Below are 54,916 nucleotides of genomic sequence, written 5' to 3' on the forward strand. Positions count from 1 at the left end.
TCTGGGCCGTGGTGCCCTCGAAGGTCTCGAATTCCTGGTTCCACTCCGTGAAACGGCCGCCGAGGTTCTCGATGACCACGGCCTTGAACAGCTCTTCCTTGCTCGGGAAATAGAGGAACAGCGTGCCCTTGGAGACGCCGGCGCGCACCGCCACCTCTTCCGAGCGGGTGGCGGCATAGCCCTTCTCGACGAACAGATCGAGGGCGGCCGCCAGCAGTTCGCCGGGGCGCGCCTCCTTGCGCCGTTCGCGCTTGGCGCGGACCGGGCAGATCTTGTCGGCAAGGAATCGGGGAGTGGGCATTGTTTAATGACTCGCGGGTTAGTAATGTAGTGAGCCGCATCGGATGCGTCAAGCCGCGACAATATCGGGTTCGCTTGTCAGTTCCTCAGGAGCCTTCCCATGTCCTCTTCGCCTTCCACCACCGAAACCATCGTGCTCGGCGGCGGCTGCTTCTGGTGCACCGAGGCGGTGTTCGACCGCGTGCAAGGGGTGGTCGACGTGGAGTCGGGCTATGCGAACGGCCAGACGGTCAACCCCAGCTACGAGCAGGTCTGCACCGGCCGCACCGGCCACAACGAGGTCGTGAAACTGAGCTTCGACCCGGCGCAGATCGGCCTGCGCGAGATCCTCGAGATCTTCTTCGTGGTGCACGACCCCACGACGCTCAACCGCCAGGGCAACGACGTCGGCACCCAGTACCGCAGCGGCATCTACTACACGACCGAGGCGCAGAAGCAGGTGGCCGAGGAGGTCATCCGCGAGATCGAGGCCGGCAAGACCTACGCCTCGCCGGTGGTGACCGAGGTCAAGCCGCTCGACAACTACTCGACCGCCGAGGCCTACCACCAGGATTACTTCCTGAACCACCCGAACCAGGGCTACTGCGCCTTCGTCGTGGGGCCGAAGGTCGAGAAGTTCCAGAAGACCTTCGCCGCGCGCGTGAAGAAGTGAAGAAGGACTGACCCTGCCGCTCCGGGCCGCCCTGGCCCGATTCCTGCCAGCTTTTCCCTCGTGCACACGCTTCGCCGTCCCGTCCCCGTTTCCGCCCGCGCGATGCTCGTCGTGCTGGCGGTGGCGCTGTGGCTGTCCGGCACGCTCGGGCTGATGCACCGCACGCTGCACGTGCCCGGCCTGCCCGCGCCGGCGGCCGCGGTCCAGGCACCGGCCGCGCAGGCCCATGTGCATCCGCATGGCATCGCCAGCCTGTTCGGGCTGCACACCGATGCCGAGTGCCGGCTCTACGACCAGCTCGCGCACGGCGCCAGCGCGCCGGGCGTGCCGCTGGTGGTGCTGCCGGTGCTGCTGCCCGCGGCCACCTTCGCCTGGCTGCAGGGCGAGGCGCTGGCGCGCTGGGTCGCGCTGTTCGACGCGCGCGGCCCGCCTCCGGCTCGCTGAATCCCCCGTTTCCGATTCGCCGCCACCCGTCGCGCACGGGTGGCCGGCGGTCGTTCATCGATTCAACGAGTTTTCATTCATGACCCCCCAATTCCGTCGCAACGCCATCGGCGCTGCCGTCCTCTCGCTCGCCTCAGCCGCGGCCCTGGCCCAGACCGCACCCGCCGATCCCTCGCCGAACCCGCAACCCACCACCAGCCTGCGCGAGATCACCGTCACCGGCAATCCGCTGGGCGCCAGCGACCTGATCGCGCCCACCACCACGCTCTCGGGCAATGAACTGCTGCTGCGCTCGCAGTCCACGCTGGGCCAGACGCTCGACAACATCCCCGGCGTCAGCAGCACCTACTTCGGTCCCAATGCCAGCCGCCCGATCATCCGCGGTCAGGACGGCGACCGCATCCGCATCCTGCAGAACGGCGGCGGCGCGCCCGACGCCTCGGCGCTGAGCTACGACCACGCGGTGCCGGTCGACGCGCTGGTCACCGAGCGCGTCGAGGTGCTGCGCGGCCCGTCGGCGCTGCAGTACGGCGGCAGCGCGGTCGGCGGCGTGGTCAACCTGATCGACAACCGCATCCCGAGCGAGCCGATCGAGGGCTTCGGCGGCCGTGCCGACCTCGGCTACGCCACCGGCAACCGCGAGAAGAACGGCGCCGTGATGCTCGAGGGCGGCAACGGCCGCTTCGCGCTGCATGCCGATGCCTTCAAGCGCGACTCGAGCGACGTCTCGGTGCCGATCGACCTGAACTGCGAGAAGCCCGGCTCGCCCTGGCGCGCGCGCAAGATCTGCAACTCGGCCAACGAGGCCCATGGCGGCGCGATCGGCGGCACGCTGTTCTTCGACCAGGGCTGGATCGGCGCCTCGGCCAGCACCTACCGCAGCAACTACGGCACCGTGGCCGAGGACGACGTGACCATCGCGATGAAGTCCGACCGCTACGCGATCGAGGGCGAGTGGCGCCCGGGCGGCATCATCCGCAGCGTCCACGCCAAGCTCAGCCACACCAACTACCGCCACACCGAGTTCGAGGGCGCCGAAGCCGGCACCACCTTCTCGAACATGAGCAACGACCTGCGCGTCGAGGTGCGGCACGAGAAGATCGGGCCGCTGGAAGGTCTGATGGGCTTCAGCGCCGAGACCAACCGCTTCGCCGCCGACGGCGAGGAGGCCTTCGCGCCGCACAGCCGCACGCGCTCGCGCGCGCTGTTCCTATACGAGGAGATGGGGACCTCGTGGGGCAAGCTGAGCTTCGGCGCGCGCACCGAGCGCGTCACCGTGCGATCGCTCGGCTATCCCGACGATCCGAGCATCGACCGCTTCGCGATCGGCGAGCGCACCTTCAACCCGAACAGCGCCGCCTTCGGCGCCCTGGTCAACCTCGCGCCGCAGTGGCAGCTGACCTCGAACATCGCCTACACCGAGCGCGCGCCCAAGGACTACGAGCTGCTGGCCAACGGCCCGCACGTGGCCACGGCCGCGTGGGAGGTCGGCAACCCGAACCTCAGCAAGGAGCAATCGACCGGCTTCGACCTCGGCGCGCAATGGAAGTCGGGGCCGAACACGGCACGCGTCAACGCCTACGTCACGCGCTTTCGCAACTACATCGGCCTGACCGCCTCGGGCCGAACGCTCGACGGAGAGGGCCAGGTCGTGACCGATCCCGAGGTCACCGACACGCTGGCCGAGTACCTCTACAACGGCGTGCGCGCGCGCTTCACCGGCATCGAGGCCAGCGGCAACCTGCGCCTGCTGGGCAGCGACGGCTTCGCGCGCATGGCGGACGCCGGCACGCTCGACCTCGAGTGGCGCGGCGACCTGGTGCGCGCGAAGAACACCGACACCGGCGAACCGCTGCCGCGCATCGCGCCGCTGCGCCTGGGCGCCACGCTGGTTTACGGCAACGGCCCGTGGAGCGGCCGCGTCGGCTTCGACTACAACGCCGCGCAGCACCGCGTGCCCGGCGTCGGCGCGCGGGAGACCGATGCCTACACGCTGTGGAATGCCTCGATCGCCTACCGCATGAAGGTGCAGCGCGCCAACCTCACCTGGTATGCGCGCATCGACAACATCGGCAACAAGCTGGCCTACAGCCCGACCTCGATCCTGACGACGACGGTGTACCCGGCCGCGCCGCTGCCGGGACGCTCGCTGAAGGTGGGCGTGCGCGTGACCTTCTGAGCGTGCATGTGCCGCCCTTTCCCGCGGGGGAGGGCGGCAATCGCTCGGCTATCCTCGACCGGTGAATTCGTTCGTCATCTCATCCCTCCTGCCCGTCGTGCTGCTGATCGCGGCGGGCTACCTGGCCGGGAGGCGCCGCTGGATCGGCGGCAATGCGGTCAAGGACCTCTCCAATCTCATCTTCCTGCTGCTCGCGCCGGCGCTGCTGTTCCGCGCGATGAGCGGCGTGCATGTCGAGGAACTGCGCTTCAAGCCGGTGGCGGCCTACTTCATCGCCTCGGGGCTGCTGTTCGCGGCCACCTTGGCGCTGCGCGGCTTCAACCGCACGGGCGCGGTGCTCGCGCTCGCCAACACCTACAGCAACACCGTGATGATCGGCATCGTGCTGGTCGGCCTGGCCTATGGCGAGGCCGGCATGGTGGTGCTGCTGACCTTGATCTCGCTGCATTCGCTGGTGCTGATGACCAGCGCCACCGTGGTGCTCGAGCTCGCGGTGGCGCGCGAGCATGCAATGCTGGGCGGCACCGAGAAGCGCTCGATGCTGCGCACCGTGCTGCGCGCGCTGCGCAACGCCATCATCCATCCGGTGCCGCTGCCGATCATCGCGGGCCTGCTGTTCGCGCAGAGCGGCTGGGTCATGCCGCAGCCGGTCGACCGCACCATCGAGCTGCTGGGCCAGGCCTTCGGCCCGGTGGCGCTGGTGATGGTGGGCATCACGCTGGCGCTCACGCCGGTGGGGCGCCACTGGCGCAGTGCCCTGGTGCAGGCCGGCGTCAAGAACCTGCTGCATCCGCTGCTGGTGGCGATCATCGGCTGGGCGCTCGGCGTGCGCGGCATTCCGCTCATGGTGATGGTGGTCGCGGCCGCGCTGCCGATCGGCGCCAACGTGTTCCTGTTCTCGCAGCGCTACCGCAGCGCCGAGGACCTGGTGACCGCCAGCGTCGCGGTCTCCACGCTGCTCGCGCTGGTCACGCTCACGCTGGTGATGCTCTGGGTGCAGTGGCTGCCCTGACATCCGCCGCGGGCCACGCGAAACCGTAGCCCTTCGATCTTTCTCGCCGCCTCGTGCCCCCTATGCCGTTCGGCAGGGTGGCCGTTTGGCGAGATGTGGAGCGCCGCGCGCCGCTCTACATTTCCCCGCTGATGATTTGCCAGACGCGATCCATGCCCGTTGTTGCGATGGTGCTGGTCGCGACGGCGATCGCGCCGTGGCTGCTGCTGGGCGCGGCCACGCCGGCGGCGGCGCAGGCCAAGCCATGCCGCACGCCCTGTCTCGCCGTGCCCAGGCCGGAGGAAAAACCGGCGCCCGAACCGGCGAAGCCGCCGGCAGCGGTCGACCGGCCGAGCGAGAGGGCGGCCGCGCGGCCGTCGCCGAAGCCGCGCGCGCCGGCCGAGGCGCCGCCGGCCCGCGTGGCGGAACAGGAGGCCGACCGGCCCGCCCCCGCGCGCCGGCCGGCGCCGACGAAGCGCTGCACCGAGATCAACATGCGCGCCGCCGTGGGCGAGCCGCTGTCGGACCAGGACATGACGTACTTGAGGAGCCAATGCTGATGATGAAGATCCCCTCCAGCCTGCGCGGCGCGCTGCGCGCGATGGCGCTCGGCGCCGCCGCCGTGCTGCTCGCGGCCTGCGCGGCGCAACGCCCGCAGCCGGGCAACGCGATGCCTTTCGACCAGGCCGTCGACCAGGCGGTGGACGACCTGATGGTGCAGACCAAGAAGCTGCCGGGCTTCCTCGCCAAGGTCGAGTCCTCGATGAAGCAGAGCCGCATCGTCATCGATCCGCTGCTCGAGAGCGCCAGCGGCCAGCAGACCGAGGTCACGCGCGTGGCCGAGCAGCGCATCGTCCAGCGCATGCAGGCGCAGTTCAAGCAGTTCACCGTGACGCCGTTCAACAGCACCGAGATCGCCACCGCGCAGTACGTGCTCAACGGCACGCTGGTGCGCGACAAGGAAGCGGGCGGCTCGCCCTACCGGCTGAACCTCGCGCTGACCGAGATCAAGGGCGGCACCGTGATCGCGCAGTCGACGGCGCGCATCAGCGACGCGACGCTCGACACCCGGCCCACCGCCTTCTTCCGCGACAGCCCGGTCAACGGCAAGGACCGCGGCGTCGAGGGCTACATCCGCACCGCCGAGACCCAGCCGGGCCAGGCCGCCGACGCGCTCTATCTCGAGCGCCTGCCGACCGCGACCGTGATGCAGGAGGCCACCGCCGCCTACGAGGCCGGCCGGCTGCAGGAGGCGCTGGCACGCTACGAGGCCGCCTCGCGCCGCCCCGACGGCCAGCAGTTGCGCGTCTACAGCGGCCTGTACCTCACGCAGTCGCAGCTGGGCCGCACCGCCGACGCCGAGCGCACTTTCGGCACGCTCGCGCGCCTGGGGCTCGAAAGCAACAACCTCAGCGTGAAGTTCCTGTTCAAGCCGGGCTCGACCGACTTCCTGGCCGACCCGAAGATCAGCGCCGCCTACCCGATGTGGCTGCGCCAGATCGCGCGCCAGGCGGCGCAGATCGATTCCTGCGTGGTCGTGACCGGCCACACCAGCCGCACGGGCTCGGAGGCGGTCAACGAGCGGCTGTCGCTGCAGCGCGCGGTGACCGTCAAGACCCGGCTGGTGGGCGAGGCCCCGCCGCTGGCGAAGAAGCTGCGCGAAGCCGGCGCCGGCTTCCGCGAGAACATCGTGGGCACGGGTGCCGACGATGCGAGCGACGCGCTCGATCGCCGCGTCGAATTCAAGGTGGCGGCCTGCGAGGCTTGACCGCTTAGGGAGCGAGCCGCTCGCGCACCCACTGGCCGGCCTCGAGCCGGTAGCGCAGCCGGTCGTGCAGCCGGCTCTTGCGGCCCTGCCAGAATTCCCAGCGGTCGGGCACCAGCCGGTAACCGCCCCAGTGCGGCGGGCGTGGCGGCGAGAGCAGGTACTTCGCGGCGGCCACGGCGGCATTCTTCACCAGCACCTCGCGCCCGCCGATCACCTCGCTCTGCGGGCTGGCCCAGGCGCCCAGCCGCGAATCGAGCGGGCGGCTCGCGTAGTAGGCGTCGCTCTCGTCGGCGCCGGCCTTCTCGACCCGGCCCTCGATGCGCACCACGCGCTCGAGCTCGACCCAGTGGAACTGCAGCGACGCATAGGGGTTGCCCGCGAGCTCGCGGCCCTTGCGGCTCTCGTAGTTGGTGTACCAGACCAGGCCGCGCGCGTCGTAGCCCTTGATCAGCACGATGCGGCTCGAGGGCCGCAGGTCGCTGCCGACCGTGCACAAGGTCATCGCGTTGGGCTCGGGCACCTGGGCATCGATGGCCTCGTCGAGCCAGCGCTCGAACTGGCGCAGCGGATCGTCGGCGCTGTGCGCCTCGCCGAGCTCGGCGCGCTCGTAGCTCTTGCGCAGCGCGGCCAGCGATTCTTGGGAAGTCGGGGAAGTCATGCCGGCATTGTTGCCCAAGCGATACTCGCGCCGTGACCTCCCTCGCGAATCCCCCGACCGTGATCGTGCTGGCCTCGGGCCGCGGCGAGCGCTTCGTGGCCGCCGGCGGCAGCGGTTCCAAGCTGCGCGCGCCGCTGGCCGGCAAGCCGGTGCTCGAACGCACGCTCGACGCCGTGCGCGCGAGCGGCCTGCCCTGGCACGTGGAGGACGCGGGCCATCCGGGCATGGGCGATTCGATCGCGGCCGCGGTGCGCGCCACTTCGGGTGCGTCCGGCTGGCTGATCCTGCCGGGCGACCTGCCGCTGGTGCTGCCGCGGACGATGCAGGCGGTGGCGGCCGCGCTCGCGGGCGGGGCTCAGGCGGCGCAGCCCAGCTACCAGGGAGAGCGCGGGCATCCGGTGGGCTTTGCCGCCGGTTGCCAGGCGGCGCTCGCCGCGCTCGAGGGCAACTTCGGCGCGGCGCCCGTCCTGCGCGCGCTGCGCGCGGCGGGTTCGGTGGCCGACCTGCCGCTCGACGACGCCGGCGTCGTGACCGACATCGACACCCCCGAGGCCCTGGCGCGCGCCGAGGCGCTGTGGCGCGCGCGCGAGGCAGCCGGCGCACCGCGCGCCGGCTGAACCCTTCTTACTTGCCGATCACCGCGCAGGCGATGCGCGGGCCCGAGTTGCCGGCCGGCTGGGTCGTGAAGTCGTCCTTGTCGCGGTGCACCACGAGGGCACGGCCGATCACGCTGTTGGCGGCGCCCGGCGTCAGCGAGATCGCATGGTTCTCGACGCTGAAGCGTGCCTCGCCGGCGCCGTTGGCCACCAGGCTCGGCAACTCGCCCGCATGGCTGCCCGGCGCGGCGAACTTGCCGTGCGTGCCGCCGCTGGGGTTGAAGTGGCCGCCCGAGGCATTGCCGTTGTCGCCGCAGTCGCCCTTCTCGTGGATGTGGAAGCCGTGCTCGGTGTTCGGCGGCAGGCCGCGCACGATGCCGGCCACGCGCACGCCATGCTCGAGCGCGGTGAAGGTGACGGTGCCCGTGGTCGGGTTCGGCGTGATCGCGCCGGTGGGCACCAGCTCGACGGTGGTGGCGGGCTTGCCGCCCAGCGTGCCGCAGGCGGCCAGCAGCGAGGCCGCGAGCACGGCGGTGGCGGCGCCGGCGAGGCGGCGGGAGGAGTTCTTCATTGTTGGTCCTTGTCGGGAGATCCGGAGGGTCCGGAAGGTTGGGAGGATTTCTTGTCGGACGACCCTGCGACGTATACCGGAGGCGGCACCACATCGCAATCGGCCGGTGCCGGCGATGCAGTGTGCCCCGCCGATGTGTCGCCCGGCGCCGCCGGCGGCACGGCCAGCGCCACCAGCCGCGCGAGCGCCGCGTCGTGGATCGCATGGCGGCGCAGCTCCTCGAGCGTCTGCTGCGCATAGTCGAGCGAGCTGCCGTAGCGGCCCACGGCATTCGCGAAGATGTGGCGGTAGCGCTCGTCGCTGAGCTCGCCCGTGAAGTTGGGGCTGCGCCGCGACAGCGTGAAGGCCAACGCGCTCACCGGCCCCGAGGCCGTGGTGCAGCGCAGCCACTTGGGGTCGTACACGCCGGTGGGCATCTCGCGCAGCCAGAGCCGGCGCAGCGTGTCCAGGCCCTGCGCGGCCGGCACGCGGAACACCATGCCGCGCACGCTGCCGCCCGAGAGCAGGCCGAACACCAGGCCCGGGGTCTGCACGCTGCCGCGGTTGACGCGGCTCCACATCTTCAGCGCGCGGTGCCAGCCGCGCACCCAGGCCGGGCGGCGCTCGATGAAATCGAACTCGGGCCGCCAGATCAGCGAGCCGTAGCCGAACAGCCAGAGGTCCTCGTGGCCGCCCCATTCGGCGATGGTGCGCTCGAGCATCGGCTGCGGATCGCGCAGCGGCTTGGGCAGCGGATCCAGACCCGGCGGCCCGGGATTGGGCGCCGGGTCCGAGCCCGAGGTGGGGCCAGCGCCTACAGTGTCGGGAGAAGGACCCATGCCTACAATTTCCTGATCATGGTTGACCACCCCATTATTTACCGGCCGCTTTCATCCTACGGAGCACGCGTGACGAACACCACCGACGACAGCCAGCAGAATTTCGCCCTCGGACTGCTCGCGATCCTGCTGGTGCTGATCGTCGGTGGCGTGATCGGCTTCGCGGCGTGGCACAAGACGCCCGCCCGGGCGTCCGCGACTGCGCAGACCGCCATCACGGTGCCGGCCGCGGCGCCAGCCACCCAGACCACGGTGGCCGAGGTCACCGAGACGGTCACCGTCACGATCCCCGACGGCGCCAGCATCCGCGTTGCCAACGGCGTGGTGAACTTCTACTTCGCCACCGGCAGCGCCGACCTCGCGCCCGGCGCGGCGGAAGCGCTGGCCGCGGTCATCAAGGGCGTCGAGGCCGGCCGCAAGGCGGTGGTCTCGGGCTTCCACGACACCACCGGCGATGCGGCGGTCAACGAACAGCTCGCCAAGAAGCGTGCCGAGACGGTGCGCGACGTGCTCGTCGGCCTCGGCGTGCCGGCCGACAGGATCGACCTGCTGCGCCCGCCCGTCACGGCCGGCAGCGGCAACGACGCGCAGGCGCGCCGGGTCGAGGTCAAGCTGCTCGATTGATTCGAGGCCGCCGCGGCGCGCGGAATGCGCCGCCACGCGGGCTCGCGCGAGCCCGCGTCCGGGTGTTTTGCAAGCATCCGTATCCGGGCGTGGATTCGTATTGGCACGGTGCCCGATTTCCATCGAGGCCTGGCGTCGTCCTTGCTACGATGAACCCATCTCGAGGTCGCCCACGCGACAGTGGCGACCCCATCGGCAGAGCCACCGACAACATCCCCATGAGCAGCACACACCCCACCGTCCTCGACGTCACCGATCGCATCCGCGATCGCAGCAAGGCGCAGCGCGGCGCCTACCTCGCGCGCCTCGCCGAACTGCGCCAGCGCGACCGCGGCTCCGACCGCATGGGCTGCGCCAACGTGGCGCATGCCGTGGCCGGCATCCCGGCCAACGACAAGTTCCGCGTGGTCGCCGAGCGCGCGCCCAACATCGGCATCGTCACCGCCTACAACGACATGCTCTCGGCCCATGCGCCGTACCAAGGCTATCCCGACATCATCAAGCACGAGGCGCGCCGCCTCGGCGCCACCGCGCAGGTGGCAGGCGGCGTGCCCGCCATGTGCGACGGTGTGACGCAGGGCACGCCCGGCATGGAGCTGAGCCTGTTCAGCCGCGACCTGATCGCGATGAGCACCGCGGTCGCGCTCACGCACGACATGTTCGATGCCGCGCTGATGCTCGGCGTGTGCGACAAGATCGTGCCGGGCCTGCTGATCGGCGCGCTGCACTTCGGCCACCTGCCCACCGTGTTCGTGCCCGCGGGGCCGATGCCCTCGGGCCTGTCGAACAACGCGAAGTCGAAGGTGCGCGAGCAGGCCGCGCAGGGGCTCGTGGGCCGTCAGGGCCTGCTCGAGGCCGAGATGGCCGCCTATCACACGCTCGGCACCTGCACTTTCTACGGTACCGCCAACAGCAACCAGATGCTGCTCGAGGCCATGGGCCTGCACGTGCCCGGCACGGCCTTCGTGCAGCCCGGCGACGCGATGCGCGAGACGCTCACGCGCGAGGCGGTGCGCACGGTGCTGGGCAAGGCCGGCGAAGCCGCCTTCCAGTGCCCGCCGATCGGCGAGATGGTCGACGAGCGCTGCATCGTCAATGCCATGGCCGCGCTGCTCGCGACCGGCGGCTCCACCAACCACCTGATCCACTGGGTGGCCGTGGCGCGCGCCGCGGGCATCGTGATCGACTGGGACGATTTCTCGAAGCTGTCGGACGTGGTGCCGCTGCTCACGCGCGTGTACCCCAACGGTAGCGCCGACGTGAACGAGTTCCAGGCCTCGGGCGGTCCCGGCTTCGTGATCGGCGAGCTGGTCGAGGCCGGCCTGATGCATGCCGACGTGCTGACGGTGCGTTCGGGCGGCATCCGCGAATTCGCCGGCGTGCCGTCGCTCGAGGGCGAGGCCGACGAGAAGCGCCTGCGCTGGACGCCGGCCGCCGCGCTGCAGAACGATGCCGTCACGCGGCCTGCCGCCGCGCCCTTCAGCGCCACCGGCGGCCTGAAGCTGCTGAGCGGCAACCTCGGCCGCAGCGTCATCAAGGTCTCGTCGGTGCCCGACGACCGCCATGTGGTCGAGGCACCCGCGCGGGTCTTCGATTCGCAGGCCGCGCTGCAGAAGGCTTTCACGGCCGGCGAGCTCGAGCGCGACGTGGTCTGCGTGGTGCGCTGGCAGGGCCCGCAGGCCAACGGCATGCCCGAGCTGCACAAGCTCACGCCGCCGCTGTCGGTGCTGCAGGGCAAGGGATTCCGCGTGGCGCTGGTCACCGACGGCCGCATGAGCGGCGCCTCGGGCAAGATACCGGCCGCCATCCACGTGTCGCCCGAGGCGGCCGCGGGCGGGCCGCTGGCCAAGGTGCGCGACGGCGACGTCATACGCCTGGATGCCGTCGCGGGTACGCTCGAGGTCCTGCTGCCCGCCGACGAGTGGGCCGAGCGCGAGGCCGCGACGCTGTCGGAGGCCCAGCGCTTCGCCGATGGCCATGGCCTGGGGCGCGAACTGTTCGCCGGAATGCGGCGCAATGCATTGACTGCTGAAGAAGGAGCCTGCTCATGGCTGTAAACGACAAGAACGCACTGACTGCCCTCGACGTGATGCGCGACGCGCCGGTGATCCCGGTGATCGTGCTCAACGACGTGAAGCACGCCGTGCCGCTCGCGCGCGCGCTGGTCGCCGGCGGCATCCGCATGCTCGAGGTGACGCTGCGCACGCCGCAGGCGCTCGAGTGCATCGAGATCATCGCCAGGGAAGTGCCCGAGGCCGTCGCCGGCGCGGGCACCATCCGCAGCGCGGCCGATGCCCAGGCCTCGGCGCTGGCCGGCGCGAAGTTCGGCGTGAGCCCGGGCTACACGCGCGCGGTCGGCAAGGCCTGCCACGACCTCGGCCTGCCGCTGCTGCCCGGCGTGGCCACCGGCAGCGAGATCATGTCGGCGCAGGAGGACGGCTACACCCAGCTCAAGTTCTTCCCCGCGCTGCAGGCCGGCGGCCTGCCGATGCTCAAGGCCTGGCAGGGCCCGTTCGGCGACGTCGTCTTCTGCCCCACGGGCGGCATCCATGCGGGCAACGCGGCCGAGTTCCTCGCGCTGTCGAACGTGGCCTGCGTGGGCGGCTCGTGGATCGTGCCGACCGACGCCATCCGCGACGGCGACTGGGTCCGCATCGAACAGCTCGCGCGCGCCGCGAGCCAGCTTTCGCGCTGAGGCCGCCATGGGCAACGCGGATTTCGACGCCAGCGACCTCAAGGTCGTGGCCTTCGACGTCTTCGGCACCGTGGTCGACTGGCACAGCGGCATCGCCGCCGAGGCCGAGCAGGCCCTGCCGGGTGTAGACGGCGCGACCTTCGCGCTGGCCTGGCGCGCCGGCTACCAGCCCGCGATGAAGCAGGTGATGGAACGCATCGCCGCGGGCGAGGGCGGCTTCACCCTGCTCGACGAACTGCACCTGAGCATGCTCGAGCAGGTGCTGCGCGACTTCGGCCTCAGCGACCGCCTCGATGCCGCCGCGCGGCGCGAGCTCAGCCGCGCCTGGCACCGGCTGCCGGCCTGGCCCGATGCGGTGGAAGGGCTCACGCGCCTCAAGCGCAAGTTCACCATCTGCTCGCTGTCGAACGGCAACATCGGCCTCTTGACCGAGATGGCCAAGCGCGCGGGCCTGCCCTGGGACTGCATCCTGTCGGCCGAGGTCTTCAAGGCTTACAAGCCCGACCCGCGCACCTATCTCGGCGTGGCCGGCGTGTTCGACGCCACGCCGGGCCAGGTGATGCTGGCCGCCGCGCACCACGACGACCTCGCGGCCGCGCGCGCCTGCGGCCTCAAGACCGGCTACATCGAGCGGCCCTTCGAGTTCGGCCGCGCGCAGCCCAAGGACGTGACGCCGGTGGCTGGCAACAACCTGCATGCGCGCGACATCCTGCAGCTGGCCGAGTTGCTCGGCTGCTGATCCGCGCCCCATGAAAAAGCCTGGCACCGCCAGGCTTTTCTTCGTGCGCGCGACGCGGGCTCAGTAGCCGAAGGCCGCGCCCGAGCGCCGGTTGTCGGCCGCGCCGCTGTAGACCGCGCGGCCGTTCGCGTCGCGCGTCACCGCGATGCCGCTGAGGCCGCTGAGCAGGCCCGTCACGCGCAGGTTGTCGGTGTCGTAGCCGTAGCTCGCGCGCAGGCTGTCGGCCAGCGGCGCCAGCGGCGAGCCGGCCTCGAGTTCGGCCACGCCGTTCTGGCCCGTGAAGTTGGGCGCGTTGATCGCGGCCTGCAGGTCGAGGCCGTAGACCACGTGGCCCATGAAGGTCTTGACGATGTAGTCGGGGATCGGGCCGCCGCCCGCCGACCCCCAGACCAGCCGCAGCCGGCCCTCGGCATCGAAGGCGATCGCGGGCGCGATCGAGGTGCGCGGCCGCTTGGTGCCCTGGTAGCCGTTGACGTCCGAGCCCGTGCTCGGCGGCGCGCTCGAGCCGGCCGAGAAGTTCGACATCACGTCGTTGAGCATGATGCCCGCCGCCTCGAGGTGCGCGCCCCAGTGCGTGTTGATCGTGGTCGTCATCGACAGCGCGTTGCCGTAGCCATCGACCACCGCCACGTTGCTGGTGGTGTTCCAGTCCTCGTCGCGTGCCGTCGGGCGAGCCTGCGCCAGCCGCGTGGCCGGCGCGGCGGCGCGCGCCTTGCCGAGCGCAGCCATGGTGTCGTAGCCCGCCGGGTCCGCCGCCACGAAGCTGCCGATGTTGCCCGCGGGCGCGGTGTCGAAGGCCGTGCCGGCGATCTGCGCCGCGCGGCGGTCGAGTTCGGCCTCGCTCAGCAGCACCGAGGCGCGCGCGTTGACGTTCGACCATGCGGGGTCGCCGATCACGGCGCGCCGGTCGATGTTGGCGAGCCGGCTCGCCTCCGCGGCGTAGTAGACGAAGCGCGGCGTGTCGAGCGCCTTCTCGTCCTGCAGCTTCTTGCGCTCGAGGATGCCGAGCGAATAGAGCGTGACGAAGCCGCCGAACGAGGGCGCGGGCTGGGTGTAGATCGTGGTGCCGAAGCGCGTGCCCACCAGCGGCTTGCGCTCCACCGCCCGGTAGGCCGCGAAGTCGGCCGGCTGCATCAGGCTCGGGATCGAGGCGATGGTGGTCGCCACCGCCGGCTTGGCGGGCGTGCCCGCGGTCGGCAGGACCGAGCGGCAGGGCAGGCTGCCGGTGGTGGTGCGCTCCACGATCGCCTGCACCGTGGGCCGGGCCGGATCGTAGAAGGCCGCGGCGCCGCCGTCGCGCACCAGCTTCATGGTCTGCGCGAGCTCGGGATTCCTGATGAGCGTGCCGATCGGCAGCGGCTTCTGCATCGTGGCGTCGGCCGGGTCGCAGTAGCGCTTCGCGATGTCGGGATACTTGCAGCGCGCCGCCCCGCGCACCGTGCCGGCCGAGTTGACCCAGGCCGGCACGCCGCTGCCGGCGTCCACCGGGTTGCCGTCGTCGTCGAACTCGGCGCTGTCGGCATAGAGCGTCGAGTACATGTACCTGGTCATCGGGAAGCCGTTCTCGGCCAGCGCGATCGCGTCGTCCCACAGGGCGTTCCAGGCCTTGCGGCCATACGCGCGGTGCACCAGGTCGAGCACCGCCACCGTGCCCGGAATGCCGACCGCGCGCGCCGAGATGTTGGTGTTGCCCTGCTGCGAGGAGATGCTCGCGCCGGCCGCGAGGCCGCTCTTGCAGACGTTGTAGGGCGCGGCGCTCGAGACGTCCTGCGCCACGGCCTGGTATAGCGTGGTCGCGCCGCCGGTGGCCGCGGGCGCGGCCGAGAGGCCGTCGAAGGTGCGCACGGCCCGGGTGGCCGCGTCGTAGTAGGTGATCAGCGTGCCGCCGCCGAGGCCCGAGGCGAAGGGCTCGGCCGTGCCGAGCACCGCCTGCACCGCGATGGCCGCGTCGATCGCGCTGCCGCCGGTGGCCAGCACCTTGCAGCCGGCCTTCGAGGCTTCGTAGTGGGCCGAGGTCACCATCAGGCTGGTGCCGCTGATGCCGGCCGTCTGGCCGTGCGGCGTGCCGGCCTGCTGCACGCACAGCGCGGGATCGAAGCGCGCGCCGGGCGGGGCCGGTGGTGGCGCCGCCGGCGGCGGTGGTGCGCTGCCGATGGGAAGCGGGGCGAAGCCACCGCCGGAGCCGCCGCCGCAGGCGGAAAGCGCTGCCGCGGTCACGGCGAGCATGGCTGTTGGAATGATTCTGGAGATGTGCATCGTGGCGCTCGAATGAAAAAGGCCGACGCGTCGGTCGGCCTTTCAATCTATTGCAAATCCCGTGCCCTGCGCAGGGGCAGTTCCCCGCATGCGGCGGCCCCGGCCGGCTCAAGCGGCCAGCAGCTTCTCGACCGTGCGCAGGTTGCGCGTGGTGGTGCTCGACTTGTAGCGCGTCTTCGCGAGCAGCTTCGCCACCGGCGTGTCGGTGCTCTCGCCGCGCGGCAGCTCCCAATAGAGCACGCCGTCGCCGCGCTGCAGCCGGTCGGTGTGGGCATCGAGCTCGCCGGCCTTGGCCATCACCTCGTCGAGCATCGCCGGATCGGAGCCGAACACGATGTACGGATGGCGCTCCTCGTCGACGCGCTCGAAGGGATAGCCCGCGGCCATGCGCGCCACCGTGGCCTGCGCGAGCAGCACGATCCAGGCCTCGTAGCCGAAGCGCTCGCGCAGCGCCTGCTCGATGCGCTGGCGCAGCGCGGCGATGTCGGTCTCGTCGGTGTCGAACAGCACGTTGCCGCTCGCGAGCACGGTGCGCACCGCGCCGAAGCCGAGCTCGACGAACAGCGCCTGCAGCTCGGCGCTGCGGATCGTGATGCCGTTGACGTTGACGCCGCGCAGCAGCGCGACATGGCGCACGGCCTTGTTGCCGGCCCTGGCACCGGCCTTTTTCGCGGCCGGCTTCTTCTTCGCGGCACCCGTGGCCATCGCCGATCAGCGCAATCCGCCGCCGGCCGCCTGCTCGGCGCGCTGGATCAATTCGATCTTGTAGCCGTCGGGATCGGTCACGAACGCGATCACCGTGGTGCCGCCCTTCACGGGGCCGGCTTCGCGCGTGACGTTGCCGCCCGCGGCCTTGATCTTCTCGCAGGCGGCGTAGGCATCGGGCACGCCGAGCGCGATGTGGCCGTAGGCGGTGCCGAGCTCGTAGCTCTCGGTGCCCCAGTTGTAGGTGAGCTCGATCTCGGCCTGGCCGGGGTTGCCCTCGTCGTAGCCGACGAATGCCAGGCTGTACTTGTACTCGGGGTTCTCGGAGGTGCGCAGCAGGTTCATGCCCAGCACCTTCGTGTAGAAGTCGATCGAGCGCTGCAGGTTGCCGACGCGCAGCATGGTGTGGAGGAGTCTCATCGCGTGGAGTCCGTGGGTGTTGTCGTGGGGAGCCCGCTATTGTCGGTCTCCCGGCGCCCCGATCAAGCCGCTCGGACTTCCTCGGCGCGCGTGAGCAGCAGCGACTCGTGCTTGCGCAGGAAGTCCATCAGGTGCTCGGGGTACTCGGGCACCACCGCCGCGCGCACGCTGGGCCGCGCGGCCAGCGCCCGGCGCCAGGCATCGACGCGCGGCAGGGCGTCGAAGAGCTTCGAATCGACGAGGCGGTCGAACACCTCGAAGTAGCGGAACACCGGCGCGAACACCGCGTCGACCAGGCTGAAGCGCTCGCCCGCGAAGAAGGGGCCGGCGCCGAGCGACGCCTCGACGCGCGCGAACTTGTCGGCCAGGGCCTGGCGCTTCTGCGCGAACACCTCGGCGTCCTTGGTGGTCTCGTAGCCCCAGAGGTCGGCCAGGATCGCCGAGCCGAATTCCATCCAGGCGCGGTGCTCGGCGCGCGCGAGCGGATCCTCGGGATGCAGCCGAGCGCCGGGCTGGGTCTCCTCGAGGTATTCGCAGATCACGTTGCTCTCGAACAGCACGGTCTCGCCGCCGTCGGGCCGTTGCACGCGCAGCAGCGGCACCTTGCCCAGCGGCGAGATCGCGAGGAACCAGTCGGGCTTGGCCGAGAGGTCGATCACGACGCGCTCGAAGGCGACGCCCTTTTCGTGCAGCGCGATCGCGGCGCGTTGCACGTAGGGGCACAGCAGGTGGCTGACGAGGGTGAGGGGCTGGGACATGGGCGCTCCGGATGAATCGGTGGGGCCGGATTCTTCCGGGGGCGAACAACCTTTTCCCGAAAAGCCCATTCGGCAAAAGCGCGTCTTGTGCTAAGCCTCAGCGGGCCGAGGTCTCGATCCAGCGCGTGATGCGCCCCCCATGCATCACGCCGATGCGGTCGGCCATGGCCTGTGCCTCGGCCTCGTTGTGGGTCACGAGGATCGCGGTCTGGCCGGCCTGGCGCAGGATCGCGCGCACCTCCACCGTGAGCCGTTCGCGCGTGGCGCCGTCGAGGTTGGAGAAGGGCTCGTCGAGCAGCAGCAGCGCCGGCGCGGGCGCCAGCGCGCGGGCCAGCGCGATGCGCTGCTGCTGGCCGCCCGAGAGCTCGTGCGGATAGCGCTCCCCGGCCTCGGCCAGCCCGACCAGCGCCAGCATCTCGGCCACGCGCGACTGCTGTCGAGCGCGCGGCAGCCGGCGCAGCCCGAAGGCGATGTTGCGCGCCGCGTCGAGGTGCGGGAACAGCGCGTACTCCTGGAACATCATGCCTACGCGCCGCGCCTCGGGCGGCAGGTGCTGCCGCGCCGAGGACAGCGTGCGCTCGCCGAGCCGGATCTCGCCCGCGCGCAGCGGCTCGAAGCCCGCGATGGCGCGCAGCACCGTGGTCTTGCCGCAGCCCGAGGGCCCGAACAGGCAGGCGATCTCGCCGGCCGCGAGCGCGAGCGAGAAGCCGTCGACCACGACGTGCGGGCCGCGCGGCGTGTCGTAGGCGAGGCGGAGGGCGTCGATGTGCAGGTTGGCGCTCATGGCGTGGCGGAGGATACGGGCAGGGGATCGGCCGCGTGCGCGGCCGCGAGCTGGCTGCGCGCCAGCAGCATCACGGGCAGCAGCCCGGCCGCCACGATCAGCAGCGCCGCGATCGCGCCTTCCTCGTAGGTGCCGCGCGCGGCCTCGGCATAGAGCCAGGTCGCGAGGGTGTCGAAGTTGGCGGGCCGCAGCAGCAGGGTGGCGGGCAGCTCCTTCATCGCGTCGACGAAGACCAGCAGCGCGCCGGCGGCGATCGAGGGCTGCAGCAGCGGCAGGTGCACGCGCCGCAGCGCGCCGAGGGCGGTCTCGCCGAGCAGGCGCGCGGCCTGCTCGATGGCCGGCGGAATGCGCGCCAGGCCGGCCTCGATGCTGCCGACCGGCATCGCGAGGAAGCGGATGGTGCAGGCCGCCACCAGCACCACGCCCGCGCCCATCAGCGGCAGGCCCTGCCAGCCGAACGCGGTGGCGAGCGCGGCATCGAAGGCCAGCGCCGGTGTGAGCAGGCCGATGGCCAGCACCGTGCCCGGCACCGCATAGCCCAGCGTGGCCACGCGCGCGGGCCAGCGGCCGCGCCGCGCGCCGCCGCCCTGGCCGCCCGGGTTGCGCGCGGCCCAGGCCACCAGCAGCCCGGCCGCCACCGCGGCCGCCGTGACGCCGGCCGCCAGCGCGATGGTGTTGGCCAGACTCGCGAGCAGCCCGTGCGAGATGCCTCCACCCTGGCGCAGCCGCTTGGCGCTTTCCCAGACCAGGTAGAGCGCGGGCGCGACGAAGCCGATCAGCACCGGCAGCGAGGCCGCCGCCGTGGCGGCCCAGGCCATGGCGCCGCGCAGCGGCCGCGGCTGCAGCGCGCGCATGCGCTGCGCCGAGCCGTAGCGCTGGTGGCGCCGGCCGTTGCGTTCGAGCCAGACCAGCGCGATCACCATGGCGAGCATGGCGCAGGCGATCTGCGCCGCGCCCGCGAGGTCGGAGCGCGTGATCCAGGTCGTGTAGACGGCCACGGTGAGCGTCTGCACGCCGAGGAATTCGGAAGCCCCGATGTCGTTGAGCGTCTCGAGCAGCGCCAGGCTCAGGCCCACGGCCAGCGCCGGGCGCGCCAGCGGCAGCGCGACGCGGAAGAAGGCGCCGCGCCGGTTCTCGCCGAGCATGCGCGCGGCCTCCATCAGGTGCGCGGGCTGGCTCATGAACATCGCGCGCGCCGTCATGTAGACGTAGGGATAGAGCACGAAGCCCAGCACGAAGACCGCGCCGCCCATCGAGCGCAGGTCGGGCAGGCGGAACTGGCGCGGGCTGTCGTAGCCCAGCAGCCAGCGGATCGCGCCCTGCACCGGGCCGATGGGATGCAGCAGGTCGAGGTAGGCGAAGGCGACGATGTAGGTCGGCATCGCCAGCGGCAGCAGCAGCGCCCAGTGCAGCACGTGCCGGCCCGGGAAGTCGCAGGCCGTGACCAGCCAGGCGCAGCCGGTGCCCACGATCAGCACCAGCAGGCCGACGCCCGCCAGCAGCATGGCCGTGTTGAGCGTGGCCTGCGGCAGCACGTGCGCGAACAGCGATTGCCAGTGCGCGAAGCCCTGGGCGCCGGGCCCGAGCGCGAGCCACAGCAAGGCGAGCACCGGCGCGAGCACGCCGGCCGCCACGAGGAACGCGGCCCCGCGCCACAGCGGGCCCACCGTCTGCAGCGTCCGGGGGCCGCGCGAGGCCCTCATCAGCATGCGGATGCCCTGGACTCAGGGCACCCGGCGGTGCCCCTCACTGGTCGAAGCCGACCTTGTCGACCAGCGCGCTGGCCTGCTTGCGGTATTTGGCGATCTCGGTCAGCGGCAGCGGATCGACCTTCAGCTCGCCGATGGTCTGGCCGATGATCGGGTCGAGCGCGACGCCCTTGCGCACCGGGTATTCGTAGTTGGCGTCGGCGTAGAGGGCCTGCGCCGGCTCGGACACCAGGAACTCGAGCAGCTTGACCGCGTTGGCGCGCTGCGGCGCGTTCTTCGCCACCGCCGCGCCGCTGATGTTGACGTGCGTGCCGCCGCTCTTGGCGAAGGTGGGGCGCACCACCTTGATGGCATCGCCCCACTTGCGCGCGTCGGTGCCTTCCTTGGCGCTCTTCATCTGGCCCACGTAGTAGGAGTTGGCCAGGCCCACGTCGCAGATGCCGCCGAGGATGTCGCGCGCCACGTCGCGGTCGCCGCCGGTGGCCTTGCGCGCCAGGTTGGCCTTCACGCCGCGCAGCCACTGCTCGGCCTTGGCTTCGCCGTCGTGCGCGATCAGCGAGGCCACCAGCGCGGTGTTGTAGGGATGCTGGCCGGCGCGGATGCAGACCTTGCCCTTCCACTTGGGATTGGCGAGGTCCTCGTAGCGGAAATTGGTGAGCGGCTGCGCCTTGTCGGCGTAGAGCACGCGCGCGCGCATCGAGAGCGCGAACCACTGGCCGTCGGCGCCGCGCAGGTTGGCGGGAATCGCCGACTCGAGCGCGGCCGACCTCACGGGCTGCGTGACGCCGCCGTCGACCAGGTCGACCAGGTTGCCGATGTCCACCGTCATCAGCACGTCGGCCGGCGAGCGCGCGCCCTCGGCCTTCACGCGCTCGAGCAGGCCGTCCTTCACGAACACCGTGTTGACCTTGATATTGCTCTGCGCGCTGAAGGCCGCGATCAGCGGCTGGATCAGCGCCGGCTCGCGCGTGGTGTAGAGCGTGAGCTCTTCCGCCGCATGCGCGGGCAGGGCGGCGAGGGCGAGCCAGGCGCCGGTGGCGCCGATCAGGGCGTGTGCTGCGCGCGCGCCGATGCGTTGGGTCATGAGGGGATCCTCCAGGTCGGTGATGTGTTCTCGGGGCGATGCGGCGGCCGGCCTGCGGCGCCGATGCGAACGATTATCAACAGAGAGGGTGGGCGCGCGTCGTTTGGACTTACAAGCCGCAGGCCTACTCGCCCGGGCCGCCGCGACCCTTCGACGCCTGCAGGGCCTCCAGCACGAAGCGCGTCGGGCCGCCGACGTCGCGATCGCCGACCGCGAGGCCCAGCTGCCGCCACAGCGCCGGGCTCAGCGGCCGGACCGCGACGCGCGGATCGGGCGCGCGCCCGTCCGCTTCCTCGGGCAGCAGGGCCGCGCCATAGCCCGCGGCCACCAGCGTGCGGATCGCATCGTTGTAGTTGAGCTCGATGCGCGGCCGGCAATGCACGCCGGCCGCCGAGAACCATTCGGCCGTCTGCCGGTAGAGCCGCGTGGAGGCGTCGTTCATGATCAGCGGCCGCTCGGCCAGCCAATGCGGCGTGAGGCGCTTCGGCGCCTTCCAGGCCGCCGGCAGGAAGGCGAGCACGGCCTCGCGTCGCAGCGGCGTGACATGCACGCCGCGCACCGGCGGCTGCGGCAGTGCCACCACCGCGAGGTCGAGGCTGCCCGCGGCGAGCCGCGCCATGCTGTCGTTGGAGGTCAGCACCTGCACGTTGACCTCGATGCCCGGATGGTCGCGCGCCAGTCGTTCGAGCGCGGGCGGCAGCAGGTGCGCGATCGCGCCCGTCGAAGCGCCCACGCGCACGCGGCCGGTCTGCCCGGCAAGCTGGCGCCGCACGTCCTCCACGGCATCGTCGGCATCGGCCAGCAGCCGGCGGGCGCGCGCGATGAAGCGCTCGCCCAGGGCCGTCGGCTGCGCGGGCCCGCGCCCGCGAACCAGCAGCTGGCCGCCGAGGCGCGATTCGAGTTCCGCGATCTGCACCGTGACGGTGGGGGCCGCCAGGTGCAGCGCGCGCGCCGCATTGGCCAGCGACCCGAGGTCGGCGATGGCGACCAGGGTGCGCAGATGGTCGAGGCTCAGTTCCCGCATCGCGCCAATTTATCTTTTTTGAATCTGGAGTTCCATATATTTAGCTGGAGCCATCGCGGCTCCCTCCCTACGATCGTGCTCCATGGACCTCCACCTCTTCATCGACGGCGATCAGGGCACCACCGGCCTCGATCTGCAGAACCGGCTGCGCGGCGGGGAATTCCGCATCCGCACCCTGCCCACCCACCTTCGCAAGGACCCGGCCGCGCGCCGCGCCGCGCTCAACGAGGCCGACATCGCGATCCTGTGCCTGCCCGATGCCGCGGCGCGCGACGCGGTGGCGATGATCGAGAACCCGGCGGTGCGCGTCATCGATGCGAGCTCGGCGCATCGCACCAGCCCCGGCTGGGTCTACGGCTTGCCGGAGCTGGCCGCGGGGCAGGGCGAACGCATCGCCTCGGCATCGCGGGTCACGAATCCCGGCTGCTATCCCACGGCCGCGATCGCGCTGCTGCGGCCGCTGACGGACGCGGGTCTGCTGCCCGCCGACTATCCGCTGGTCATCCATGCCGTCTCGGGCTATTCGGGCCAGGGCAGGGCGGGCGCCGAAGCGCACGAGGCCGGCGCGGGCGCGCATTCATTGACGGTCTATGGGCTGGGGCTCGAACACAAGCACGTGCCGGAGATCGAGGCCTACGCCGGCCTGTCGCAGCGGCCCCTCTTCGTGCCGGCCTATGGCAGCTATCGGCAGGGGATCGTGCTGACGATCGGGCTGCATGCGCGGCTGCTTCCCGCCGGCGTGTCGGGTGCGCGCATCCATGAGTGCCTGGCCGAGCGCTATCTGGACGCGGCGCATGTGCGGGTGCTGCCGCTGTCTACCGATGCACCCTTGACCGAGCTGGATCCGCGGATCCACAACGGCACGAACGACATGAGCCTCGCGGTGGCTTTCAACGAGCGCACGGGGCAGGTCGTGTTGAGCGCGGTGCTCGACAACCTGGGCAAGGGGGCCGCGGGGGCGGCGGTGCAGAACCTGCGGTTGATGGCGGGGGCGCTGGCGCCCGCGCTGTAGGGCCGGCGACCGCCCGGCCCCCCGAAGCTCAGCGCCCCGCCGGAATCTCGAACACGAAGCAGGTCGTCGTGGCATGCGCGTACAGCGTGCCATCGGCGCCCACCAGCCGCGCTTCCGCCGTCGCGAGCTGCCGCCCGCAGTGGATCACCTTGCCTTCGGCGCGCACGCGCTGCACCTTGGGCGTGAGGCCCTTCACGTAGTTCACGCCGAGCTCGGCCGTGGTGTAGCTGCGCCCGGGCGGCATCATGGTGTGGACCGAGCAGCCCAGCGCGGAGTCGAGCAGGGTGGCGACCCAGCCGCCGTGGATGGTGCCCAGCGGATTCAGGTGCTGCGGCAGCGGGGTGCCCTGGAAGATCGCGACCCCGGGACTGACCGAGATGACGGTGAAGTCCAGCGTCTTGGCGATGGCGGCGTAGGGGATGTCGCCGCGCAGCATGGCCTGCATGATTTCCAGGCCGGTCTTGCCGCTCACCTGCTCGGGGCGGGCCACGCCGGGGCCCGGGCCGGCTTCGAGCCTCGCGATGATGTCCCGCTCCTCGGCAAGCCAGGTCTCGAGCAGGTTCTGGGATTCGGTCATGCGGTCATTCCTCCAATTGGTTGCATATGCAATAGTTGCAGCTACAATAATATCCCATGGACGCCCCCACCAAGCCCCGCGGCTGCACCAGTTTCAAGGTGCGCCAGCTCTCGCGCCGCCTCTCGCAGCACTACGACGCGGAGGTGTCGCGCAGCGGACTCAAGACCACGCAGTACTCGCTGCTCTCGCATCTGGCGCGGCTCGGTCCCTCGCGCCCGGTCGACCTCGCGGGCGAACTCAAGATGACGCCCTCGACCCTGAGCCGCAACCTGCAGCCGCTGATCGCCGCGGGCTGGATCGCGCAGGGCGCCGGCGCCGATGCGCGCAGCCGCCTGGTGCAGCTCACCGACAGCGGCGAGGCCAAGCGCCGCGAGGCGCAGGCGCACTGGAAGACGGCGCAGCAGAAGCTCAATGCGCTGCTGGGCGTGGAGCGCGTGCTCGCGCTGCATGTGCTGATCGACGAATCGCTCGAGCTGCTCGGCGCGGACGACCAGGCCTGCGATCTGGACTGACGTCCATCCGCGCCGGCTTCCCTTTCCTCGCACCTTCCACGCCCGCAGACCCCGCGGCCCAGGCCCCTCTTTTCTCCGATTCCTCCATTCCCATTCCTCCAGAGGTCCCATGTTCGCCACCCAAGTCTCCGCATGGCTGCAGCGCCGCGGCATCCATTACGGATGGATCGTCGCCGCCATCACCTTCCTGACCATGCTGACGATGTCGGCCGCGCTGGGCCTGCCCGGCGCGATGCTGCAGCCGCTCGGCAAGGAGTTCGGCTGGAGCACCGAGCAGATCTCGTCCTCGCTCGCGCTGCGCTTCGCGCTGTTCGGCCTGATGGGTCCGTTCGCCGCGGTGCTGATGGAGCGCTGGGGCCTGCGCGCGGTGATCTGCACCGGCCTCGCGCTGGTCGGCCTGGGCATGGCGCTGGTGACGATGGCCTCGCAGCTGTGGCAGCTGTTCGTGCTGTGGAGCCTGATGCTGGGCCTGGGCACCGGCATGACGGCGCTGGTGCTCGGCGCGGTGGTGGCCAACCGCTGGTTCGTGGCGCGCCGCGGGCTGGTGGTGGGCATGCTCACGGCGAGCTCGGCCACCGGCCAGCTGGCCTTCCTGCCGGTCGCGGCCTGGATGATCGAGCACTGGGGCTGGCGCTCGGCCATCGTGCCGATCGTGATCGGCAGCCTGCTGATCGGCGTGCTGGCGCTGTGCCTGATGCGCAACCGGCCGTCCGACCTCGGCCTGCGCCCCTTCGGCGAAGCCCCCGATGCGCCGCAGGCGCCGGCCGCGCCCGCCGCGGCGATCAACTTCGCCACGCCGTTCCGCGTGCTCAAGGAGGTCGCGACCAACCGCACCTTCCTGATCCTCGCCGCCACCTTCTTCATCTGCGGCCTGAGCACCAACGGCCTGGTGCAGACCCACTTCATCTCGCTGTGCGGCGACAACGGCATGGGCCCGGTGCCCGCGGCCTCGGTGCTCGCGATGATGGGCGCCTTCGACTTCGTGGGCACGATCCTCTCGGGCTGGCTGTCGGACCGCTACGACAACCGCAAGCTGCTCTTCTGGTACTACGGCCTGCGCGGGCTCTCGCTGTTCTGGCTGCCGCATTCGGAATTCACCATCTACGGCCTGGGCCTGTTCGCGATGTTCTACGGCCTCGACTGGATCGCGACCGTGCCGCCCACGGTCAAGCTCGCGGGCGCCGCCTTCGGACCGGCCAAGGTCGGCATGGTGTTCGGCTGGGTGTTCGCCGCCCACCAGCTCGGCGCCGCCACCGCGGCCTATGGCGCGGGCTTCGCGCGCACGCTGCTGCTGACCTACACGCCCGCGCTCTACGTGGCCGGCGGCGCCTGCCTGCTGGCGGCCGCGATCGTGATGGCGATCCGCCGCCCCACCGCGCCCAAGGGCCATGCCGCGCCCGCCACGGGCGGCGCCGCCGCGGCCCGCGCCTGATCGCCCCACGCCACGGAGTACGAAGGCCATGACCGCTTCCGCCGCCGATCTCGATCCGCGCACCCGCCGCCTGCTCGAGGCGCCCATCGTTCCCACATTGCTGCGGCTCGCGGCGCCCAACGTCCTCGTGATGGTGGCGCAGGCCTCGGTCGGCCTGATCGAGACCTACTTCGTCGGCAAGCTCGGCACCGACGCACTGGCCGGCATGGCGCTGGTGTTCCCGATCGTGATGCTGATGCAGATGACCTCGAGCGGCGCCATGGGCGGCGGCATCTCGTCGGCCATCGCGCGCGCGCTCGGCGCGCGCCGCCGCGCCGATGCCGACTCGCTGGTGTGGCATGCGATCGTCATCGCGCTGGGCTTCGGCGTGCTGTTCTCGCTCGCGCTGCTGTTCGGCGGCCGCTGGCTCTACGGGATCATGGGCGGCAGCGGCCCGGCGCTCGAGGCGGCCCTGACCTATTCCAACTGGGTGTTCTCGGGCGCGGTGCTGGTGTGGCTGTTCAACTCGCTGTCGGCCATTCTTCGTGGCACCGGCAACATGGCGGTGCCGGCCAACGTCACGGTGGTGGGCGTGGTGTTCCTGATCCCCGCCTCGCCGCTGCTGATCTTCGGCTGGGGCCCGCTGCCGGGCATGGGCATCGCGGGCGGCGCGATGGCGCTGCTGCTGTATTACCTGCTGGGCTCGATCGCGCTGATCGTCTACCTGCGCTCGCCGCGCAGCCTGCTCAAGCCCTCGCTGGCCGCGCTCAAGCTGCGCTGGCCCTTCTTCCGCGACATCCTGCGCGTGGGCCTGGTGGGCACGGTGTCGACCGTGGCCACCAACCTCTCGATCGGCATCGCGACCGCGCTCACCGGTCACTTCGGTCCCGAGGCCCTGGCCGGCTACGGCACGGCCTCGCGGCTCGAGTACCTGCTGGTGCCGCTGGTGTTCGGCCTGGGCGCGCCGCTGGTCGCGATGGTCGGCACCTGCATGGGCGCGGGCCAGCGCGAGCGCGCGCTGCGCGCCACCTGGATCGGCGCCGCACTGGCCTTCGCGCTGGCCGAGACCATCGGCCTGCTGGCCGCGCTGTTCCCGCGGCCGTGGCTGATGCTGTTCGGCCACGACGCCGCGATGCTCGACACCGGCATCCACTACCTGCGCGTGGTCGGTCCGCTCTACGGCTTCTTCGGCGTCGGCCTGGTGCTGTACTTCGCCTCGCAGGGCGCGGGCCGCTTGCTGTGGCCGGTGATCGGCAACCTCGCGCGGCTGGCCGTGGCGGGCATCGGCGGCTGGCTGGCGCTGCGCTGGGGCGCGGGGCTCACGGGCGTGTTCGCCGCGCAGGGCATCGCGCTCGTGGTCTACGGCCTGGTCATCGGTTCGGCGATCGCGGGTGGTGCCTGGTTCGGCCGCGTCGGCTGGCCGCGCACCACCAGCGGGCTGCTGCGGCGCATGGCGCAGGCCTGAAGCATTTTTCTTCGTTCACACCCTCGAAAGCTCTGCCATGAACCTCAAGGATTCCGTCGTCTTCATCACCGGTGCCAACCGCGGCCTGGGGCTCGCCTTCGCGAAGGCCGCGCTCGCGGCCGGCGCGCGCAAGGTCTACGGCGCCGCGCGCGACCCCAGGACCATCACCTTGCCGGGCGTGGTGCCGGTGCCGCTCGACGTGACCCAGCCGGCGCAGATCGAGGCCGCGGTACTCGCGTGCGGCGACGTCTCGGTGCTGGTCAACAACGCGGGCATCTCGCGCGGCTCGAACCTGCTCGGGCCCGACTCGGTGGCGGCCGCGCGCGCCGAGCTCGAAACCAACTTCTTCGGCCCCTGGGCGCTCGCGCGCGCCTTCGCGCCGGTGCTGGCGGCCAACGGCGGCGGCGCCATCGTCAACGTGCTGTCGGCGCTGGCCTGGACCACCTTCCCGAGCGTGGCGACCTACAGCACCACCAAGTCGGCGGCCTGGTCGCTGAGCAACGGCCTGCGCAACGAGCTCGCGGGCCAGGGCACACAGGTGGTCAGCGTGCACGTCGGCTACATGGACACCGACATGGCCGCGCACGTCGATGCCCCGAAGACTTCGCCCGACGAGGTGGCGCGGCTGGCCTACGAGGGCGTGGAGCAGGGCCTGCCCGAGGTGCTGGCCGACGCGATCTCGCGCGGGCTCAAGCAGGGCTTCGCCAGCGACAGGCCGCCCTACGCGCAGGTGCCCGCGGCCTGAACGCGGCGGCCATGAAAAAGCCGGGCGCGAGGCCCGGCTTCTTCGCTTCTGGGAACGACCGCGTCAGTAGCGGTACGGATTGTTGGGACGGCGGTCGTAGCGGTTCGGCACGCCATCGCCATCGTTGTCGCGGCGCCCGTAGCGGCGGCCGTCGTAGCGGTCATGGCGGTAGTAGCGGTCGCCGCGGTGGTAGCCCGGGTGGTAGTGGGGCGGCGGCGGGGGAGCGTAGTAGCGGCGGTCGTAGTGGCGATGCGGCGGTGCCGGCGTCACGTAGACCTGGGCCTGGATGAAGGGACCGCTCTGGGCCTGCGCCGGAGCGCTGATCGCCGCCAGCGAGAGAAGGGCCGCGGCGCCGAATGCGTAGGTGAGCTTTTTCATGGCGACTCCAAAGGAGTGGTTGTTGATGGGTGTCATCCTCCCGCGTTCGTGTCAACGCTTTGTAAGGCGCGGGCGAAATCCGATGAAGCGCTGTAACGCCGGGGCGTAGGACTTCGCTCACGGCGACCGGGCGCATTCTGCCCGTGCGAATGCCGCGTCCAGCGCAAGACGTAACGCGCCGCGGGCATCGCCGCAAGGCAATTGAAAGCACGGGAAACGCCTCGACACAAAGAGGCCACCGCTGTCGCCGCACGGCGACAGGAACGCGGGCGCGAAGAGGCTCAGCCGCGCGGCGCGGGCAGCATGCGCCGCAGCGCCTCGAAGAACAGGTCGGACTGCTCGCGCTCGCCCTGGATCTGCGCCGCCACGCGCGCGGCCAGTTCGCGGTTCACGGGTGCCAGCGGGCGGCCGGTCGACTGCGCGATCACCTGGTGCAGGCAGGCGCGCTCGAGGTAGTAGAGGTCGTCGTAGGCATGGGCGATGGTCGCGCCCGCCACGATCACGCCGTGGTTCGCGAGGAAGGCCACGTCCTTGCCGGCCATCGCGCGCGCGATGCGCTCGCCCTCGGCGTCGTCGAGCGCCAGGCCGTTGTACTCGCGGTCGACGGCGATGCGGTCGATGTAGCGCATCGCGTTCTGGCTCGCGGTCGGATCGAGCGCGCGGTCGACCGTGATGGTGAGCGCGGTCGCATAGGGCATGTGGCAGTGCAGCACCACCGCATGGCCCGCGATGCGGTGCACCGCGCCGTGGATGAAGAGGGCGGTGGGCTCCACGCGGTGGCGCCCCGCGAGCACCTCGCCGCGCACGTCGATCAGCACGATGTCGTCGGCGCCGATCTCGCTCCAGTGCAGGCCGCGCGGGTTGATCAGGTAGCGGTCCTGCCGGCCCGGCAGCATCACGCTGAAGTGGTTGCACACGCCTTCCGACAGCCCGTGGTGGGCGGCGGCGCGCAGCGCGAGTGCGAGGTCTTCGCGCAGCTGGCGCACTTCGGGGCTGGCGTAGTCGGCTTGGGCGGACATCGTGATCCTCTGGTGTTCTGCGTGGAGAAATCGAATCAGGCGCGCGTCGTGCCCGTATATGCGGCGACAAAACGCTGCGCATCATCGCGCACGGCCTGCGCGCTCTTGCCGGGCTTGAACAGCGCCGAACCGATGCCGAAGCCGGCGGCACCGGCCTCGCGCCATTCGGTCATGTTCGAGGGCGTGATGCCGCCCACGGGCATCAGCGGCGTGCCGCGCGGCAGCACGGCCAGCAGCGCCTTCACCACCGCGGGCGAGGCCAGCTCGGCCGGGAACAGCTTGAGCCCGGTGGCGCCCGCGGCGAGCGCGCCGAAGGCCTCGGTCGGCGTCATCACGCCGGGCAGGCACACCAGGCCCAGGCGGGCGGCCTCGCGCACCACGGCGGCATCGAAGTTCGGCGACACGATCAGCTCGCCGCCGGCGGCCTGCACCTCGCGCACCTGCTGCGCGTCGAGCACCGTGCCGGCGCCGACCAGCGCCTGCGGGAAGCGCGCGCGCAGCCGCGCGATGCTGTCGAGCGGCCGCGGCGAATTGAGCGGCACCTCGAGCAGCTGGAAGCCGGGCTCGACGATGGCGTCGCCGACGGCATCGGCTTCATGCGGCTCGAGCCCGCGCAGGATGGCCACCAGCGGCAGCGTGCGCAGGGCGGCGTCGAATTTTTCGAAGGAGGTGGTCATGGAGAAGAAGCGGAAGAGTCGAGGAAGCCGGACAGCGCATGCAGCCCGGCCCAGGTGGCTTCGGCGCCCAGCGAGCGCGTGGCGGTGCCGCTCGCGCGCAGCGCGAGCGCATAGCGCTGGGTGAGGGCGGGCGAGCCGATCAGCACCACCTCGCCCGCGGCCTGCAGCGACTGGGTGCGCAGCTCCTCGCCGATCAGCAGGCCCGAGAGATAGCTCGCGAGCTCGGCGCGCGGCATGCGCTCGAACAGCGCCAGCGTGCGCGCGCCGAAGGCGTTGTGCAGCAGGCCCTGGCCGTTGTCGGCGCGGGTCACGCCCTCGACGAAGGCGGCCTCGTCGAGCGGCGCCGACGCATCGAGCGTGCGCGCGAGGATCGAGTGCTGGCTCAGCAGCGCATAGAACTCGCCGGTCATGAAGGTGCGGAAACCGGTCACGCGGCCCTTCTTCACCGTGGCCCACTTGTTGTGCGTGCCCGGCAGCACGAACAGGCCCTCGTCGCGGCCCAGCAGCGACAGCGCGCCGAAGATCTGCACCTCCTCGCCGCGCATCACGTCGGGCACGCCGTCGTGCTCGTCGCGCAGGCCCGGCACCATCGCGATGCGCTGGCCGGGAATGGCGTCGATGGCAATGATGCTGCGGCCGACCTCGACGCGGCCCGCGGGACAGGCGCAGTAGGGCGCCTCGACCCAGCCCTGCTTGCTGCCGGCCATGCCCGAGATCAGGCAGCGCGCGCCGCTCTCGCGCATCCAGTCGCCGAACAGCGCCTCGAACACCGCGGGGAAGCCGCCCGCCGACACCGCGAGGATGCCGCGCGTGTCGCTGCGCTCCTCGCGCACCGTGCCGTCGGCCGCGATCAGCGCGCCGCGCAGCGAGCTCGTGCCCCAGTCGACCGCGACCAATGGACCCGTCATCTCCGCCATCAGTGGTTGTCGCGCGGCACGAAGGCGCCGCGGCGACCGCGCAGGAACGAGAGGTCGGCGCCTTCGTCGGCCTGCAGCACGGTGTCGACGTAGAGCTTCCAGTAGCCCGAATCGAGCGGTGCCTTCGGCGCGACCCAGGCGGCGCGCCGGCGCGCCAGTTCCTCGTCGCTCACGTGCAGGTGCAGCTTGCGGTTCGGCACGTCGAGCTCGACGATGTCGCCGTCCTGCACCAGCGCCAGCGGACCGCCGGCCGCGGCCTCGGGCGCGGTGTGCAGCACCACGGTGCCGTAGGCGGTGCCGCTCATGCGCGCGTCGCTGATGCGGACCATGTCGGTGATGCCCTTGCGCAGCACCTTGGGCGGCAGCGGCATGTTGCCGGCCTCGGCCATGCCGGGGTAGCCCTTGGGGCCGCAGTTCTTGAGCACCATCACGCAGTGCTCGTCGATGTCGAGGCTCTCGTCGTCGATGCGGCGGTGCAGGTCGTCGGCGCTCTCGAACACCACCGCGCGGCCCTTGTGCACCAGCAGTTCGGGCGTGGCCGCGCTGGGCTTGATGATCGCGCCGTTGGGCGCGAGGTTGCCGCGCAGCACGCAGATGCCGGCCTTGTCCTTGAAGGGCTCGGCCTGGGTGCGGATCACCTGCGGGTTGTAGTTCTCGGCGTCCTTCACGTTCTCCCACACGCTGCGTCCGGTGACGGTGAGGATGTCCTTGTGCAGGTGATCGGCGATCTCCTTGATCACCACCGGCAGGCCGCCGGCATAGCAGAAGTCCTCCATCAGGAACTGGCCCGAGGGCTGCAGGTTCAGGATGCAGGGCAGCTCGGAGGCCAGCCGGTCGAAGTCGTCGAGCGTGAGCTCGACGCCGATGCGCCCGGCGATCGCCAGCAGGTGGATCACGAAGTTGGTCGAGCCGCCGATCGCGGCGTTGACCTTGATCGCGTTCTCGATCGCCTGGCGCGTGAGGATCTTCGACATGTTCAGGTCCTCGTGGACCATGCCGACGATGCGCCGGCCCGCCTCGCGCGCGAGCACGTTGCGGCGGCCGTCGACGGCCGGGAAGGCCGCGTTGCCCGGCAGGCCGATGCCCAGCGACTCGACCATGCTGGCCATGGTGCTCGCGGTGCCCATCGTCATGCAGTGGCCGTGGCTGCGGTGCATGCAGCTCTCGGCCTCGAAGAAGTCCTGCAGCTTGAGCGTGCCGGCGCGCACCTGCTCGCTCATCTGCCACACGCCGGTGCCCGAACCGAGCTCCAGGCCGCGCCACTTGCCCGAGAGCATCGGGCCGCCCGACACGCCGATGGTCGGCAGGTCGACGCTGGCCGCGCCCATCATCAGCGCGGGTGTGGTCTTGTCGCAGCCCATGAGCAGCACCACGCCGTCGAGCGGATTGCCGCGGATGCTTTCCTCCACGTCCATGCTCGCGAGGTTGCGATAGAGCATGGCGGTGGGGCGCAGCAGGGTCTCGCCGAGCGACATCACGGGGAACTCGAGCGGGAAGCCGCCGGCTTCGTAGACGCCGATCTTCACCTGCTCCGCGAGCGTGCGGAAGTGCGAGTTGCAGGGCGTGAGTTCGCTGAAGGTGTTGCAGATGCCGATGACCGGCCGGCCGTCGAACTGGTCGTGCGGCACGCCCTTGCCCTTCATCCAGCTTCGGTAGATGAAGCCGTCGCGGTCGTGTCGGCCGAACCACTGCTGGCTGCGCAGCTCTTCGGGATTCTTCTTCTTGGGAGGGGTGCTCATCGAGGGTGTCTCCGGTTGCGGGAAGGCGCCGCGGGGTCAGGGTTTGTCCTGCCGAGCCGCATTTTCAATCATCATATGATAAGCGCGCTGTCCTGGCGGGGCGCTCAGGGTTTCCGAGCGAGCGGGGCGCGCCGGGCGGCCTTGGCCGCGTTGCACAACCAACGGCTTCGCATGATCAAGAACGTCCACGGCAACACGGTCGACCGGATCGGCAGCGACATCGTCGCGGGGCGCTACGCGCCCGGCGCCGCGATCCCGCCCGAGCCGATCCTCTGCGAGGAGCTCGGCGTGAGCCGCACCGTGGTGCGCGAATCCATCAAGTCGCTGATCGCCAAGGGCCTGGTCACCACCGGTCCCAAGGTCGGCACGCGCGTGCAGCCGCCCGACCAGTGGAACTGGTTCGATGCCGATGTCATCGTGTGGCAGACGCAGGCCGGCCTGTCGGTCGAGTTCCTGCGCGACCTGCAGGACCTGCGCCGCGTGGTCGAGCCGGCCGCGGTGGCGCTGGCCGCCTCGCGCGCCACGCCCGAGGACATCGCCGACATGGAGGAGGCCTACGCCGGCATGAAGCAGGCCATCGAGTTCGGCGGCGACTACATCACGCCCGACCTGCGCTTCCACCAGGGGCTGATCCGCTCCAGCCACAACCGCATGCTGGTGCAGATGAGCCGCGCGCTCGGCGCGCTGCTGCGCACCAGCTTCGAGATCTCGACCACGCGCAAGAACGGTCCCGCGAGTTCGTTGCCTTTGCACCGCGCGGTGCTCGACGCCGTGATCGCGCGCAACCCGGCGGGCGCCGAGCGCGCGGTGCTGGTGCTGATCGACGGCGCGCGCGACGACATCGAGATGGTGCTCGCCTCGCGCCGCAGGCTGCCGCGCATCAGCCGGCCGGCGACGCGGCTCAAGGCCGTGCCGCTCTAGCAGGCGGCGCCCCGGGGGCGCCATGAAGAGCGGGTCGGACGAAGAGACGAACAACAACACCGCAGAACAAAAGGAGACAGGAGCAATGAAGAGATTGATCGACGGATTCTTCCGGGTGCTGGAATTCCTCGTGGTCGCCTGCATGGTGGCGATGGTCGTCATGGTGTTCGGCAACGTGGTGCTGCGCTACGGCTTCAACTCGGGCATCACGGTGTCCGAGGAAATGTCGCGCTACTGCTTCATCTGGCTCACCTACATCGGCGCCATGGTCGCGATGCGCGATGGCGCGCACCTGGGCGTCGACACGCTGATCCGCCACCTGCCGCGGCTCGGCAAGAAGCTGTGCTTCGTGCTCAACCAGCTGCTCATGCTGTTCTGCAACGTGCTGTTCTTCATGGGCACCTTCGAGATGCACGAGCTGCAGCGCACCAACGTCTCGCCGGTGGTGGGCATCTCGATGATCTGGGTCTACGGCATCGGCTACGTGGTGTCGGTGGTGATGGGCGTGATCAACCTCCACAAGCTGTGGCGCCTGGCCACCGGCCGCGTCTCCGACGAGGAACTGGTGCAGGTGATGGAGTCGGAGGACGTGGCGCACGAGCCCGCGGCCACCCCGGCTTCGGGCACCGCCGGAGGCGCGCGATGACGGTCACGATCTTCACGGTCTCGCTGCTCGCCGCCATGGCGATCGGCATGCCGATCGCCTATGCGCTGCTGGTGTGCGGCGTCTCGCTCATGGGCTGGCTGGCCTACACCGGCGGCCTGCCGGCCTTCGACAGCCAGATCATCGCGCAGCGCTTCGTCGACGGCGCCGACAACTTCCCGCTGCTCGCCGTGCCCTTCTTCCTGCTGGCCGGCGAGTTCATGACGGCGGGCGGACTGAGCCGGCGTATCGTCGACATGGCGATGGCCTGGGTCGGCCATTTCCGCGGCGGCCTGGGCTACGTGGCGGTGGTGGCCGCGATCATCATGGCCTCGATCTCGGGCTCGGCCGTGGCCGACACGGCGGCGCTCGCCGCGCTGCTGATCCCGATGATGAACCGCGCGGGCTACGACACCAAGCGCTCGGCCGGCCTGATCGCCGCGGGCGGCATCATCGCGCCGGTGATCCCGCCCTCGATCGGCTTCATCGTCTTCGGCGTGGCGGGCAACGTCTCGATCACCAAGCTGTTCCTCGCGGGCATCGTGCCCGGCATCCTGATGGGCGTGGCGATCGGCATCGCGTGGTGGATCGTGGCGCGGCGCGACAAGGTGCAGCCGGCGCCGCGCGTGCCCCTGGGCGAGCGGCTGGCGATCACGGCCAAGGGCAGCCTCGCGCTCGCGCTGCCGGTGGTGATCATCGGCGGCATGAAGTTCGGCATCTTCACGCCGACCGAGGCGGCGGTGGTGGCGGCCGTGTATTCGCTGCTGGTCGGCATGTTCGTCTACCGCGAGCTCAAGCCCTCGATGCTCTACCGCCTCACGCTCGCGGCCGGCAAGACCACCGCGGTCGTGATGTTCCTGGTGGCCGCGGCCATGGTCAGCGCCTGGCTCATCACCGTGGCCGACATCCCGGGCGAGGTCACGAAGATGCTCGAGCCCTTCATGGGCAACAAGACGCTGCTGATGCTGGTGATCATGGTGCTCATCGTGATCGTGGGCACCGCGCTCGACTTCACGCCCACCGTGCTGATCCTCACGCCGGTGCTGATGCCGGTGGTGCTCAAGGCCGGCATCGATCCGGTGTACTTCGGCGTGCTGTTCATCATCAACAACGCCATCGGCCTGATCACGCCGCCCGTGGGCACCGTGCTCAACGTGGTGTGCGGCGTGGCGCGCATCACCATGGACGATGCCTTCAAGGGCGTGATGCCCTTCCTGATCGCGCAGCTCATCGTGCTGTTCGCGATGGTGTTCTTCCCGCAGATCGTCACCGTGCCGCTGTCGTGGTGGCTGGCGCGCTGAGGGCGTCTTGCAGAGTTTCCCGTCCGTTCGTTCATCACCCAAGAAGTAGGAGACACAGACCATGATCCAGCGCAGAACCCTCGTGGCGGCGGCGACCGCCGTGGCCCTGATGGCGGCGGCCCCGGCCTTCGCCCAGTTCGCCGAACGCACCATCAAGTTCACCAACGGCGTGAACGAGGACCACCCGGTGGGCCTGGGCGTGAAGAAGATGCAGGAGGTGCTGGCCGCCAAGACCGGCGGCAAGATGAAGATCGTCGCCTTCTGGGGCGGCGCGGCCGGCGGCGACCTGCCGGCCACGCAGGCGCTGCGCGCGGGCACGCAGGAGATGGTGTGCACCTCGTCCTCGCCGCTGGTGGGCATCGTGAAGGAACTCGGCGTGTTCGACCTGCCGTTCCTGTTCAACAACGAGAAGGAAGCCGACGCGGTGCTCGACGGCCCGGCCGGCGAGTACTTCAACAAGAAGCTCGAGGCCGCGGGGCTGGTGAACCTGGCGTACTGGGAGAACGGCTTTCGCAACCTCACCAACAGCAAGCGGCCGGTGGCCAAGGTCGAGGACCTCGAGGGCATCAAGGTGCGCGTGATGCAGAACAACATCTTCCTCGACTCGTTCAAGACGCTGGGCACCAACGCCGTGCCGATGGCCTTCGGCGAGATCTTCACCGCGCTCGAGACGCGCACCATCGACGGCCAGGAGAACCCCTTCGTGACCATCGAGACCTCGAAGTTCAGCGAGGTGCAGAAGTACCTGAGCGTGACGCGCCATGCCTACACGCCGTTCCTGGTGCTCTACAGCAAGAAGCTCTGGGACCAGCTCAAGCCCGAGGAGCAGGCGGTGCTGCGCGAGGCCGCGATCGAGGGCCAGAAGGTTGAGCGCGCCGCCAACCGCGCGCTCAACGAGAAGTCGCTCGCGAGCCTCAAGAAGACGATGACGGTCAACGAGGTCTCGCCGGCCGAGCAGAAGCGCATGCTCGACAAGGTGAAGCCGGTGTACGACAAGAACGTGCCGGCGATCGGCCCCGAGGCCGTCAACGTGGTGATGGACGCGCTGAAGAAGGCGCGCGGGGGCTGAGCCTTCCGCCGGCCGGCGGCGCTCGAGAGCGCGCCGGCCATCCAGTCACCGCATCCCGGACCGCCATGAAGATCACCCAGCTCGAAACCATCCGCCTCGGCGAATTCCCCAACATCCTCTGGGTGCGCCTGCACACCGACGAAGGCCTGGTCGGCCTCGGCGAGACCTTCATGGGCGCCGAGGCGGTCGAGGCCTACCTGCACGAGTGGGGCGCCCACAAGCTGCTGGGCACCGACCCGCTGGCGATCGAGGCGCGCAACCGCGACCTCACGGGCTACCTGGGCTGGCGCGGGTCGGGCGTGGAGACGCGTGGCAACTCGGCCGCGGACATCGCGCTGTGGGACCTGTTCGGCAAGGCCGCGAACATGCCGGTGCACACCGCGCTCGGCGGCAAGAGCCGCGACGCGATCCGCATCTACAACACCTGCGCGGGCTACCAGTACATCCGCAGCGCCGCCAACCAGACCAGTTCCAACTGGGGCATTGGCAACGCGGCCGGGCCCTATGAAGACCTGCAGGGCTTCCTGCACCATGCCGACGAGCTGGCCGAGTCGCTGCTGTCGGAGGGCATCACGGCGATGAAGATCTGGCCCTTCGATCCGGCGGCCGAGCGCAGCCACGGCCAGTACATCAGCAACGCCGACCTCGACGCGGCGCTCGAGCCCTTCCGCAAGATCCGCGGCGCGGTCGGCAAGCGCATGGACATCATGGTCGAGTTCCACAGCCTCTGGCGGCTGCCGATGGCGCAGAAGATCGCGCGTGCGCTGCAGGAGTTCGACACCTTCTGGCACGAGGATGCGATCCGCATGGACAGCCTCGACCTGTTGAAGCAGTACGCCGTCGACTGCAAGGCGCTGGTCTGCGCCAGCGAGACGCTGAGCTACAGGTGGGGCTTCAAGGACTACCTGCAGACCGGCGTGGCCGGCGTCGCGATGCTCGACCTGAGCTGGTGCGGCGGCCTCACCGAGGCGCGCAAGATCGCGGCCATGGCCGATGCCTGGCAGCTGCCGGTGGCGCCGCACGACTGCACCGGCCCGGTGGTGTGGGCCGCGTCGACGCACCTGAGCCTGCATGCGCCCAACGCGCTGGTCCAGGAGAGCGTGCGCGCCTTCTTCACGGGCTGGTACCAGGGCCTGGTGACCGAGCTGCCGAAGGTCGAGAACGGCATGATCAGCCTCAACGACAAGCCGGGGCTGGGGCTCGAGCTGCTGCCCGACCTGCACCAGCGCGCGGATGCGATGGTGCGGATCTCGAAGGCCTGAGCAGCCGCGTCTTCAGTCGGTGCGCAACCGCAGCAGCGCGCGCACGAACCCGTGGTCCGAGCGCGAGCGGTCGCGTCCTTCGTGCAGGTGGTCGTTGAAGTAGTCCACGCGCCGCACGTCGCCCAGGCTGTGGCGGCTGCCGGCGATGAACTCCTCGCTCACCAGGATCTGGTCGAGCACCTCCGGGTAGCCCTGGTGCACGTGCGAATAGGCCACGTCCTTCTTGAGCGCGGCCTCGCCCTGCATCTCGTAGGCATTGAACAGCGCCACGTCGCGCGCGGCCTTGTCGTAGGCCACCTCGGAGGTGGCCGCCACGAGCTGGGTGGTCACGCTGTGCGGGTTGTCGTTGAAGTCGCCCATCACCACCAGCGGCACGTTGGTGCCTTGCAGCAGGTCGATCACGATGCAGCGCAGGGCCGCGGCCTCGGCGCCGCGCATCAGCAGCGAGCGCAGCGAGGCCATCGCGCCCACCTTGCGGTCGTCGCGGTCCTCGAGGTGGTTGCCCTGGGCGTCCTGCAAGAACTTGGGCCGCTTCGACTTCAGGTGCACCGTCAGAACGTGCACCGCCTGGTCGTGCTTCATGCGCAGCGTGGCCAGCAGCGGCGGCCGCTCGAAGCGGGTGTGCGGCCCGAGGCCCGGCACCTCGACGCCGAAGCCCGGCGGGAAGTCGACGAAGGACTGGATGCGGTCGACCTTGAGCCGGGTGGCGATGCCCACGCGCGGCGTGCCCTGCGCGCCGGGGCGCGGCGGCTGGTCGGGTTGCGCGGGCGTGTTCTCGGCGCCGGGCACGGCCACGAAGTCGTAGCGCAGGCCGCTGCGGTGGATGGCGGCCTTCAGCGCCGCCTCGTCCCAGACCTCCTGCACCGCGAGCACGTCGGCATTGAGTGCATGGAAGCGCTCGCCGAGCCAGTCGATCTTGCGCTCGTACTCGCGCTCGTTGTAGGCGTCCTGGTTCTCGTAGTACACGCGGTGCGGGTTCGCGAGATTGAGCAGGTTGCAGGTGGCCACGAAGAGGGTGGCGAAGTTCGGCGGGATGGGCTGCATGACAACGATTGTGTCCGGAAGGTGTTTCGGCCCCCGAACGGTCATGAAAAAGGGCGCCGAAGCGCCCTCTGTTCCGCGTGCGTCGTGCCTCAGCGGCCGAACGAACGGCCACCGCCGCCGCCCGAGCGGCCACCGCCGCCGTAGCCGCCGCCGCCCGAACGGCCACCGCCGCCCGAACGGTTGCCGCCGCCGTAGCCACCGCCACCCGAGCGGCCACCGCGTCCGCGGCCGCCGCCCATGTGGTCGACGCTGGTGCGCAACGGATCGGGCTGGCCGGCCGCGCCGGCGATCGCCTCGGCGCGCAGGTGCGCGACCTGGTTGGCCTGGGTCGGGCTGTGGCTGTTGCCGTGATGGCGCGGCTGGCGCTCGTCGTGCGGCTGGTGGTTCTGCGCATGCGCCGCATGGTGATGCGGACGCGGCTGGGCCTGCGGGGCGCGGCCTTGCGGCGCGCGGTTGCCCGGACCCTGGCCCTGGCCGCGCGGGCCCTGCTGGCCGCCGCCGTTGGCAGCGCGGCCCTGGCCCTGGCCCTGGCCGCCGCCACCGGCGCGGCGCTGGCCATTGCCGCCACCGCCGCCCTGGCCGGCCTTGTTGTCGCGGATGCGCTGCATCATCTCGCTGCGTGCCGCCTTGGCGGCCGCCTGCATGACTTCGCGGCTCGGCGGACGGCCGGCGCCGCCCCAGATGGTCTGGCGGCCCATGGCGATGGGCTCGGCGCGCTCGCCTTCCTCGGGGCCGAAGCCCTCGATGACCTGCACGGGGATCGTCTGCTTGGTGAAGCGCTCGATCTCCTGCATGAAGCCTTCCTCGTCGAGGCAGACGAAGCTCACGGCCTCGCCGCTCGAGCCCGCGCGGCCGGTGCGGCCGATGCGGTGCACGTAGTCTTCGCTGACGTTCGGGATCTCGTAGTTCACGACGTGCGGCAGCTCGTCGATGTCGATGCCGCGGGCCGCGATGTCGGTGGCCACCAGGGCGCGGATGTCGCCGCTCTTGAAGCCGGCCAGCGCCTGGGTGCGCGCGCTCTGGCTCTTGTTGCCGTGCAGCGCCATCGCCTCGATGCCGTTCTTGGTGAGGAATTCGGCCACGCTGTTGGCGCCGAACTTGGTGCGGGTGAACACCAGCACCTGGCTCCACTGGTGCTCGTTGATGATGTGCGCGAGCAGCGCCTTCTTCTTGCCGCGGCCCACGGGGTGGATCACCTGGGTGATGCGCTGCACCGTGGTGTTGCGCGGCGTGACCTGGATGCTCTGCGGGTTGCGCAGCAGGCCGTTGGCCAGTTCGCGGATCTCGTCGCTGAAGGTGGCCGAGAACAGCAGGCTCTGCTTCTGGGCCGGCAGCAGCGCCAGCACCTTCTTCACGTCGTGGATGAAGCCCATGTCGAGCATGCGGTCGGCTTCGTCGAGCACCAGGATCTGCACGGTCGACAGGTCGAGCATGCCCTGCTGCTGCAGGTCGAGCAGGCGGCCGGGGGTGGCCACGAGGATGTCGACGCCGCGCTTGAGGCGGTCGATCTGCGGGTTCATGCCCACGCCGCCGAAGATCACGGTCGAGCCGAGCTGCAGGTACTTGCCGTAGTCGCGCACCGATTCCTCGACCTGGGCCGCGAGTTCGCGGGTCGGGGTGAGCACCAGGGCGCGGATGCCGATGCCGCCGAACTTGTTGGTGGCGCTGCGGCTCATGGTGAGCTTGTGCAGCATCGGCAGGGTGAAGGCGGCGGTCTTGCCGGTGCCGGTCTGGGCACCGCCGAGGAGGTCGTGGCCCTCGAGGACGGCCGGAATGGCCTGGGCCTGGATCGGGGTGGGGGTCTCGTAGCCCTGCTCGTGCACGGCCTTCAAGATGGCCGGAGCCAACTTCAGTTCATCAAAAGTCATTGTGTGAAACAACAAGCGCCATACACGGCGCGGTGACATCGGCCCGCTCGGCGTCTTTCGTTCTTGTGACGCGAGCCAGTCAAGGCTGATGAAGGTCAGGAGTGGGAGCCCGAAAAACCGACTTGCGGAAGGGTTTTCTTCGTCCCCGGCAGAGAGCCGGTGTGCGGGCAACTGGACCCGGCACGGTGGCGATTGTCGCATGAGTCGATAATCACTGCTTTTCGCGCTCCGTTTCCGCGATTCCGCGCGCCGGTCCTGCCGCCTTCCCCCGGGGTTCCGCCAGGGGCTCCTCCCAGGGGATTTCGGCTTGTTCCGGCTTTCGCCACCTCAGCAATCAGCAGTCCAACACAGAAGATGGCCCAGTACGTCTACACCATGAACAGAGTCTCCAAGACCGTGCCGCCCAAGCGGCAGATCTTGAAAGACATCTCGTTGTCCTTCTTTCCCGGCGCCAAGATCGGCGTGCTCGGCCTGAACGGCTCGGGCAAGTCCTCGCTGCTCAAGATCATGGCCGGCGTCGACAAGGAGATCGAGGGCGAGGCGATGCCCATGCCCGGCCTGTCGATCGGCTACCTCGAGCAGGAGCCCAAGCTCGATCCCGAGCACACCGTGCGCCAGGCCGTCGAGGAGGCCATGGGCGAGGTCAACGCCGCCAAGGCGCGCCTCGAGGAGATCTATGCCGCCTATGCCGAGGAAGGCGCCGACTTCGACGCGCTGGCGGCCGAGCAGGGCGAGCTCGAGGCGGTGATCGCCGCCGCGGGCACCGACTCCGAGCACCAGATCGAGATCGCGGCCGACGCGCTGCGCCTGCCGGCCTGGGACGCCAAGATCGGCCTGCTGTCGGGCGGCGAGAAGCGCCGCGTGGCGCTGTGCAAGCTGCTCCTGTCCAAGCCCGACATGCTGCTGCTCGACGAACCCACCAACCACCTGGACGCCGAATCGGTGGAATGGCTCGAGGTGTTCCTGCAGCGCTTCACGGGCACCGTGGTGGCCATCACCCACGACCGCTACTTCCTCGACAACGCCGCCGAGTGGATCCTCGAACTGGACCGCGGCCGCGGCATCCCTTGGAAGGGCAACTACAGCACCTGGCTCGAGCAGAAGGGCGAGCGCCTGGCGCAGGAGCAGAAGAGCGAGGAAGCCCACGCCAAGGCCCTGAAGAAGGAACTGGAATGGTCGCGCCAGAACCCGAAGGCACGCCAGGCCAAGAGCAAGTCGCGCCTGGCCCGCTTCGAGGAGCTGAGCGACGTCGAATACCAGAAGCGCAACGAAACGCAGGAGATCTTCATTCCCGTCGCCGAGCGCCTGGGCAGCCAGGTGATCGAGTTCAAGGACGTGAGCAAGAGCTTCGGCGACCGCCTGCTGATCGACAAGCTGAACTTCAACATCCCCGCGGGTGCCATCGTCGGCATCATCGGCCCGAACGGCGCCGGCAAGTCCACGCTGTTCAAGCTGATCGCCGGCAAGGAACAGCCCGACAGCGGCGAGGTCGTGATCGGCCAGACCGTGAAGATGGCCTTCGTCGACCAGTCGCGCGACGCGCTGGCCAACGACAAGACCGTGTGGGAAGACATCTCGAACGGCCTGGACATCATCAACGTCGGCAAGTTCCAGATGGCCAGCCGCGCCTACGCGGGCCGCTTCAACTTCAACGGCCAGGACCAGCAGAAGAAGGTCGGCAACCTGTCGGGCGGCGAACGCGGCCGGCTGCACCTGGCCAAGACGCTGATCCAGGGCGGCAACGTGCTGCTGCTGGACGAACCCTCGAACGACCTGGACGTGGAAACGCTGCGCGCGCTCGAGGATGCGCTGCTCGAGTACGCGGGCACCGTGCTGGTGATCAGCCATGACCGCTGGTTCCTCGACCGCATCGCCACCCACATCCTGGCCGCCGAAGGCGATTCGCAATGGGTGTTCTTCGACGGCAACTACCAGGAGTACGAAGCCGACAAGAAGAAGCGCCTGGGCGAGGAAGGCGCCAAGCCCAAGCGCGTGCGCTTCAAGGCCCTCAAGTAAGGCCCGCGCCGGCCCTCAGGCCGGCTCGACCAGGGCGCGCGGTTCCGCAAGGGGCCGCGCGCTTTTTTCATCGTCGGCCGCGAACACCTCGCGGGCGGCGCCCAGGCCGTTGAGCGCGGCGGGGAAGCCCGCGTAGACCGCCATCTGCATGATCACCTCGATCACTTCCTCGCGCGTCACGCCGACGTTGAGCGCGCCCTGGATGTGCACCTTGAGCTGCGGCGCGGCATTGCCCATGGCGGTGAGCGCTGCCACGACCGCGATCTCGCGCGAGCGCAGGTCCAGGCCGGGGCGCGAATAGACGTCGCCGAACGGGAACTCGATCAGCAGGCGCGCGAAGTCGGGTGCGATGTCGGCCAGGCCTTCGACGACCTTGATGCCGCTCTCACCGTCGATCTGCTGCAGTTTCGCGAGGCCGCGCGCGTAGCGCTCGCCGGTCGGCTGGCTGGTCGTCGTCGGATGGATGGGGTGCTGCATGTTTCTTCCTCTTCGTTGAAGCCGGGGCCTTGCCCGATGAAGAGGGACGCCGGGCCTCGATCCCGCGGTAGTGCTCGATCTTGTGCGCCAGCGCCTGCATCGATTGCTGCAGCGCCTCCACCTTCGAGCGAACCTCGGCGAGATGCGATTCGAGCATCGCGCGGCGTTCGCCGATGCTCGCGTCCCCCTGACTGCGAAGCCCGGCGAAGGCCTGCATGCCCTGGATGGGCATGCCGGTCTCGCGCAGGCGCAACAGGAAAGCAAGCCATTCCATGTCGGCGGTGGCATAGCGGCGCTGGCCGCCCGGTGCGCGCGACACGGCGGCGATCAGGCCGATGCGTTCGTAGTAGCGCAGCGTGTGGGCCGTGAGGCCGGTGCGCCGTGCCACTTCCGCGATGCTCAGGTTGCTTTCCATGGGGAGAATTCTCGAAGTTGGAGCGCGCTCTAAGTCAAGCGGTATCTGGAAGAAATCCGTTCAGGGCAGGAGTTCGGCCTCGATCCAGCCGCGCAGGCTGTTGACGAAGGCCAGCGCGGTCACGCGCGAGAGCTGGTCGCGCCGCACCGTCGCCTCGACCAGCGAACCCTCGGCCAGCCGCCGCGCGCGCCCGATGCCGGGCAGCAGGCCGCAGCGCAGCGGCGGCGTGACCCAGCGGCCGTCGTCCAGGCGCAGCGCGATGTTGCCGCGCGTGCATTCGGTGAGCTCACCCTCGGGGTTCCACAGCAGCGTGTCGAAGGCCTCGGGCAGGGTCGGCGCGAAGGCCTCGTAGTGCGCGCGGCGCGTGGTCTTGAAGCGCGTGAACTCGCTGTGCGCCTCGTCGAAGGGGCGGTCGGCCAGCTGCAGCTTCACGCGGAGGGGCGCGGAGCCCATTTCATGCGCTTCGGCGCGTGGCTGGCCCCGTGCATCGAGCAGCAGGCGCACGCGCCAGGTGCCTTCGGCATGTGCGTCGCGCAGCGATTGCAGCGTTGCCTCGACGCGCGCGGCATCCCAGGCGAAGCCGAAGTGCGCGGCCGCGCCGGCCATGCGTTCGACGTGCAGCGGCGCGTCGCGCAGCGTGCCGTCGACCAGCGCCAGCGTTTCGAGCAGTTCGAAGCCGGGTGCCTCGGCGACCGCGGCCGCGCCCAGGAAGGCCCGCTTGTGGCCCCACTCGGCCCATTCGGCGTCGGCCGTGGCATCGGCCGTGATGCCGCTGCCGATGCCGCAGCGCGCCTGGCCGCCGCGCAGCGTCACGGTGCGGATCGGCACGTTGAAGGTCGCATGCCCGCCGGGCCGCAGCACGCCGACCGCGCCGCAGTACACGCCGCGCGGCGCCTGCTCGAGCGCGTGGATCAGCCGCATCGCCGCCACCTTGGGCGCGCCCGTGACCGAGCCGCAGGGGAACAGCGCGTCGAACACGTCGACCAGCGAGGTGCCGGGGCGCACCGTGGCTTCCACGTCCGAGGTCATCTGCCACACGGTGGGCAGCGCCTCGGTGTGGAATAGCCGCGGCACGCGCACCGAGAACGGTTGCGCGATGCGCGACAGGTCGTTGCGCAGCAGGTCCACGATCATCACGTTCTCGGCCCGTTCCTTCGGCACGCTGCGCAGCCGCTGCGCCTGGGCCTCGTCCTCGGCCGGCGTGGCGCCGCGCGGCGCGGTGCCCTTCATCGGGCGCGCGAGGATGCGCTCGCCCTGCCAGTCGAAGAACAGCTCGGGCGACAGCGACAGCACCTGCTCCTCGCCGCTGTCGATGAAGGCCGCGTAGCCCGCGGGCTGGTTGCGGCGCAGCGCGGCGAACAGGGCCAGCGGGTCGCCGGCGTATTCGCCGAGCAGCGGCGCCGTGTGGTTGATCTGGTAGAGGCCGCCGGCGGCGATCGCCGCGTGGATGGCTTGCATCTGCCGGTCGAAGTCGGCGCGCGAGAGGCTGCCGCGCCAGGCGATCGGCGGGCTGGAGGGAGAGAGCGGGGCCTCCTCGGGCCAGGGCAGGGCCTGGTCGTGCACGCCGAACCAGGCCAGCGGCCCGCCATCGCCCGCATGCGTCTCGAACGCGGCATCGAAGGCCGCGGCCGCCTCGTAGCGCAGGTAGCCCACGCACCAGTGGCCCGCGCGCGCCAGCGCCTCGGCCTGCGCGAGCACGGACCGCACCTCGGCCGGGCTGCGCGCCACGAGCGTGCGGGAAGGGGCGCCGAAAGCCAGGCGCAGCCGTTGCGCGCCATCGGTGCGCGGGTCGGCGAAATCGATCAGGGTGGACACGGTGGGTCTTGGGGCAAAGGCAACGGCGCCCGCTGGCGCCGTTTGCCGGTCAGCGCGGTGCGGAAGGCGAAGGCGGCGGTGGCATCTCGGGGCCGGCCGGCGCACCGGCGCCGCGCGCCAGTGCCCGCTTGCGCACCGCATAGATGTTGTTGCGCAGCGCATAGAGCTCGTCGGCGTACGACAGCGGTACCGCCACCCGGTTGACCACCCGGTCGAGCTCGTCGAGCTCCTTCGTGAGCTCGGCCGGATCGCCGCGCTGGCCGTCGACCTTGCCCTCGATGTCGCGCAGCCGCGCATACCAGCGGAACACCCGGCGGCGCACGCGGAACTGGTAGAGCGGCGGCACCACGCGGCTCAGCGGCAGCATCAGCACCAGCAGGCCGCCGAGCACCAGCCACATGCGTTCGATCAGGTTGCTGGCCCAGAACGGCAGGTAGCGCTGCCAGAACGGCGGCGTGCCGTTGATGGCGCGGTCGCCCTCGGGGCTCACCGGCAGTTCGCTGGTGCGGGTGTTCGGGAAGTCGCGCGGCCGGTTGAACCAGCCGGCGCCGCCGTGCAGGTGCTGCGCCGCCTGCGCGAACAGCTGGCGCAGCGCGGGATGGGTGTCCTCGCGCGACAGCAGCGAAGTGGTGGCCGCGAGCAGCGACACGTCGCCGGCCGGCAGGTCCTTCGACAGGTCGACCACGCCGCGCGGCAGGGTCACGGCCGAGAGGAAGGGAAAGCGCCGCGTGTACGCATCGGCCTGCACGAAGTCCATGAGCCGGATGTCGTTCGCGCGCAGCAGCCGCTGCACCTGCGGCGACTGCGGCGCCGACGACAGCACGATCGCATCGAGCAGTCCGGCCTGCAGCGCCTCGGCGGCCGCGGACTGCTCGAGGTTCGACAGCAGCAGCGCATCGGGCGCGAGCCGGTTGGCCTCGAGCAGCCGGCCCATGAGTTCGGGCAGGCCGCTGCCGGGCATGTCGACGTTGACGCGCAGGCCGCGCAACTGGGTCAGCGAGGTCAGCGGGATCGGGGCGGGGGGCACGGCGGGTTGCGGTGCCGCGGCCTTCTTGCGTGCGGCGCCGTGGCGGCCCTTGGCGGCGGCCTGGGCCGCCTTCTTCGCCTTCTCGGCCTCGGCCGCCTGCTGCGCGATCACGCTGTCGGGCGCGCGCGTGATCGCGTCGGGCCGATAGAACAGCCACACCGGCTCGAAGAACAGGCTGCCGAGCGAACTGAGCCCGGCTTCGTCGTCGGCCACCGGGTCGGCGCTGCCGCCACGCACGAAGCCCACGTCGGCCTCGCCCTTGCGCAGCAGCTCGAGGTTCTCCGACGAGCCCGAGGTCGGCTTGAGCACGACCTCGATGCCGCTCGTCTTCAGCGCCTCGGCGTAGCGCTTGCCGAACTGCGCGTAGGCACTGCCCGTGGGGCCGGTGGCCAGCGTGACCTGCTTGGGCGGCTGCGGCTGCAGCCACCAGTAGGCGGCGATCAACAGGCCGATCACGAGGAACAGGATCGGGCCGGCGGAGGCGACCAGGTCGCGGATCGACAGCAGGATCAGCTTGAGGGTTCTCGGGAAGGCCATGGTGTCTCGCTCGTGGGGTCAGCGCGGCGCGGTGCCGAGCTCGGCGGCCGAGGGGATGTGCAGCTCGCCGACCGTCACCGAGCGCGCCGCCAGCACCGCGCGCAGGGTGGCGCGCGCTGCGACCTCGGCCGCCATGGTGCTGAGCACCGTCATGCCCGGGCCGTCGGCCGCCAGCGGCACGCGGCCGGTGGCGAGCGCGAACAGGGTGTCGCCGTCGCTCATGGTGTGCACGGGGTTGATGGCGCGCGCCAGGCCGTCGTGCGCCACGGTCGCGAGCCGGTTGGCCTGCACCTTGGTCAGCACCGCGTCGGTGGCGATCACGCCGATGGTGGTGTTGGTGCCGGCCAGCAGCGGCTTGGGCAGGTCGCCGCGCAGCAGGGCGCGGCGCGTGTCGAGCAGCGCGCGGCCGTCCTCGGTGCGCGCGCCGGCCACCGGCAGCGCGGTGTCGGGATCGATCACGTCGCCAAGCGAATTGACCGCGATCAGCGCGCCGACCGTGACGCCGCCGACCGTGACCGAGGCGGTGCCGATGCCGCCCTTCATGGCGCGCTGCACGCCGAACAGCTTGCCCACCAGCGCGCCGGTGCCGGCGCCCACGTTGCCCTCGGCCGGCGCCTCGCGGCCCGCGGCCTCGCAGGCGGCATAGCCGGCCGCTGCATCGGGCCGGATGCGGGCATCGCCCATCGGCAGGTCGAACAGCACCGCGGCGGGCACGATCGGCAGGGTGCCGAAGCGCACGTCCATGCCCACGCCGCGCTCCTCGAGCCAGCGCATCGCGCCCTCGGCCGCGGCCAGGCCCCAGGCGCTGCCGCCCGCGAGCATCACGGCGTGCACCTGCTGCACCAGGTTGCCGGGCGCGAGCAGGTCGGTCTCGCGCGTGCCGGGCGCGGCGCCGCGCACGTCGACGCCGGCCACCGCGCCTTCGCGCGCGATGATCACGGTGCAGCCGGTGGGCCGGCGGGTGTCGGAGAAGTGGCCGACCTCGATGCCGGCGACGTCGGTGATGGCACCGTCGGAAGAGGAGGGGGAAGCGTGGGAAGGCGTGGCTGACATGGCGGCCGATTATGGAACCATGCCGCGCGGCCCCTACGATGGGCGCTATGACAGTTGAAAGAAGTGGTTTCCAGTCCGGCGCGCGGCGCCATGCGGTGGTGATCGGCGCGGGCGCCGTCGGCAGCGCCACCGCCATTGAGGCCTTGCGCGCGGGCCTGCGCGTCACCGTGGTCGAGCCGGGCGAGCCCGGCGCGCCGCAGGCCACCAGCTACGGCAACGCGGGCTGGCTCTCCTCGCATTCGGTGGTGCCGCCCGCGCTGCCGGGCGCCTGGCGCAAGGTGCCGGGCTGGCTGGCCGATCCGCTCGGCCCGCTGGCGGTGCGCTGGCCCTACCTGCCGCGCGCGCTGCCCTGGCTGCTGCGCTACCTGGCCTCGGGCGCCACCGAGGCGCGCGTGCAGCGCATCGCCGACGCGTTGCGCACCTTGCTGGTCGACGCGCCCGCGCTGCATGCGCGGCTGGCGACGGAGGCCGGCGTGCCACAACTGATCGAGCAGCGCGGCCTGCTGCATGCCTACCGCTCGCGCGCCGAGTTCGAGGGCGATGCGCTGGCCTGGCGCGTGCGTGCGCGCACCGGCGTGCGATGGAGCGAATGGGGCGCCGACGAGCTGCGAAGGCAGGAGCCCGACCTCGATGCGCGCTACACGCTGGGCATCCACGTCGGCGAGGCCGGCCACTGCCGCGACCCGGGCGCCTACGTGGCGGCGCTGGCCGCGCATGCGCGTGCGCTCGGCGCCGAACGCGTGGCGGCACGCGCCACCGGTTTCCGCATCGAGGGCGGCCGGCTGCGCGCCGTGCGCACCGAGGTCGGCGAGGTCGCCTGCGACACCGCCGCGGTCTGCGCCGGCGCGCGCTCGGGCGCCCTGGCCGCCGCGGCCGGCTCGCCGGTGCCGCTGGAATCGGAGCGCGGCTACCACGTCGTGCTGCCGAAGGCCGCGGTGGGCCCGCGCACGCCGGTGATGGTGGCCGACGGCAAGCTCATCGCGCACTGGATGAACGGCGGCCTGCGCGCCGCTGGCCAGGTCGAGATCGCGGGGCTCGAGGCCGCGCCCGACTGGCGCCGCGCCGAGATCCTGCACGCGCACCTGCGCTCGATGTTTCCCGCGCTCGCCGACGCGCCGCCCGAAGGGGCCGAGGTGCAGCGCTGGCTCGGCCATCGCCCGAGCCTGCCCGACGGCCTGCCCTGCATCGGCCCCGCCGCCGGCAGCGCCGACGTGGTGCTGGCCTTCGGCCATGGGCACGTGGGGCTGTGCGGCTCGGCGCGCACCGGGCGGCTGGCGGCGCAGGCGATGGCGGGGCTGGCGCCGGAGATCGCGCTGGCGGCGTTCGATCCGAGGCGCTTCGCCTAGTTCGCAGGTGCGATCGACAACACCGTGAGTGCCCCATCGACCTTGTCGGCCGTGAACTGCACCTTGTCGCCGGGCTTCACCTGCGTGAGCAGCGCCGGGTCCTTCACGCGGAAGACCATGGTCATGCCGGTCATCTCGAGATTGGGGATGTCGCCGTGCTTCAGCGTGATCTTCTTCGCGTCGGCATCGATCTTGCGGACCTCTCCCTCGACCGAGGGCAGGGCCGCCTGCGCGAAGGCGGCGGCGGCGAGCAGGGTGGCGCCGAGGGCGGTAATCAGTTTCTTCATGGTGATCGGTCTTTCTTGCGAGGGGTTCGGGGGATTCATCGATAGCTCTGGAACACGCGCGTGCCGCCATCGGCCAGCACCAGCAGCACGTCGTAGGGATCGCGCTGGTCGCCATAGGCCGGACCGTCCATGCCCGGCGAGCCGACCGGCATGCCGGGCACGGCGAGGCCCACGGCCCTGGGCTTCTCCTTGAGCAGGCGCTGGATCTCGCGCGCGGGCACATGGCCCTCGATGGCGTAGCCGCCGACCTGGCCCGTGTGGCACGAGCCCAGCTTCTCGGGCAGGCCCAGGCGCTTGCGCGCGGCCGCGTTGCCTTCGTCGTGCACGCGCGTGGCGAAGCCGTTCCTGTTGAGGTGCTTGACCCAGTCCTGGCAGCAGCCGCAGTTCGGGTCCTTCCAGATCTCGACCATCGGCGCCGCGGCGCGCGCCGCGAACGGCAGGGCGGCGGTGGACGCCAGGGCCAGCATCAGTCGTCTTCTTTGCATGGGAGCTCCTTTGGGTTGTCAGGATTTGCCGGCGGCGGGCAGCACGCGCACGCGGCCGGCCATGCCGAGTTCGTAGTGGTCCTTCACCAGGCAGGCGAAGTCGAAGTCGCCGGCGCGGTTGAAGGTCCAGACCAGCTCGCCGGTGTGGCCCGGCAGCACGTGCGCCATCCAGGGCTCGTCGTGCTCCATGCCGGGGAATTTCTTCATCATGGCCGCGTGGGCCTCGATCTCGGCCGTGGTGCCGAGCACGAGCTCGTGCAGATCCTTGCCTTTGTTCTTCAGGCGCAGGCGCAGCGTGTCGCCTTCGCGCACCTCGATCACCGAGGGCGTGAACGTCATGTCGTCGGCCATCGCGATGTCGATGGTGCGCTTCACGGCGCCGGGCTTGCCGACGATGCCCCAGGGCTTCTGCTCGGGCGCGAGTTCGGCCGCGCCCTTGGGCCTGGCGACGTGGTTCTCGTGTGCCGGCGCGGTGGTGGCGAAGGCCGCGAGCGCGAGGCCGGCGGTAACCAGTGCGAGTGTCTTGTTCATGGATGGAACTCCAAAAAATGAAAGGGGATGAGCGGGTTCAGTGCTGGTGCGCGCCATGCCCCGAGGGCTTGCGCACGCTGGCATCGGGCTCGGCGGCCGATGGCGCCGGTGCCTTCGCGCGCGGGGCCGGCGGCACGTTCGCGTCGGGCACTTCGCGCGCGACCGTGCCCGGCGGATGCTTGAACCAGCCCGGGTCGCGGTAGTCGCCGGGCTTCTGATCGCGGCGCACCTTGAGCAGCGTGAACATGCCGCCCATCTCGGCCGAACCGAAGGGGCCGGTGCCGGTCATCATCGGCACCGTGTTGTCGGGAATGGGCATCTCCATCTCGCCCATGTCGGCCATGCCCTTGTCGCCCATCACCATGTAGTCGGGCACCAGCTTCCTGATCTTCTCGGCCACGCCCTTGTGGTCCACGCCGATCATGGTCGGCACCTCGTGGCCCATCGGCCCCATGGTGTGGTGCGCCTTGTGGCAGTGCAGCGCCCAGTCGCCTTCCTCGTCGGCGATGAACTCCATCTGCCGCATCTGGCCCACCGCCACGTCGACCGACACCTCGGGCCAGCGCGCGGTGCGCGGCACGGGCCCGCCGTCGGTGCCGGTCACCTCGAACTCGTGGCCGTGGATGTGGATCGGGTGGTTGGTCATCGTGAGGTTGCCCGCGCGGATGCGCACGCGATCTCCGCGGCGCACGTTGAGCGTGTCGATGGCCGGGAACACGCGGCTGTTGAAGCTCCAGATGTTGAAGTCGGTCATGGTGTTGACCTTGGGCGTGGCGCTGCCGGGCTCCACGTCGAAGCTGCCGAGCAGGAAGCAGAAGTCGCGATCGACCTTCTCGATCAGCGGGTGATCGGCCTTCGGGTGCGTGACCCAGAAACCCATCATCCCCATCGCCATCTGCACCATCTCGTCGGCATGCGGGTGGTACATGAAGGTGCCGGGCCGGCGCGCCGTGAACTCGTAGACGAAGGTCTTGCCTGGCGGAATGTGCGGCTGCGTGATGCCGCCCACGCCGTCCATGCCGTTGGGCAGGCGCTGGCCGTGCCAGTGCACCGTGGTGTGCTCGGGCAGCCGGTTGGTCACGAAGATGCGGACCCTGTCGCCTTCCACCACCTCGATGGTCGGGCCGGGCGACTGGCCGTTGTAGCCCCACATGTTGACCTTGAAGCCCGGTGCCATCTCGCGCACCACGGGCTCGGCGACGAGGTGGAATTCCTTGACGCCGGCGTTCATGCGCCAGGGCAGGGTCCAGCCGTTGAGCGTGACGACGGGGTTGTAGGGCCGGCCGTTCGGTGGCACCAGCGGCGGCGCGGTGGCGGTGGAGCCCTGCGAGACGGGTTCGGGCAGCGCGGCCATCGACACGCGGCTGACGGTGGTGGCGGCGACGGCGGTTGCCGCGCCAGCGAAGAAGTTTCGACGGTTCATTTTCAGTGGCCTCCCGCCGCGGGGGCGTCCGTGGCGGCCGCGGTCTGCAGCGCCGTCATGCCGCCGGGCGAGCTGCCCGTGAGCACCAGCTGCAGATCGGTGTCCGCCAGCCAGAAATCGCGCTGCGCCTCGATGCCCGCGTTCACCGCGAGCATGCTGGCGCGGGTTTCGCCGAGCAGTTCCCAGACGCTGGCGAGCATGCCGTTGTAGCGAAGGACCATCTCTTCGTTGACCTTCTTGCGCAGCGGCAGTACCTCGTCGCGGTAGCGGCGGGCGATGCCGTAGGCGGTGTTCCAGCCCTGCCATGCCTCGCGCGCCTCGCTCGCGGCGAGCACGCCCACGTCGCGCACGCGGGCGGCCGACTGCAGGTACTGCGCCTCGGCACGGCCGTTGCGCGACTGGCCCCAGTCGAAGATCGGAATGGGCAGGTCGATCTCGAAGCCTCGCTTGGTTTTCTGCGTGCGGTCGGCGTCGTTGTCGAAGGTGGTGTTGCGCACCACGCCCAGCTCCATCGCGTTGATCACGCTGGTGGCGTGCGTGAGGCCGAGCGAGCCGGCCACGGCCGTGTTCTGCGCCTGCGCCGAGCGCACGTCGAGCCGGTCGCGCAGCGCGCGCGCCTGCACGTCGCCGAGCTCGGGCGCGGCCTGGGGCAGCGCCGGCAGGCGGTCGGGCAGGGTGTAGGCGGTGCGTTCGCCCGCCAGGCCCAGCAGCCGCGTGAGCTGTTCGCGCGAGGCCACGGCGGCCTGCTCGGCACGCGCGAGCTGGGCCGCGGCATCGGCCAGCAGCAGCTGTTCGCGCGTGCGCTGCAGCGCGCTCCAGTTGCCGACCTGGGCCATGCGGTGCGCGAGCTCGGCGCCGGCCTCGGCCGCCTCCCTGGCATCGCGCAGGTAGATCACGCTCTGCTGCGCCGCCACCGCGCGCACCCAGGCGCGGCGCGTGTCGGCGGCCAGCAGCAGCACGCTCTGCGCGGCCTGCAGCTTGGCGGCCTCGTGACGCTGGCCGGCCCAGCGCGCCTGCCACGGCAGCGTGACCAGGCCGATCACGTTGAAGCTCAGCATGCGCTCGAATTCGCGCTCGCGGCCCTGCGCCAGCCGGCTGAACGAGAGCACCGGGTTCGGCAGGCTCGCGGCCTGCACGCGGTCGGCGTCGCTCAGCTGCAGGGTGGCGAAGGCGTCCTGCACGCGCGGGCCGTTGACCAGCGCGATGCGCACGGCGGCCTCGGCGTCGAGCGGCCTGGCGAGCAGCGCATCGACGCTTTTGCGCGAAGCCTCGTCGGGCATGCGCTGGGCCGGCTGGCCCGCCATCAGGGGATTGCCCGCGACCAGGGCCTGCACGTCGGCCGTGCCGCCGTCGGGCGAGAGGCTGGCGCAGCCGGCCAGAAACAGGGCGCTGGCGAATGCGAGGGCGCGCCGGGGGAGCGCGTCAGCTGTTCGACAGCGAAAGGGAAAGGGGCCGGCCAGGTGCCGGCGAACGATGGGGTTCACGCTCGATCTCCATGAGCAATACGATCGACGCCGCGAGCCGGCAAGGGCTCACCGCGGACGGACTACGGGCAGGGAGATCAGGAAATGGGCGGCTTCAGGCCCAGGAAGGGCTCGGTGCTCGCGAAGCGAGCCGCCGGGGCCGCGGGGGCGGCCTGGGGGGCATCGTGCGCGATGCCCGGGAGTTCGGTGCCGCCGAGCGCGACCGAATGGCAGACCTGGCAGGCGGTGCAGGTGCCGCAACCCTGGTGGCTGGCGTGGTCGCTGTCGTCACCATGGCCATCGGCCATCGCGTGGTCTTCGTGCGATGCGCCGTCCATGGCGCTCATGGCCATGTCGCCCGCCTCGTGGCAGTGCGCCTCGGTGGCCGCCTGTGCCGCGCCGGCGACGGCCTCGGCCGCGGGCATCGCATGCCGCACCATCTCGATTGCCATCGCGTCGCCGAGCCAGCCGCGAACCGGCAGCAGGGCGATCATGAGGGCGAGGAACAGGGTGCGCATGGAGGGTCGATGATAAACCGCGTGCCTCAGCCGCCGAGCTGCGCGCGGGCCTTGTCCACCCACAACGACAGGTTGTCGAGCAAATCTTTCTGGCTGAACGAGCAGCTTTCCTCACTGAACAGCGCGCTCGATTCGAGCCGGTCGAGCAGGTTCAGCAGCACCTCGCCATAGCGCGGCGGCAGGGCGGCCAGCAGCGCGGCGCTGCCGCGTGCCTGGTCCGACAGCAGGCCGGCGGGGCCGCCGCCCTGGCGGCGCAGCGCGTCGATGTGCCCGGCGATGGTGTCGAGCTGTTGCAGCGCGGCGCTCACGAGGCGCTCCTTCCCGAGGGCGGCAGCGGCAGCCCGCGCTCGCGTACCAGGTCGCGCAGCACGTCGGGGTAGTCGGTGATGATGCCGTCCACGCCCAGGTCCATCAGCCGGATCATGTCGGCGCGCTGGTTCACGGTCCAGGGCAGCACCTTCATGCCGAGGCCCTGTGCCTCCTTCACCTGCGCCGCGTCGAGGTCGGCGAAGGCCGGCGACCAGACGAGCGGACCGCCACTGGTGCCGGCCGCGGCCTTCACGAGCCGCGGCGTGGAGCCGAAGCCCGCGGCATCGAGCCCGGCGGTCCAGCGCTTGTCCTTCAGCGTGCGCGGCGTGCTCAGGTAGGCGCGCGACAACTGCGGCGCCAATTGGCCCACCAGCGCCAGCGTGCGCCAGTCGAAGCTCTGCACGGTCACGCGCTCGGCCATTTGCGCCTTGTCGATGACCGCCAGCAGCGCGCGCACCATGGGCTCGGGCGCGGCGGTCTCGTCGGGTTTTGTCGGATCGATCTTGGTCTCGATGTTGAAGCGCACGGTGGCCGCGGCCGGGCCGCGCGCGCGCACCAGGTCGAACACCGCCTCGAGCGTGGGAATGCGTTCGCCGTCGCGCGGCAGCTGCAGCGCGAACTGGCGGCCGTAGCTGCTCGAGGGATTGAGCCGGCCCACGTCGTAGCCCTGCAGCTGCGCCAGCGTGAGCGAGCGGATCGTGGGTCCGCTGCGGCCGTTGGCGGGCGCGAGCCACTGGCCGGCGGCATCGCGCGTGTGGTCGGGGTTGAGGGCCGTGTCGTGCGACACCACCACCACGCCGTCGGCGCTCAGGCCGATGTCGAGCTCGAGCGTGGTCACGCCGAGGTCGATGGCGTTGGAGAAGGCCGCCAGCGTGTTCT

General features: G+C 70.8%; 56 protein-coding genes (2 of these 56 only partly in view). 22 read left to right on the plus strand and 34 right to left on the minus strand.

From position 1 onward, the window contains the following. Positions 1–301: the beginning of a TetR/AcrR family transcriptional regulator gene (locus tag KV106_RS29365; RefSeq protein ID WP_057596284.1), read on the minus strand. Its footprint begins 413 nt before the window's first position; 301 of the gene's 714 nt are visible here — the first part of the coding sequence; the start codon lies at positions 299–301; the stop codon falls past the left edge of the window. 99 nt (positions 302–400) lie between these two features. Here KV106_RS29365 and msrA point away from each other — a divergent pair, with 99 nt between their 5' ends. The 4 genes from msrA (at position 401) to KV106_RS29385 (ending at position 4,587) form a co-directional block, all read left to right on the plus strand. Further along, positions 401–952 (plus strand): peptide-methionine (S)-S-oxide reductase MsrA, encoded by a 552-nt coding sequence (msrA, locus tag KV106_RS29370; protein ID WP_057596283.1) that lies wholly within the window; start codon positions 401–403, stop codon positions 950–952. A 102-nt stretch (positions 953–1,054) separates the two neighbouring features. Continuing rightward, the gene (locus KV106_RS29375; RefSeq protein WP_057596282.1) at positions 1,055–1,396 is read left to right on the plus strand and encodes a hypothetical protein; all 342 of its coding nucleotides are present in this window, start codon (positions 1,055–1,057) and stop codon (positions 1,394–1,396) included. 79 nt (positions 1,397–1,475) lie between these two features. Then, on the plus strand, positions 1,476–3,575 hold the full coding sequence (locus tag KV106_RS29380) for a TonB-dependent receptor (RefSeq protein WP_261214407.1): 2,100 nt from the start codon (positions 1,476–1,478) through the stop codon (positions 3,573–3,575). Between the two features lie 61 nt (positions 3,576–3,636). After that, positions 3,637–4,587: an AEC family transporter gene (locus tag KV106_RS29385; protein WP_261214409.1), complete on the plus strand. Its 951-nt coding sequence runs from the start codon at positions 3,637–3,639 to the stop codon at positions 4,585–4,587. A gap of 115 nt (positions 4,588–4,702) precedes the next feature. On the opposite strand, the gene KV106_RS29390 is transcribed toward KV106_RS29385, so the two are convergent. After that, positions 4,703–5,101, minus strand: coding sequence for a hypothetical protein (locus KV106_RS29390; protein ID WP_261214411.1), 399 nt, complete (start codon positions 5,099–5,101; stop codon positions 4,703–4,705). Between the two features lie 24 nt (positions 5,102–5,125). On the opposite strand from KV106_RS29390, the gene KV106_RS29395 reads away from it, so the two are divergent. Beyond that, complete coding sequence (locus tag KV106_RS29395) at positions 5,126–6,334, plus strand: OmpA family protein (protein ID WP_261214412.1); 1,209 nt, start codon at positions 5,126–5,128, stop codon at positions 6,332–6,334. A gap of 4 nt (positions 6,335–6,338) precedes the next feature. Here KV106_RS29395 and pdxH read toward each other — a convergent pair whose 3' ends face one another. Then, positions 6,339–6,992, minus strand: a complete 654-nt coding sequence (pdxH, locus tag KV106_RS29400) for a pyridoxamine 5'-phosphate oxidase (RefSeq protein ID WP_057598633.1) — start codon at positions 6,990–6,992, stop codon at positions 6,339–6,341. Between the two features lie 32 nt (positions 6,993–7,024). On the opposite strand from pdxH, the gene KV106_RS29405 reads away from it, so the two are divergent. Further along, positions 7,025–7,609: a nucleotidyltransferase family protein gene (locus tag KV106_RS29405; protein WP_057597177.1), complete on the plus strand. Its 585-nt coding sequence runs from the start codon at positions 7,025–7,027 to the stop codon at positions 7,607–7,609. Between the two features lie 7 nt (positions 7,610–7,616). Here KV106_RS29405 and KV106_RS29410 read toward each other — a convergent pair whose 3' ends face one another. Further along, on the minus strand, positions 7,617–8,159 hold the full coding sequence (locus KV106_RS29410; protein ID WP_057597176.1) for a superoxide dismutase family protein: 543 nt from the start codon (positions 8,157–8,159) through the stop codon (positions 7,617–7,619). Then, on the minus strand, positions 8,156–8,890 hold the full coding sequence (locus KV106_RS29415) for a gamma-glutamylcyclotransferase (RefSeq protein WP_409976569.1): 735 nt from the start codon (positions 8,888–8,890) through the stop codon (positions 8,156–8,158). Before KV106_RS29415 ends, KV106_RS29410 begins: the two co-directional genes overlap by 4 nt. Positions 8,891–9,046: 156 nt before the next feature. On the opposite strand from KV106_RS29415, the gene KV106_RS29420 reads away from it, so the two are divergent. The 4 genes from KV106_RS29420 to KV106_RS29435 all read left to right on the plus strand — a co-directional run bounded on the left by KV106_RS29420 (position 9,047) and on the right by KV106_RS29435 (position 13,035). Next, the gene (locus KV106_RS29420; RefSeq protein WP_261214419.1) at positions 9,047–9,601 is read left to right on the plus strand and encodes an OmpA family protein; all 555 of its coding nucleotides are present in this window, start codon (positions 9,047–9,049) and stop codon (positions 9,599–9,601) included. Positions 9,602–9,819: 218 nt separating this feature from the next. After that, positions 9,820–11,658: a phosphogluconate dehydratase gene (edd, locus tag KV106_RS29425; protein ID WP_261214420.1), complete on the plus strand. Its 1,839-nt coding sequence runs from the start codon at positions 9,820–9,822 to the stop codon at positions 11,656–11,658. Then, a complete protein-coding gene (eda, locus tag KV106_RS29430; protein WP_261214421.1) occupies positions 11,649–12,296 on the plus strand; it encodes a bifunctional 4-hydroxy-2-oxoglutarate aldolase/2-dehydro-3-deoxy-phosphogluconate aldolase in 648 nt (215 codons plus the stop codon). Before edd ends, eda begins: the two co-directional genes overlap by 10 nt. A gap of 7 nt (positions 12,297–12,303) precedes the next feature. Beyond that, entirely contained in the window at positions 12,304–13,035 is a 732-nt protein-coding gene (locus tag KV106_RS29435; RefSeq protein WP_057597172.1) for a haloacid dehalogenase type II, read from the plus strand. A gap of 60 nt (positions 13,036–13,095) precedes the next feature. Here the strand turns inward: KV106_RS29435 and KV106_RS29440 are convergent, their stop codons facing one another. From KV106_RS29440 to KV106_RS29475, 8 genes are all read right to left on the minus strand, one after another. Continuing rightward, positions 13,096–15,291 carry a gamma-glutamyltransferase family protein gene (locus KV106_RS29440; RefSeq protein WP_261214423.1) on the minus strand — a complete coding sequence of 732 codons (2,196 nt, stop codon included), beginning with the start codon at positions 15,289–15,291 and terminating at the stop codon, positions 13,096–13,098. Positions 15,292–15,399: 108 nt separating this feature from the next. Further along, positions 15,400–15,996, minus strand: a complete 597-nt coding sequence (locus tag KV106_RS29445) for a DUF1697 domain-containing protein (protein ID WP_261214424.1) — start codon at positions 15,994–15,996, stop codon at positions 15,400–15,402. Positions 15,997–16,002: 6 nt separating this feature from the next. Then, on the minus strand, positions 16,003–16,416 hold the full coding sequence (gene gloA / locus KV106_RS29450) for a lactoylglutathione lyase (protein WP_093340085.1): 414 nt from the start codon (positions 16,414–16,416) through the stop codon (positions 16,003–16,005). 62 nt (positions 16,417–16,478) lie between these two features. After that, a complete protein-coding gene (locus KV106_RS29455) occupies positions 16,479–17,174 on the minus strand; it encodes a glutathione S-transferase family protein (RefSeq protein WP_261214426.1) in 696 nt (231 codons plus the stop codon). Between the two features lie 97 nt (positions 17,175–17,271). Further along, on the minus strand, positions 17,272–17,958 hold the full coding sequence (locus tag KV106_RS29460) for an ABC transporter ATP-binding protein (protein WP_261214428.1): 687 nt from the start codon (positions 17,956–17,958) through the stop codon (positions 17,272–17,274). Then, complete coding sequence (locus tag KV106_RS29465; RefSeq protein ID WP_261214429.1) at positions 17,955–19,667, minus strand: ABC transporter permease; 1,713 nt, start codon at positions 19,665–19,667, stop codon at positions 17,955–17,957. The genes KV106_RS29460 and KV106_RS29465 overlap by 4 nt, the downstream gene beginning before the upstream one ends. Positions 19,668–19,704: 37 nt before the next feature. Next, positions 19,705–20,751, minus strand: coding sequence for a Fe(3+) ABC transporter substrate-binding protein (locus KV106_RS29470; RefSeq protein ID WP_261214431.1), 1,047 nt, complete (start codon positions 20,749–20,751; stop codon positions 19,705–19,707). A gap of 124 nt (positions 20,752–20,875) precedes the next feature. Then, entirely contained in the window at positions 20,876–21,775 is a 900-nt protein-coding gene (locus KV106_RS29475) for a LysR family transcriptional regulator (protein WP_261214432.1), read from the minus strand. Between the two features lie 82 nt (positions 21,776–21,857). Here KV106_RS29475 and argC point away from each other — a divergent pair, with 82 nt between their 5' ends. Continuing rightward, positions 21,858–22,787 (plus strand): N-acetyl-gamma-glutamyl-phosphate reductase, encoded by a 930-nt coding sequence (gene argC, locus KV106_RS29480; protein WP_261214433.1) that lies wholly within the window; start codon positions 21,858–21,860, stop codon positions 22,785–22,787. Between the two features lie 28 nt (positions 22,788–22,815). Here argC and KV106_RS29485 read toward each other — a convergent pair whose 3' ends face one another. Beyond that, positions 22,816–23,364, minus strand: coding sequence for a PaaI family thioesterase (locus KV106_RS29485; RefSeq protein ID WP_057595621.1), 549 nt, complete (start codon positions 23,362–23,364; stop codon positions 22,816–22,818). Between the two features lie 56 nt (positions 23,365–23,420). Here KV106_RS29485 and KV106_RS29490 point away from each other — a divergent pair, with 56 nt between their 5' ends. The 4 genes from KV106_RS29490 (at position 23,421) to KV106_RS29505 (ending at position 27,497) form a co-directional block, all read left to right on the plus strand. Next, entirely contained in the window at positions 23,421–23,876 is a 456-nt protein-coding gene (locus KV106_RS29490; RefSeq protein ID WP_057595622.1) for a MarR family winged helix-turn-helix transcriptional regulator, read from the plus strand. Between the two features lie 109 nt (positions 23,877–23,985). After that, a complete protein-coding gene (locus tag KV106_RS29495; protein WP_057595623.1) occupies positions 23,986–25,308 on the plus strand; it encodes an MFS transporter in 1,323 nt (440 codons plus the stop codon). A 28-nt stretch (positions 25,309–25,336) separates the two neighbouring features. Further along, positions 25,337–26,752: an MATE family efflux transporter gene (locus KV106_RS29500; RefSeq protein WP_261214444.1), complete on the plus strand. Its 1,416-nt coding sequence runs from the start codon at positions 25,337–25,339 to the stop codon at positions 26,750–26,752. Between the two features lie 37 nt (positions 26,753–26,789). Next, a complete protein-coding gene (locus tag KV106_RS29505) occupies positions 26,790–27,497 on the plus strand; it encodes an SDR family oxidoreductase (RefSeq protein ID WP_261214446.1) in 708 nt (235 codons plus the stop codon). Between the two features lie 63 nt (positions 27,498–27,560). Here the strand turns inward: KV106_RS29505 and KV106_RS29510 are convergent, their stop codons facing one another. From KV106_RS29510 to KV106_RS29530, 5 genes are all read right to left on the minus strand, one after another. Beyond that, positions 27,561–27,875, minus strand: a complete 315-nt coding sequence (locus KV106_RS29510; protein ID WP_057598231.1) for a hypothetical protein — start codon at positions 27,873–27,875, stop codon at positions 27,561–27,563. 281 nt (positions 27,876–28,156) lie between these two features. Then, positions 28,157–28,894 carry an aldolase gene (locus KV106_RS29515; protein ID WP_261214450.1) on the minus strand — a complete coding sequence of 246 codons (738 nt, stop codon included), beginning with the start codon at positions 28,892–28,894 and terminating at the stop codon, positions 28,157–28,159. Positions 28,895–28,929: 35 nt separating this feature from the next. Then, positions 28,930–29,571 carry a 2-dehydro-3-deoxy-6-phosphogalactonate aldolase gene (locus tag KV106_RS29520; protein ID WP_261214451.1) on the minus strand — a complete coding sequence of 214 codons (642 nt, stop codon included), beginning with the start codon at positions 29,569–29,571 and terminating at the stop codon, positions 28,930–28,932. Further along, the gene (locus KV106_RS29525; RefSeq protein WP_261214454.1) at positions 29,568–30,479 is read right to left on the minus strand and encodes a 2-dehydro-3-deoxygalactonokinase; all 912 of its coding nucleotides are present in this window, start codon (positions 30,477–30,479) and stop codon (positions 29,568–29,570) included. Before KV106_RS29525 ends, KV106_RS29520 begins: the two co-directional genes overlap by 4 nt. Positions 30,480–30,487: 8 nt before the next feature. Next, complete coding sequence (locus tag KV106_RS29530) at positions 30,488–32,227, minus strand: IlvD/Edd family dehydratase (protein ID WP_261214455.1); 1,740 nt, start codon at positions 32,225–32,227, stop codon at positions 30,488–30,490. A 171-nt stretch (positions 32,228–32,398) separates the two neighbouring features. Here KV106_RS29530 and KV106_RS29535 point away from each other — a divergent pair, with 171 nt between their 5' ends. The 5 genes from KV106_RS29535 to KV106_RS29555 all read left to right on the plus strand — a co-directional run bounded on the left by KV106_RS29535 (position 32,399) and on the right by KV106_RS29555 (position 37,423). After that, a complete protein-coding gene (locus KV106_RS29535) occupies positions 32,399–33,148 on the plus strand; it encodes a FadR/GntR family transcriptional regulator (RefSeq protein ID WP_057595630.1) in 750 nt (249 codons plus the stop codon). 85 nt (positions 33,149–33,233) lie between these two features. After that, entirely contained in the window at positions 33,234–33,794 is a 561-nt protein-coding gene (locus KV106_RS29540; protein WP_057595631.1) for a TRAP transporter small permease, read from the plus strand. Beyond that, positions 33,791–35,092, plus strand: a complete 1,302-nt coding sequence (locus tag KV106_RS29545; protein WP_057595632.1) for a TRAP transporter large permease — start codon at positions 33,791–33,793, stop codon at positions 35,090–35,092. The genes KV106_RS29540 and KV106_RS29545 overlap by 4 nt, the downstream gene beginning before the upstream one ends. A gap of 61 nt (positions 35,093–35,153) precedes the next feature. After that, positions 35,154–36,161 (plus strand): TRAP transporter substrate-binding protein, encoded by a 1,008-nt coding sequence (locus tag KV106_RS29550; RefSeq protein WP_261214458.1) that lies wholly within the window; start codon positions 35,154–35,156, stop codon positions 36,159–36,161. Between the two features lie 65 nt (positions 36,162–36,226). Further along, on the plus strand, positions 36,227–37,423 hold the full coding sequence (locus tag KV106_RS29555) for a mandelate racemase/muconate lactonizing enzyme family protein (protein WP_261214460.1): 1,197 nt from the start codon (positions 36,227–36,229) through the stop codon (positions 37,421–37,423). Between the two features lie 12 nt (positions 37,424–37,435). Here KV106_RS29555 and KV106_RS29560 read toward each other — a convergent pair whose 3' ends face one another. After that, positions 37,436–38,467 carry an endonuclease/exonuclease/phosphatase family protein gene (locus KV106_RS29560; protein ID WP_261214462.1) on the minus strand — a complete coding sequence of 344 codons (1,032 nt, stop codon included), beginning with the start codon at positions 38,465–38,467 and terminating at the stop codon, positions 37,436–37,438. A gap of 89 nt (positions 38,468–38,556) precedes the next feature. Further along, positions 38,557–40,335, minus strand: coding sequence for a DEAD/DEAH box helicase (locus KV106_RS29565; RefSeq protein WP_057598230.1), 1,779 nt, complete (start codon positions 40,333–40,335; stop codon positions 38,557–38,559). Between the two features lie 354 nt (positions 40,336–40,689). On the opposite strand from KV106_RS29565, the gene ettA reads away from it, so the two are divergent. Continuing rightward, positions 40,690–42,351: an energy-dependent translational throttle protein EttA gene (gene ettA / locus KV106_RS29570; RefSeq protein ID WP_057597366.1), complete on the plus strand. Its 1,662-nt coding sequence runs from the start codon at positions 40,690–40,692 to the stop codon at positions 42,349–42,351. Between the two features lie 15 nt (positions 42,352–42,366). Here ettA and KV106_RS29575 read toward each other — a convergent pair whose 3' ends face one another. Genes KV106_RS29575 through KV106_RS29595 form a run of 5 tightly spaced genes read right to left on the minus strand, consistent with a single transcriptional unit; the run spans position 42,367 to position 47,675 of the window. Further along, complete coding sequence (locus KV106_RS29575) at positions 42,367–42,828, minus strand: carboxymuconolactone decarboxylase family protein (protein ID WP_261214465.1); 462 nt, start codon at positions 42,826–42,828, stop codon at positions 42,367–42,369. Then, entirely contained in the window at positions 42,737–43,243 is a 507-nt protein-coding gene (locus KV106_RS29580) for a MerR family transcriptional regulator (protein WP_261214467.1), read from the minus strand. Before KV106_RS29580 ends, KV106_RS29575 begins: the two co-directional genes overlap by 92 nt. A 60-nt stretch (positions 43,244–43,303) precedes the next feature. Further along, complete coding sequence (gene pabB, locus KV106_RS29585; RefSeq protein ID WP_261214470.1) at positions 43,304–45,058, minus strand: aminodeoxychorismate synthase component I; 1,755 nt, start codon at positions 45,056–45,058, stop codon at positions 43,304–43,306. A gap of 49 nt (positions 45,059–45,107) precedes the next feature. After that, complete coding sequence (locus tag KV106_RS29590) at positions 45,108–46,622, minus strand: TAXI family TRAP transporter solute-binding subunit (RefSeq protein ID WP_261214472.1); 1,515 nt, start codon at positions 46,620–46,622, stop codon at positions 45,108–45,110. Between the two features lie 18 nt (positions 46,623–46,640). Next, a complete protein-coding gene (locus tag KV106_RS29595; protein WP_261214474.1) occupies positions 46,641–47,675 on the minus strand; it encodes a P1 family peptidase in 1,035 nt (344 codons plus the stop codon). A gap of 47 nt (positions 47,676–47,722) precedes the next feature. On the opposite strand from KV106_RS29595, the gene KV106_RS29600 reads away from it, so the two are divergent. After that, positions 47,723–49,021 (plus strand): NAD(P)/FAD-dependent oxidoreductase, encoded by a 1,299-nt coding sequence (locus KV106_RS29600; protein ID WP_261214476.1) that lies wholly within the window; start codon positions 47,723–47,725, stop codon positions 49,019–49,021. Here KV106_RS29600 and KV106_RS29605 read toward each other — a convergent pair. The 8 genes from KV106_RS29605 to KV106_RS29640 all read right to left on the minus strand — a co-directional run. Beyond that, entirely contained in the window at positions 49,018–49,308 is a 291-nt protein-coding gene (locus KV106_RS29605) for a copper-binding protein (protein WP_261214481.1), read from the minus strand. The two genes, KV106_RS29600 and KV106_RS29605, sit on opposite strands and share 4 nt — an antisense overlap. Positions 49,309–49,343: 35 nt before the next feature. Next, entirely contained in the window at positions 49,344–49,793 is a 450-nt protein-coding gene (locus tag KV106_RS29610; RefSeq protein ID WP_057597374.1) for a DUF411 domain-containing protein, read from the minus strand. 18 nt (positions 49,794–49,811) lie between these two features. Next, positions 49,812–50,324, minus strand: a complete 513-nt coding sequence (locus KV106_RS29615; protein ID WP_261214483.1) for a cupredoxin domain-containing protein — start codon at positions 50,322–50,324, stop codon at positions 49,812–49,814. A 37-nt stretch (positions 50,325–50,361) separates the two neighbouring features. Further along, on the minus strand, positions 50,362–51,747 hold the full coding sequence (locus KV106_RS29620) for a multicopper oxidase family protein (RefSeq protein WP_261214485.1): 1,386 nt from the start codon (positions 51,745–51,747) through the stop codon (positions 50,362–50,364). Positions 51,748–51,749: 2 nt separating this feature from the next. After that, positions 51,750–53,231 (minus strand): TolC family protein, encoded by a 1,482-nt coding sequence (locus KV106_RS29625; RefSeq protein WP_261214487.1) that lies wholly within the window; start codon positions 53,229–53,231, stop codon positions 51,750–51,752. A 77-nt stretch (positions 53,232–53,308) separates the two neighbouring features. Further along, positions 53,309–53,728 (minus strand): hypothetical protein, encoded by a 420-nt coding sequence (locus tag KV106_RS29630; RefSeq protein WP_261214490.1) that lies wholly within the window; start codon positions 53,726–53,728, stop codon positions 53,309–53,311. Positions 53,729–53,754: 26 nt separating this feature from the next. Continuing rightward, on the minus strand, positions 53,755–54,006 hold the full coding sequence (locus tag KV106_RS29635; RefSeq protein WP_371268778.1) for a hypothetical protein: 252 nt from the start codon (positions 54,004–54,006) through the stop codon (positions 53,755–53,757). 26 nt (positions 54,007–54,032) lie between these two features. After that, a protein-coding gene (locus KV106_RS29640; RefSeq protein ID WP_261214492.1) for a glycerophosphodiester phosphodiesterase crosses the window boundary here: on the minus strand, positions 54,033–54,916 show its 3' portion. The gene runs 139 nt beyond the window's last position; only the last 884 of its 1,023 coding nucleotides appear in the window; its start codon lies off the right edge, out of view — the gene reads right to left on this strand; its stop codon occupies positions 54,033–54,035.

This window comes from Variovorax endophyticus, from assembly GCF_025376855.1.
In the GTDB taxonomy this organism is placed as follows: domain Bacteria; phylum Pseudomonadota; class Gammaproteobacteria; order Burkholderiales; family Burkholderiaceae_C; genus Variovorax.

Coding starts and splice junctions, on each gene's coding strand:
- msrA (WP_057596283.1), top strand. CDS start 401: ATGTCCTCTTCGCCTTCCACCACCGAAACCATCGTGCTCGGCGGCGGC.
- KV106_RS29375 (WP_057596282.1), top strand. CDS start 1,055: ATGCTCGTCGTGCTGGCGGTGGCGCTGTGGCTGTCCGGCACGCTCGGG.
- KV106_RS29380 (WP_261214407.1), top strand. CDS start 1,476: ATGACCCCCCAATTCCGTCGCAACGCCATCGGCGCTGCCGTCCTCTCG.
- KV106_RS29390 (WP_261214411.1), bottom strand. CDS start 5,101: ATGTCCTGGTCCGACAGCGGCTCGCCCACGGCGGCGCGCATGTTGATC.
- KV106_RS29395 (WP_261214412.1), top strand. CDS start 5,126: ATGATGAAGATCCCCTCCAGCCTGCGCGGCGCGCTGCGCGCGATGGCG.
- pdxH (WP_057598633.1), bottom strand. CDS start 6,992: ATGACTTCCCCGACTTCCCAAGAATCGCTGGCCGCGCTGCGCAAGAGC.
- KV106_RS29410 (WP_057597176.1), bottom strand. CDS start 8,159: ATGAAGAACTCCTCCCGCCGCCTCGCCGGCGCCGCCACCGCCGTGCTC.
- edd (WP_261214420.1), top strand. CDS start 9,820: ATGAGCAGCACACACCCCACCGTCCTCGACGTCACCGATCGCATCCGC.
- eda (WP_261214421.1), top strand. CDS start 11,649: ATGGCTGTAAACGACAAGAACGCACTGACTGCCCTCGACGTGATGCGC.
- KV106_RS29435 (WP_057597172.1), top strand. CDS start 12,304: ATGGGCAACGCGGATTTCGACGCCAGCGACCTCAAGGTCGTGGCCTTC.
- KV106_RS29440 (WP_261214423.1), bottom strand. CDS start 15,291: ATGCACATCTCCAGAATCATTCCAACAGCCATGCTCGCCGTGACCGCG.
- KV106_RS29445 (WP_261214424.1), bottom strand. CDS start 15,996: ATGGCCACGGGTGCCGCGAAGAAGAAGCCGGCCGCGAAAAAGGCCGGT.
- gloA (WP_093340085.1), bottom strand. CDS start 16,416: ATGAGACTCCTCCACACCATGCTGCGCGTCGGCAACCTGCAGCGCTCG.
- KV106_RS29455 (WP_261214426.1), bottom strand. CDS start 17,174: ATGTCCCAGCCCCTCACCCTCGTCAGCCACCTGCTGTGCCCCTACGTG.
- KV106_RS29460 (WP_261214428.1), bottom strand. CDS start 17,958: ATGAGCGCCAACCTGCACATCGACGCCCTCCGCCTCGCCTACGACACG.
- KV106_RS29465 (WP_261214429.1), bottom strand. CDS start 19,667: ATGCTGATGAGGGCCTCGCGCGGCCCCCGGACGCTGCAGACGGTGGGC.
- KV106_RS29470 (WP_261214431.1), bottom strand. CDS start 20,751: ATGACCCAACGCATCGGCGCGCGCGCAGCACACGCCCTGATCGGCGCC.
- KV106_RS29475 (WP_261214432.1), bottom strand. CDS start 21,775: ATGCGGGAACTGAGCCTCGACCATCTGCGCACCCTGGTCGCCATCGCC.
- argC (WP_261214433.1), top strand. CDS start 21,858: ATGGACCTCCACCTCTTCATCGACGGCGATCAGGGCACCACCGGCCTC.
- KV106_RS29485 (WP_057595621.1), bottom strand. CDS start 23,364: ATGACCGAATCCCAGAACCTGCTCGAGACCTGGCTTGCCGAGGAGCGG.
- KV106_RS29490 (WP_057595622.1), top strand. CDS start 23,421: ATGGACGCCCCCACCAAGCCCCGCGGCTGCACCAGTTTCAAGGTGCGC.
- KV106_RS29495 (WP_057595623.1), top strand. CDS start 23,986: ATGTTCGCCACCCAAGTCTCCGCATGGCTGCAGCGCCGCGGCATCCAT.
- KV106_RS29500 (WP_261214444.1), top strand. CDS start 25,337: ATGACCGCTTCCGCCGCCGATCTCGATCCGCGCACCCGCCGCCTGCTC.
- KV106_RS29505 (WP_261214446.1), top strand. CDS start 26,790: ATGAACCTCAAGGATTCCGTCGTCTTCATCACCGGTGCCAACCGCGGC.
- KV106_RS29510 (WP_057598231.1), bottom strand. CDS start 27,875: ATGAAAAAGCTCACCTACGCATTCGGCGCCGCGGCCCTTCTCTCGCTG.
- KV106_RS29515 (WP_261214450.1), bottom strand. CDS start 28,894: ATGTCCGCCCAAGCCGACTACGCCAGCCCCGAAGTGCGCCAGCTGCGC.
- KV106_RS29520 (WP_261214451.1), bottom strand. CDS start 29,571: ATGACCACCTCCTTCGAAAAATTCGACGCCGCCCTGCGCACGCTGCCG.
- KV106_RS29525 (WP_261214454.1), bottom strand. CDS start 30,479: ATGACGGGTCCATTGGTCGCGGTCGACTGGGGCACGAGCTCGCTGCGC.
- KV106_RS29530 (WP_261214455.1), bottom strand. CDS start 32,227: ATGAGCACCCCTCCCAAGAAGAAGAATCCCGAAGAGCTGCGCAGCCAG.
- KV106_RS29535 (WP_057595630.1), top strand. CDS start 32,399: ATGATCAAGAACGTCCACGGCAACACGGTCGACCGGATCGGCAGCGAC.
- KV106_RS29540 (WP_057595631.1), top strand. CDS start 33,234: ATGAAGAGATTGATCGACGGATTCTTCCGGGTGCTGGAATTCCTCGTG.
- KV106_RS29545 (WP_057595632.1), top strand. CDS start 33,791: ATGACGGTCACGATCTTCACGGTCTCGCTGCTCGCCGCCATGGCGATC.
- KV106_RS29550 (WP_261214458.1), top strand. CDS start 35,154: ATGATCCAGCGCAGAACCCTCGTGGCGGCGGCGACCGCCGTGGCCCTG.
- KV106_RS29555 (WP_261214460.1), top strand. CDS start 36,227: ATGAAGATCACCCAGCTCGAAACCATCCGCCTCGGCGAATTCCCCAAC.
- KV106_RS29560 (WP_261214462.1), bottom strand. CDS start 38,467: ATGCAGCCCATCCCGCCGAACTTCGCCACCCTCTTCGTGGCCACCTGC.
- KV106_RS29565 (WP_057598230.1), bottom strand. CDS start 40,335: ATGACTTTTGATGAACTGAAGTTGGCTCCGGCCATCTTGAAGGCCGTG.
- ettA (WP_057597366.1), top strand. CDS start 40,690: ATGGCCCAGTACGTCTACACCATGAACAGAGTCTCCAAGACCGTGCCG.
- KV106_RS29575 (WP_261214465.1), bottom strand. CDS start 42,828: ATGCAGCACCCCATCCATCCGACGACGACCAGCCAGCCGACCGGCGAG.
- KV106_RS29580 (WP_261214467.1), bottom strand. CDS start 43,243: ATGGAAAGCAACCTGAGCATCGCGGAAGTGGCACGGCGCACCGGCCTC.
- KV106_RS29590 (WP_261214472.1), bottom strand. CDS start 46,622: ATGGCCTTCCCGAGAACCCTCAAGCTGATCCTGCTGTCGATCCGCGAC.
- KV106_RS29595 (WP_261214474.1), bottom strand. CDS start 47,675: ATGTCAGCCACGCCTTCCCACGCTTCCCCCTCCTCTTCCGACGGTGCC.
- KV106_RS29600 (WP_261214476.1), top strand. CDS start 47,723: ATGACAGTTGAAAGAAGTGGTTTCCAGTCCGGCGCGCGGCGCCATGCG.
- KV106_RS29605 (WP_261214481.1), bottom strand. CDS start 49,308: ATGAAGAAACTGATTACCGCCCTCGGCGCCACCCTGCTCGCCGCCGCC.
- KV106_RS29610 (WP_057597374.1), bottom strand. CDS start 49,793: ATGCAAAGAAGACGACTGATGCTGGCCCTGGCGTCCACCGCCGCCCTG.
- KV106_RS29615 (WP_261214483.1), bottom strand. CDS start 50,324: ATGAACAAGACACTCGCACTGGTTACCGCCGGCCTCGCGCTCGCGGCC.
- KV106_RS29620 (WP_261214485.1), bottom strand. CDS start 51,747: ATGAACCGTCGAAACTTCTTCGCTGGCGCGGCAACCGCCGTCGCCGCC.
- KV106_RS29630 (WP_261214490.1), bottom strand. CDS start 53,728: ATGCGCACCCTGTTCCTCGCCCTCATGATCGCCCTGCTGCCGGTTCGC.